This is a genomic window from Halobaculum sp. EA56 (genome assembly GCF_051195075.1).
In the GTDB taxonomy this organism is placed as follows: Archaea; Halobacteriota; Halobacteria; order Halobacteriales; family Haloferacaceae; genus Halobaculum.
Genome location: NZ_JBNTJX010000006.1, coordinates 108365 through 164196, shown reverse-complemented (window position 1 = coordinate 164196; position 55832 = coordinate 108365). Strand labels below are relative to the sequence as shown.

Annotated in this window: 50 protein-coding genes and 1 tRNA gene (2 of these 51 running past the window's edge); 21 read left to right on the top strand and 30 right to left on the bottom strand. The window is 72.5% G+C overall.

Going from position 1 to position 55832, the window contains the following annotated elements; genetic code table 11:
• On the top strand, window positions 1-64 hold the 3' end of the coding sequence (locus ACQUQ1_RS12465; protein ID WP_435064625.1) for a hypothetical protein. The gene continues 1532 nt to the left of window position 1, outside the view; 64 of the gene's 1596 nt are visible here — the last part of the coding sequence; its start codon lies off the left edge, out of view; the stop codon is at window positions 62-64.
• Between the two features lie 335 nt (window positions 65-399).
• Here the strand turns inward: ACQUQ1_RS12465 and ACQUQ1_RS12460 are convergent, their stop codons facing one another.
• Window positions 400-3612, bottom strand: coding sequence for a glycoside hydrolase family 97 catalytic domain-containing protein (locus tag ACQUQ1_RS12460; RefSeq protein WP_435064624.1), 3213 nt, complete (start codon window positions 3610-3612; stop codon window positions 400-402).
• Window positions 3613-3775: 163 nt separating this feature from the next.
• Here ACQUQ1_RS12460 and ACQUQ1_RS12455 point away from each other — a divergent pair, with 163 nt between their 5' ends.
• Window positions 3776-4480, top strand: coding sequence for a class I SAM-dependent methyltransferase (locus ACQUQ1_RS12455; RefSeq protein ID WP_435064623.1), 705 nt, complete (start codon window positions 3776-3778; stop codon window positions 4478-4480).
• A 38-nt stretch (window positions 4481-4518) separates the two neighbouring features.
• Here ACQUQ1_RS12455 and ACQUQ1_RS12450 read toward each other — a convergent pair whose 3' ends face one another.
• Window positions 4519-5229: a class I SAM-dependent methyltransferase gene (locus ACQUQ1_RS12450; RefSeq protein ID WP_435064622.1), complete on the bottom strand. Its 711-nt coding sequence runs from the start codon at window positions 5227-5229 to the stop codon at window positions 4519-4521.
• 1 nt (window position 5230) lies between these two features.
• Complete coding sequence (locus ACQUQ1_RS12445) at window positions 5231-6760, bottom strand: radical SAM protein (RefSeq protein WP_435064621.1); 1530 nt, start codon at window positions 6758-6760, stop codon at window positions 5231-5233.
• A gap of 98 nt (window positions 6761-6858) precedes the next feature.
• Here ACQUQ1_RS12445 and ACQUQ1_RS12440 point away from each other — a divergent pair, with 98 nt between their 5' ends.
• The gene (locus ACQUQ1_RS12440; RefSeq protein ID WP_435064620.1) at window positions 6859-7680 is read left to right on the top strand and encodes a DUF547 domain-containing protein; all 822 of its coding nucleotides are present in this window, start codon (window positions 6859-6861) and stop codon (window positions 7678-7680) included.
• Between the two features lie 51 nt (window positions 7681-7731).
• Here the strand turns inward: ACQUQ1_RS12440 and ACQUQ1_RS12435 are convergent, their stop codons facing one another.
• Window positions 7732-8118, bottom strand: a complete 387-nt coding sequence (locus ACQUQ1_RS12435; protein ID WP_435064619.1) for a hypothetical protein — start codon at window positions 8116-8118, stop codon at window positions 7732-7734.
• Between the two features lie 110 nt (window positions 8119-8228).
• Between ACQUQ1_RS12435 and ACQUQ1_RS12430 the strand changes: the two genes are divergently transcribed.
• Together ACQUQ1_RS12430 and ACQUQ1_RS12425 are read left to right on the top strand one after the other, a co-directional pair.
• Window positions 8229-8867: a hypothetical protein gene (locus ACQUQ1_RS12430; protein ID WP_435064618.1), complete on the top strand. Its 639-nt coding sequence runs from the start codon at window positions 8229-8231 to the stop codon at window positions 8865-8867.
• A gap of 122 nt (window positions 8868-8989) precedes the next feature.
• Complete coding sequence (locus ACQUQ1_RS12425; RefSeq protein ID WP_435064617.1) at window positions 8990-10099, top strand: NAD(P)-dependent alcohol dehydrogenase; 1110 nt, start codon at window positions 8990-8992, stop codon at window positions 10097-10099.
• Window positions 10100-10161: 62 nt separating this feature from the next.
• On the opposite strand, the gene ACQUQ1_RS12420 is transcribed toward ACQUQ1_RS12425, so the two are convergent.
• Window positions 10162-11223: a zinc-dependent alcohol dehydrogenase family protein gene (locus ACQUQ1_RS12420; protein WP_435064616.1), complete on the bottom strand. Its 1062-nt coding sequence runs from the start codon at window positions 11221-11223 to the stop codon at window positions 10162-10164.
• Between the two features lie 329 nt (window positions 11224-11552).
• Here ACQUQ1_RS12420 and ACQUQ1_RS12415 point away from each other — a divergent pair, with 329 nt between their 5' ends.
• Window positions 11553-12644, top strand: coding sequence for an oxidoreductase (locus ACQUQ1_RS12415; protein WP_435064615.1), 1092 nt, complete (start codon window positions 11553-11555; stop codon window positions 12642-12644).
• A 42-nt stretch (window positions 12645-12686) separates the two neighbouring features.
• Here the strand turns inward: ACQUQ1_RS12415 and ACQUQ1_RS12410 are convergent, their stop codons facing one another.
• On the bottom strand, window positions 12687-13904 hold the full coding sequence (locus ACQUQ1_RS12410; protein WP_435064614.1) for a sensor histidine kinase: 1218 nt from the start codon (window positions 13902-13904) through the stop codon (window positions 12687-12689).
• Window positions 13905-14142: 238 nt separating this feature from the next.
• Here ACQUQ1_RS12410 and ACQUQ1_RS12405 point away from each other — a divergent pair, with 238 nt between their 5' ends.
• Genes ACQUQ1_RS12405 through ACQUQ1_RS12390 form a run of 4 tightly spaced genes read left to right on the top strand, consistent with a single transcriptional unit; the run spans window position 14143 to window position 17691 of the window.
• Window positions 14143-15171 carry a DUF4129 domain-containing protein gene (locus tag ACQUQ1_RS12405; RefSeq protein ID WP_435064613.1) on the top strand — a complete coding sequence of 343 codons (1029 nt, stop codon included), beginning with the start codon at window positions 14143-14145 and terminating at the stop codon, window positions 15169-15171.
• Complete coding sequence (locus tag ACQUQ1_RS12400) at window positions 15168-15857, top strand: DUF7269 family protein (protein WP_435064612.1); 690 nt, start codon at window positions 15168-15170, stop codon at window positions 15855-15857. The genes ACQUQ1_RS12405 and ACQUQ1_RS12400 overlap by 4 nt, the downstream gene beginning before the upstream one ends.
• A complete protein-coding gene (locus ACQUQ1_RS12395) occupies window positions 15854-17200 on the top strand; it encodes a DUF58 domain-containing protein (RefSeq protein WP_435064611.1) in 1347 nt (448 codons plus the stop codon). Before ACQUQ1_RS12400 ends, ACQUQ1_RS12395 begins: the two co-directional genes overlap by 4 nt.
• The gene (locus tag ACQUQ1_RS12390) at window positions 17197-17691 is read left to right on the top strand and encodes a DUF7519 family protein (RefSeq protein WP_435064610.1); all 495 of its coding nucleotides are present in this window, start codon (window positions 17197-17199) and stop codon (window positions 17689-17691) included. The genes ACQUQ1_RS12395 and ACQUQ1_RS12390 overlap by 4 nt, the downstream gene beginning before the upstream one ends.
• A gap of 29 nt (window positions 17692-17720) precedes the next feature.
• Here the strand turns inward: ACQUQ1_RS12390 and ACQUQ1_RS12385 are convergent, their stop codons facing one another.
• Window positions 17721-18695: an AAA family ATPase gene (locus ACQUQ1_RS12385; protein WP_435064609.1), complete on the bottom strand. Its 975-nt coding sequence runs from the start codon at window positions 18693-18695 to the stop codon at window positions 17721-17723.
• A gap of 113 nt (window positions 18696-18808) precedes the next feature.
• Between ACQUQ1_RS12385 and ACQUQ1_RS12380 the strand changes: the two genes are divergently transcribed.
• Window positions 18809-18893 (top strand) — tRNA-Ser (locus ACQUQ1_RS12380).
• 448 nt (window positions 18894-19341) lie between these two features.
• A complete protein-coding gene (locus ACQUQ1_RS12375) occupies window positions 19342-19953 on the top strand; it encodes a GNAT family N-acetyltransferase (RefSeq protein ID WP_435064608.1) in 612 nt (203 codons plus the stop codon).
• Between the two features lie 150 nt (window positions 19954-20103).
• Here ACQUQ1_RS12375 and ACQUQ1_RS12370 read toward each other — a convergent pair whose 3' ends face one another.
• The 4 genes from ACQUQ1_RS12370 to ACQUQ1_RS12355 form a co-directional block, all read right to left on the bottom strand.
• Window positions 20104-20577: a redoxin domain-containing protein gene (locus tag ACQUQ1_RS12370; protein WP_435064607.1), complete on the bottom strand. Its 474-nt coding sequence runs from the start codon at window positions 20575-20577 to the stop codon at window positions 20104-20106.
• 138 nt (window positions 20578-20715) lie between these two features.
• Window positions 20716-21045 carry a hypothetical protein gene (locus tag ACQUQ1_RS12365; RefSeq protein WP_435064606.1) on the bottom strand — a complete coding sequence of 110 codons (330 nt, stop codon included), beginning with the start codon at window positions 21043-21045 and terminating at the stop codon, window positions 20716-20718.
• A gap of 101 nt (window positions 21046-21146) precedes the next feature.
• Window positions 21147-21485, bottom strand: coding sequence for a hypothetical protein (locus tag ACQUQ1_RS12360; protein ID WP_435064605.1), 339 nt, complete (start codon window positions 21483-21485; stop codon window positions 21147-21149).
• Between the two features lie 113 nt (window positions 21486-21598).
• The gene (locus ACQUQ1_RS12355) at window positions 21599-21979 is read right to left on the bottom strand and encodes a DUF192 domain-containing protein (protein WP_435064604.1); all 381 of its coding nucleotides are present in this window, start codon (window positions 21977-21979) and stop codon (window positions 21599-21601) included.
• A 155-nt stretch (window positions 21980-22134) separates the two neighbouring features.
• Here ACQUQ1_RS12355 and ACQUQ1_RS12350 point away from each other — a divergent pair, with 155 nt between their 5' ends.
• The 4 genes from ACQUQ1_RS12350 to ACQUQ1_RS12335 all read left to right on the top strand — a co-directional run bounded on the left by ACQUQ1_RS12350 (window position 22135) and on the right by ACQUQ1_RS12335 (window position 25720).
• Window positions 22135-22278: a rubrerythrin-like domain-containing protein gene (locus ACQUQ1_RS12350; RefSeq protein WP_435064603.1), complete on the top strand. Its 144-nt coding sequence runs from the start codon at window positions 22135-22137 to the stop codon at window positions 22276-22278.
• Between the two features lie 33 nt (window positions 22279-22311).
• On the top strand, window positions 22312-22878 hold the full coding sequence (locus tag ACQUQ1_RS12345) for a DUF7097 family protein (protein WP_435064602.1): 567 nt from the start codon (window positions 22312-22314) through the stop codon (window positions 22876-22878).
• A 71-nt stretch (window positions 22879-22949) separates the two neighbouring features.
• Entirely contained in the window at window positions 22950-23504 is a 555-nt protein-coding gene (locus ACQUQ1_RS12340; RefSeq protein ID WP_435064601.1) for a GMP synthase subunit A, read from the top strand.
• Between the two features lie 218 nt (window positions 23505-23722).
• Entirely contained in the window at window positions 23723-25720 is a 1998-nt protein-coding gene (locus ACQUQ1_RS12335) for a DUF2070 family protein (RefSeq protein ID WP_435064600.1), read from the top strand.
• Window positions 25721-25774: 54 nt separating this feature from the next.
• Here ACQUQ1_RS12335 and ACQUQ1_RS12330 read toward each other — a convergent pair whose 3' ends face one another.
• From ACQUQ1_RS12330 to ACQUQ1_RS12265, 14 genes are all read right to left on the bottom strand, one after another.
• A complete protein-coding gene (locus tag ACQUQ1_RS12330; RefSeq protein WP_435064599.1) occupies window positions 25775-26692 on the bottom strand; it encodes a methyl-accepting chemotaxis protein in 918 nt (305 codons plus the stop codon).
• A gap of 111 nt (window positions 26693-26803) precedes the next feature.
• On the bottom strand, window positions 26804-27436 hold the full coding sequence (locus ACQUQ1_RS12325) for an HAD family hydrolase (protein WP_435064598.1): 633 nt from the start codon (window positions 27434-27436) through the stop codon (window positions 26804-26806).
• Between the two features lie 209 nt (window positions 27437-27645).
• A complete protein-coding gene (locus tag ACQUQ1_RS12320) occupies window positions 27646-27888 on the bottom strand; it encodes a hypothetical protein (RefSeq protein WP_435064597.1) in 243 nt (80 codons plus the stop codon).
• 147 nt (window positions 27889-28035) lie between these two features.
• Window positions 28036-29220, bottom strand: a complete 1185-nt coding sequence (locus ACQUQ1_RS12315; RefSeq protein ID WP_435064596.1) for a M24 family metallopeptidase — start codon at window positions 29218-29220, stop codon at window positions 28036-28038.
• A gap of 341 nt (window positions 29221-29561) precedes the next feature.
• Window positions 29562-31490, bottom strand: coding sequence for an IucA/IucC family protein (locus tag ACQUQ1_RS12310; RefSeq protein ID WP_435064595.1), 1929 nt, complete (start codon window positions 31488-31490; stop codon window positions 29562-29564).
• 137 nt (window positions 31491-31627) lie between these two features.
• Window positions 31628-33208: a lysine N(6)-hydroxylase/L-ornithine N(5)-oxygenase family protein gene (locus ACQUQ1_RS12305; RefSeq protein ID WP_435064594.1), complete on the bottom strand. Its 1581-nt coding sequence runs from the start codon at window positions 33206-33208 to the stop codon at window positions 31628-31630.
• Window positions 33205-33924, bottom strand: coding sequence for a GNAT family N-acetyltransferase (locus ACQUQ1_RS12300; RefSeq protein ID WP_435064593.1), 720 nt, complete (start codon window positions 33922-33924; stop codon window positions 33205-33207). Before ACQUQ1_RS12300 ends, ACQUQ1_RS12305 begins: the two co-directional genes overlap by 4 nt.
• Window positions 33917-35851: an IucA/IucC family protein gene (locus ACQUQ1_RS12295; protein WP_435064592.1), complete on the bottom strand. Its 1935-nt coding sequence runs from the start codon at window positions 35849-35851 to the stop codon at window positions 33917-33919. Before ACQUQ1_RS12295 ends, ACQUQ1_RS12300 begins: the two co-directional genes overlap by 8 nt.
• Window positions 35848-37389 carry a pyridoxal phosphate-dependent decarboxylase family protein gene (locus ACQUQ1_RS12290; RefSeq protein ID WP_435064684.1) on the bottom strand — a complete coding sequence of 514 codons (1542 nt, stop codon included), beginning with the start codon at window positions 37387-37389 and terminating at the stop codon, window positions 35848-35850. Before ACQUQ1_RS12290 ends, ACQUQ1_RS12295 begins: the two co-directional genes overlap by 4 nt.
• 224 nt (window positions 37390-37613) lie before the next feature.
• A complete protein-coding gene (locus ACQUQ1_RS12285) occupies window positions 37614-38978 on the bottom strand; it encodes a diaminobutyrate--2-oxoglutarate transaminase family protein (protein WP_435064591.1) in 1365 nt (454 codons plus the stop codon).
• Window positions 38979-39294: 316 nt separating this feature from the next.
• On the bottom strand, window positions 39295-40374 hold the full coding sequence (locus ACQUQ1_RS12280; protein WP_435064590.1) for a metal ABC transporter permease: 1080 nt from the start codon (window positions 40372-40374) through the stop codon (window positions 39295-39297).
• On the bottom strand, window positions 40371-41243 hold the full coding sequence (locus ACQUQ1_RS12275; protein ID WP_435064589.1) for a metal ABC transporter ATP-binding protein: 873 nt from the start codon (window positions 41241-41243) through the stop codon (window positions 40371-40373). Before ACQUQ1_RS12275 ends, ACQUQ1_RS12280 begins: the two co-directional genes overlap by 4 nt.
• Window positions 41240-42343: a metal ABC transporter substrate-binding protein gene (locus ACQUQ1_RS12270; RefSeq protein ID WP_435064588.1), complete on the bottom strand. Its 1104-nt coding sequence runs from the start codon at window positions 42341-42343 to the stop codon at window positions 41240-41242. The genes ACQUQ1_RS12275 and ACQUQ1_RS12270 overlap by 4 nt, the downstream gene beginning before the upstream one ends.
• A gap of 70 nt (window positions 42344-42413) precedes the next feature.
• Complete coding sequence (locus ACQUQ1_RS12265; RefSeq protein WP_435064587.1) at window positions 42414-43400, bottom strand: aldo/keto reductase; 987 nt, start codon at window positions 43398-43400, stop codon at window positions 42414-42416.
• 201 nt (window positions 43401-43601) lie between these two features.
• Here ACQUQ1_RS12265 and ACQUQ1_RS12260 point away from each other — a divergent pair, with 201 nt between their 5' ends.
• The 3 genes from ACQUQ1_RS12260 to ftsZ all read left to right on the top strand — a co-directional run bounded on the left by ACQUQ1_RS12260 (window position 43602) and on the right by ftsZ (window position 45833).
• The gene (locus ACQUQ1_RS12260; protein WP_435064586.1) at window positions 43602-44231 is read left to right on the top strand and encodes a double zinc ribbon domain-containing protein; all 630 of its coding nucleotides are present in this window, start codon (window positions 43602-43604) and stop codon (window positions 44229-44231) included.
• A 211-nt stretch (window positions 44232-44442) separates the two neighbouring features.
• On the top strand, window positions 44443-44634 hold the full coding sequence (locus ACQUQ1_RS12255) for a ribbon-helix-helix domain-containing protein (RefSeq protein ID WP_073306558.1): 192 nt from the start codon (window positions 44443-44445) through the stop codon (window positions 44632-44634).
• A gap of 2 nt (window positions 44635-44636) precedes the next feature.
• Window positions 44637-45833 (top strand): cell division protein FtsZ, encoded by a 1197-nt coding sequence (ftsZ, locus tag ACQUQ1_RS12250; protein ID WP_435064585.1) that lies wholly within the window; start codon window positions 44637-44639, stop codon window positions 45831-45833.
• A 154-nt stretch (window positions 45834-45987) separates the two neighbouring features.
• Here ftsZ and ncsA read toward each other — a convergent pair whose 3' ends face one another.
• Both ncsA and ACQUQ1_RS12240 read right to left on the bottom strand, forming a co-directional pair.
• Window positions 45988-46971 carry a tRNA 2-thiolation protein NcsA gene (ncsA, locus tag ACQUQ1_RS12245; protein WP_435064584.1) on the bottom strand — a complete coding sequence of 328 codons (984 nt, stop codon included), beginning with the start codon at window positions 46969-46971 and terminating at the stop codon, window positions 45988-45990.
• A 68-nt stretch (window positions 46972-47039) separates the two neighbouring features.
• On the bottom strand, window positions 47040-49175 hold the full coding sequence (locus ACQUQ1_RS12240) for a cupredoxin domain-containing protein (RefSeq protein WP_435064583.1): 2136 nt from the start codon (window positions 49173-49175) through the stop codon (window positions 47040-47042).
• 299 nt (window positions 49176-49474) lie between these two features.
• On the opposite strand from ACQUQ1_RS12240, the gene ACQUQ1_RS12235 reads away from it, so the two are divergent.
• Window positions 49475-50122: a DUF7095 family protein gene (locus ACQUQ1_RS12235; protein WP_435064582.1), complete on the top strand. Its 648-nt coding sequence runs from the start codon at window positions 49475-49477 to the stop codon at window positions 50120-50122.
• Here ACQUQ1_RS12235 and ACQUQ1_RS12230 read toward each other — a convergent pair whose 3' ends face one another.
• The 3 genes from ACQUQ1_RS12230 to ACQUQ1_RS12220 form a co-directional block, all read right to left on the bottom strand.
• Window positions 50123-51040 carry a class I SAM-dependent methyltransferase gene (locus ACQUQ1_RS12230; protein WP_435064581.1) on the bottom strand — a complete coding sequence of 306 codons (918 nt, stop codon included), beginning with the start codon at window positions 51038-51040 and terminating at the stop codon, window positions 50123-50125.
• 179 nt (window positions 51041-51219) lie between these two features.
• The gene (locus ACQUQ1_RS12225; protein WP_435064580.1) at window positions 51220-52749 is read right to left on the bottom strand and encodes a carboxypeptidase M32; all 1530 of its coding nucleotides are present in this window, start codon (window positions 52747-52749) and stop codon (window positions 51220-51222) included.
• A 95-nt stretch (window positions 52750-52844) separates the two neighbouring features.
• The gene (locus tag ACQUQ1_RS12220; protein ID WP_435064579.1) at window positions 52845-53969 is read right to left on the bottom strand and encodes a M20 family metallopeptidase; all 1125 of its coding nucleotides are present in this window, start codon (window positions 53967-53969) and stop codon (window positions 52845-52847) included.
• Between the two features lie 126 nt (window positions 53970-54095).
• On the opposite strand from ACQUQ1_RS12220, the gene ACQUQ1_RS12215 reads away from it, so the two are divergent.
• Window positions 54096-55832, top strand: partial view of a PINc/VapC family ATPase gene (locus tag ACQUQ1_RS12215; RefSeq protein WP_435064578.1) — the 5' portion only. Its footprint extends 138 nt past the window's final position; only the first 1737 of its 1875 coding nucleotides appear in the window; it begins with the start codon at window positions 54096-54098; its stop codon lies off the right edge, out of view.

The window sequence follows — 55832 nt, the reverse complement described above, 5'->3', positions numbered from 1 at the left end:
GCCCGCGAAGGCGACGATGGAGCGCGGGTGCTGGCTGATGGTGGTGACGATGCGCTGGCGGTGATCAGCCGGTTCGACGATGTCGACGCCGAACCGGTCGATCGATTGGCCGGCCTTCATCGGCGTGGAGAATTGAGTGAGCGCGACCTAAACCGGCTTGAGAGTGCGCTGGAGAGTGGTGAAATTGGTGGTGCTGAACTCCGGTGGAATACGCATCGTCGTGAGCCCACAGCCGCGGGGGTCGCGTGAGGCGTACCGTGCGTTCCGTCGCCACTTCGGATACGAGCACCCGCCCGAATGACACGCGAACAGGAGGGCTGAGCGCTCGTTGCGATCCACTTGCTGGACCGACGACGGCCGTCTCTCCGCCCGCTCACCGGATGTCCGCCCACTCTCGCGTCACAGCCGTTCCAACGTCCACTTCTGGTTGTCGCCGCCGACGTATCCCCACTGGTGAACGTTCGCCCCGTCGCCGGTCGAAGCGTTCTCCACGTCGAGTGCCTTCCCGCTGTGGCGGGCGAGCAGGCGGTAGCTGCCGTCGGCGTTCTCGGCGATCTCCCACTGCTGGTTGTCGCCGCCGACGTACTCCCACTGGTGGACGTTCGCGCCGTCGTCGGTCGAGGCGTTCTCGACGTCCAGCGCCTTCCCGCTGTGGACCGCCTCCAACTTGTAGTAGCCGTTCTCCAGGTCGGTGATCACCCACTTCTGGTTGTCGTCGCCGACGTACCCCCACTGGTGGACGTTCGCGCCGTCGCCGGTCGAAGCGTTCTCGACGTCCAGCGCCTTTCCGCTGTTGACGTTCCGGAGGACGTACGTCTCGCCCGACTCGATGTCGACGCTATCGCTCCCGTCCGAGGGAGCGATCCGCAGCGCGGCGCCGCCGCCGGCGCCCATCGACAGCGTCACCTCCTCGCCCGCGGCGACGTCGTAGTCCGAGACAACGACGCCGGTGGGGTTGGTGTCGACGCTCGTCTCCGGCGGGTCGGCGTACTCGGTGACCGTCCAGCCGCCGTCGCGGGTCGAGAGGAACGACAGCGGGACCGTCACGTCCCGGGCGGTGCCGTCGGTCATCGCGCCGACGTACCACTCGTCGCCGCTTCGCTTGGCCGTCACGACGTACTCGCCGACCGCGCCGTCGACGGCGACCGTCTCGTCCCAGCTCGTGGGCACCCGCTCGACGAACTCGAACGCCGGGACCGTGTCGTAGTTCTCGTTCGCCGCGTGGGCGTCCGTGAAGTCCGTGTAGGCCGCCGGGAACGGCGCGCCGGCGCCCGACTCGGTGACGCCGACCGTGTTGAGGTTCATCCCGCCCACGTCGTCGGCACCCAGCTCGATGCCGACCCTGTTGGCCCCCGCCTCCAGGTCGACCGAGACCGTGTGGACGGCCCAGTCGTCCCAGTAGCCGGTGAAGGGGGGCGCGAGCGGCTGCTCGGCGCCGTTGACCACCAGCGTCGCCTCGGGGCCGCCGTTGTCCCGGACGGCCTGGCGGTTGTCCTCCTCGTCGGCGGCGTACCGGACGTGGAGGTCGTAGCTCCCGGCGCTCGGGACGTTCCGCACGGTGAACCGGACGGTCGCCCCGTCCGGCTCGCGGTTCGGATCGATCGGGACGTAGTGGGCGCCGAACGCGTCGCGCCACGCGTCGGCGGTGATCATCCCGTCGAGCTTGCCGGACTGCGCCTGGACGAACTCGCCGACCTCGAAGGTGTGGTCGACGTACGCCTCTAGCCGGTCGGCGGCCATCTGGAGGCCCCCGAGGTAGGTCGGGTACATCGCCAGCTGCTTGGCGAGGGTCGTCTGGATCCGGTCGCCCTCGTCGTCGTTGAACGTGAGGTCGAAGATCCCCGGCTGGTAGCTGGCCGGCCCGGCGAGCAGCCGGGTGAACGGGAGCAGGACGTGGTGGTCGCGCCCGACGTTCGACGCCAGCGCGTCGAAGCCGTCGTACTCCTGGGCCTTCACGACCTCGCGTGCGCCGACGTTGGGGTAGGTGCGGATCTCGCCGGTCGGCTTGATCCCCTCGTGAACTTCGAGCATCTGCCTGCTCGCGGCCGCCTCCCGCATCACCAGTCGGTGGTGGTTGACCGCCGTCTGACAGTGCTGGTTGTGGCTCGCGGCCGAGCCGTCGCCCTCGAAGCCGAGGCCGGGGTCCTTCACGTAGCCGTTCTTGATCGACCGGATCCCCGCGGTTTCGTAGTCGCCGAAGATATCCGCGTTCAGGATCTCGTCCTCGTAGACGACGACGTTGCCGGCGGTCTCGTTGTGCATCGTCATCTCCACCGGCGTCGGGAGCCCGGCGCCGTAGTCGGTCACCGCCGGCACGTCGAAGTCCGGATAGGAGTCGTCGGTTCCCATCTCGAACCCCGTGCCGTCGCCGGGGTAGGTGTCCCACCCCTCGTTCCACCCCTCCGCGAGCACGCTGTCGACGCCGTGCTCGCTCGCGAACGTCATGTACCGCTTCATCCGCTCGGTGCGGGCGCCGTGGACGTACCGCGCCGGGTCGCCCCCGGCGTCGGAGACCTCCGCGTCGGTTTTGTACTCCCAGTTGGCGCTGCCGGCGATCATCGTCCACCAGATGCCGACGTACTTGCGGCCGTCGCCGATCCAGGAGGTGTCGCCGCCCGGGAACGCCGACTCGTCCAGCGGGGACGCGAGCAGCGGGATCAGCTGCGACTCGACGAGGTCGGTCGCGGTCGCGCCGACCTGGACCGTCCGCCACGGCGTCGCGTGCGGCGCCGAGGCGGCGACCTTCGTTCCGTCGGGCAGCGGGGCCAGCTCCGCCGCGAAGCGCGTCCCGCCGCCGTCGGAGACCGGTGCCAGCGACAGCGACGCGTAGTCGTCCAGGTCGGACTCGTGTACGCTCAGGTGCGTCCCGTCCCCCGCCCGCATCGTCAGCGGCGTGTGCGCGCCCCGGCGGACCGAGTTGTCGTTCGGTCCCGTCGTGTGCGAGCCGGCCGGGACGTCGCTCAGGGGCGTCTCGCGGTACTCCTGCTCGAACCGGGGGTTGGTGAACTCGTTCTCGATCCACCAGCTCGTGTAGTCGGCGGCGAACCGGAACTCGGTGTTCTCGGAGACGATCGTGAAGTCGCCGAAATCGTCGTCGAACACCACCCGGAAGCCGAGGCCGTCGTCGAACACCCGCACCTGGAGGTTCGCGGACCGACCCGGGCCGGCCGTCTCCTCCACCCCGAGCGTCAGGTATCCGTAGTCCTCGGAGACGGCGTCGAAGTCGCCCCACACGGGCGTCCACGTCTCCGTGGCCGTCCCCCGCTCGCTGCCGGTGACCGCGATCTCGGGACCGCTGCCGTCGATGGCGGTGCCGAACGGCTCCTGGCCGGCGAAGTCGAAGCCGATCGGCGAGGGGTCGACGTACGTCGTCCCGCCGGCGGCGACCTCGTACGTCGGCACCCCGGTACGTAGATCGACCGTCACCTCGATCGAGCCGTCCGGCGAGGTGACGGACTGGACGGCCGAGTCGTCGCCGCTCGTGACCTGCGCGGCCGCCGATCCCGGAACCTCCGCCGAGTACGCCGTCGCAGCCAACAGTCCCGCGATCCCGCCGACGAACCCCCGCCGGCTGACGCGGCCGCCGTCTCCGTGCTCGGTATCCTCTGACATGGAGTACCGATGCGATAGCGAAAAACTATAATAAATGTTTCTGTAGTCCGAGGAGAAAACTGGAGGACGTAACGGAGATAACGTGTCGGTCGTCGAGCGCGAACGGACGGCCGCCGGCAGGCGACGGGAGAACCGTGAAGTGTGCACCCCCCGATCGACGCTCATGACCGACACGGACGGCGTCGCCGTCGGCGGCTCGCCCGGCGACGCGCCGTCGGAGCCACCGCCCGGCGACGTGTACGACCGCTGGAGCCGGCATCCCCGTGCGATGGACCTGCTGTACGCCGTCGCGTTCCTCGGCCGGGGCCGGACGGTCCGCCGCCGCTCGCTGGCGGCGCTCGACCTCGACGCCGGCGAGCGCGTCCTGGAGGTGGGGTGCGGCGACGGCCGAACCCTCGACGCGTTAGCGGACGGCGTCGGCCCCGGGGGAGCCGTGGTCGGCCTCGACGCCAGCCGCGGGATGACCCGCGCCGCCGCCGACCGGACCGCCGACCGCGACGCCGTCGAGGTCGTCCGGGGCGACGCCAGACGGCTCCCGGTCCCCGAGGGGTCGATCGACGGGGCGTACGCGGCGATGTCGCTGTCGGCGGTGCCGGACCCGGCGGCCGCGGTCGAGGCGGTTCACGACGCGCTCCGGCCGGGCGGCCGGTTCGTCGTCCTCGACGCGCAGCCGTTCCCGCGGTGGCCGCTGCGGGCGCTCAACGCCGTCACGGTGCCGCTGGCGCGCCGGCTCACCGACTGGGTCCCCGAGGTCGACCTCCGGGAGGCCTTGGAGGGGCGGTTCGCCCGCGTCGACGTGTCGACGTTCAACGGCGGGTCGATCCTGATCGTCCGCGCCGAGCGCGCCGACCGCGACCGGGACGGGTGAACGACCCGGCCGGGCGTCGGCGGGCCGCGTTCCGCCGCCTACGCCTCGGCGACGAGCGAGAGGTAGCCCACCCGACGGTCCTCGACGGCCTCCTCCAGGTCGTGGACGCCGTCGAGGAGGCGCTCGCCGCGCTCGCCCATGGCACCCAGCAGCGTCTCGTAGTCGACCGCCGCGCGGACGCGGTCGCGCATCTCCAGCAGGTCCTCGGGGTGGTCGCGGCGGTCGACGACCGTCAGCCCCGCGTCCTCGACGGCGTCGACCAGTCGCTCGCGTCGGCGGTCGCCGTCGAGACACAGCGTTCGCTCGATCACGCCGGGGAGCGCGGGGAGGTCGCCGTCGACCACCACGTCCGAGAGCGCGAGGCGGCCCTCCGGCGCGAGGGTGCGGGCGACGTCCGCGAGGGCGCCGTCGAGGTCGTCCGCGAGACACAGCACGCACTCCGCCAGCGCCACGTCGACGGCGCCGTCGGCGACCGGGAGCGCCGCGAGGTCGCCCCGGACGGTCGCCGTCCCGGGCACGCGGTCGGGCGAGCGGTCGATCCCCGCCGCCGTGGCGCCGCGGTCGCGGGCCTGCGCCAGCGCCGTCCCCGCGCCGCAGCCCACGTCGAGCAGGCGAGTTCCTTCGCCGACGCCCGCGCGGTCGAGCAGGTCCGCGGTCGCCTCGCGCCCGCCCGGGTGGAGCGGGCCGCCGAGCACCGTCCCGAGCGCCCCCCAGGGGTTCTCCAGGGCCGCGGTCAGGAGTCCCCGCATCCTACTCGGCCCCGCACGAGTCGCACCCGCACCCGCCGTCGGTGACGGCCCCGTCGGCGGCCGTCCCCTCCCCGCCCGCGTCGTCGTCGTCGGCGACGCCGCTCGCCGGGTCCCCGGTCATCGCCCCGTCGCCGTCGTCGCCCGCGTCGGGCGCCGCGGGCAGGTCCGCGTCGACGCCCGTCCGCGCGGTCTCGCCGCCCCAGCCGTTGCGGGTGCGGAGGGCGTACTCGCCGTCCTCGGTCGTCATGTTGTAGCCGCAGAAGGGGACGAGGTCGCCGTCGGGCGTCGGCACGGAGACGCAGCAGTTGTCCAGCCGCTCCACGTCGGCGGCGTCGGCGTCCATGAACCCCGTGAACGACACCGGGAGCACCCGGTCGAGGATCTCGTCGGCGCCCGCCGGGAGATCGAGCCCGCAGCAGCCGGCCGTCGAGCAGGCCCGCTCGCCCGCGGTCTTCGTGTTCGCCAGCAACTCCATCCAGTCGGCCTCGTCGACCAGCCCCGAGAGCGCGCCGAAGGTGTCGTCGTCGAGCAGCCCCGTGAGCGCGAGCGGGTCGCCGTCCCCCTCGCTCGGCTTCAGCACCGTCGCCATCTGGCAGTACGACGAACAGCAGGGGATCGGCAGCATGTCCCGCGTGTCGACGGCGTCTACTTGCTCGGCGAGCGCCCGGGCGGCGTCGTCGAGCGCGAACCGGCCGTCGTGTTCCCCGTAGCGGCCGAAGTGCGCGACCGGCTGGAAGTTGATCGACTCCACGACGTCGACGTTGTCGAGCCCGAACTCGACGATGTCGCCCATCCGATCCGCGTTCACGCCGGGCACGACCGTCGGCACCAGCACGACCGAGAGGTCCGCCTCCCGGCACGCCTCGACGGCCTCGCGCTTGGCCGCCGCCAGGTCCGCGCCGCGGATCGACTCGTGGGCGTCGCCGTCGCCGTGGCTGTCGACGTCGTCGAACTGGAGGTAGATCGCCGTCACGCCGGCGTCGGCGAGCCGTTCGGCGTACCCCGCCTCGTTCGCCAGCCGGAGGCCGTTCGTGTTCACCTGGACGTGCTCGAACCCCATCCCGCGGGCCGCCCCGACCAGCTCCGGCAGGTCGTCGCGGACGGTCGGCTCGCCCCCGGAGAACTGGATCGGCCGGGGGCCGCCCGCGGCCTTGACGGTTTCCAGGAGGTCGACCACCTCGGACTCGGGGAGGTGATCGCCGCCGGGGCCGGAGCCGGCGAAGCAGAAGGAACACGAGAGGTTGCAGTCGGTCGTCACCTCGACGACCGCGAGGCAGGCGTGGTCGGCGTCGACGGTCAGCTCCCCCTCGTCGACGCCGACCTCGGAGGCGAACTCCGGACCGAGCTCGCCCGCCCACGCCCAGTGGTCGACCGACCCCCACACCTTCCGGCTGGCGACGCCGTGGTCCGGGCACTCGCGGGTGAGGTAGACGCTCCCGTCCCGGGCCTCGTAGCGGCCGGGGACGCGTTCGAGACAGGTCGGACAGAGGCTCGTCGTCGTGTCGAGTTCCTCCGGTCCCTCGGTGGACATACGACGGCGTAGGCCCACCCCGTCATAGTTCTGTGGCGTGTGTTCGCCGGACGGTCGGACCGCGGAACCCTTTTTCAGTCGGCGACCCTCGCCCGGCTATGAGCGACTCCCCGCGGGACGGCTCGCGAGCCGAGGACGGCGTCGCCCCCGGCTCCGCGGGCGGGGGTTCCGGGGCGGAGGCGAACGCCGCGGGCGTCGCCGCCGCGCCGGCGGACCCGCTCGCGTGCGCGCGCCGGCTCCTCGATTCGACCCGCTCCGGCGAGGGGGTCGACGACGCGCTGGCGGCGCTTTCCTCCCTCCGCGAGTCGGCACTGGCGCCGGTCCGCGAGGACCGCGCCGCCGCGCTCGCGTTCTGGTGCAACCTCTACAACGCCGGGACGCAGGTGCTGCTCGACCGCCACCCCGAACGGTACGAGAGTCCCCTCCGGTTGGTGCGGTTCTTCGGGACCGACTGCGTCGCCGTCGCGGGGACGCCGCTGAGCCTCGACGACATCGAACACGGGATCCTCCGGGGGTCGCGCTCCAAGTACGGGCTGGGGTACCTCCCGCGGCTCCCCGTCGTGAGCGTCGGGGCCTTCGAGCGCCGCTACCGGCTGTCCGAGCCGGACCCGCGGGTCCACTTCGCGCTCAACTGCGGCGCCGCGAGCTGTCCGGCCATCCGGTACTACGAGCGCGACCGGATCGACGAGCAGCTCGACCTCGCGACCGAGGCGTATCTGGACGCGACCGTCGAGTACGACCCCGGGGCGGGCGTCGTCCGGGTGCCGCGGGTGATCCGCTGGTACGCCGGCGACTTCGACGACCCGGTCGCGTTCCTGAAGCGGTACGGAACGGTCCCCGCCGACGCGGACCCGCGAGTCCGGTACCGCTCCTGGGACTGGTCGCGCGCCCCCGGCAAGTTCGCCGACGGGGCGGAGTAGGGCGCGCGACGGAACGGAGCGAGCCCGCCGCACGGGCGAGCGCCGCGGGCGTCAGGCCCGCGCGTCCTGCGAGAGGTCGAACGCGAGATCCACGACCGCGATCCCCAGCGCGAGGGACTCGACTGACACCCCGAGCACCGTCCCCGCCGGCTCGATCACGTCCAGCAGGAGGAACGCGATCAGCACGGCGTTCGACGGGGCGTGTTCGATCCCGGCGTAGCCGAGCGGGTCGCGTCCCCGCCGGAGCCGGTACTCGTCGTACACGTCCTTCAGCAGGGAGCCGACGAGGATCGCCAGCAGGAGCCACCCCGGGAACCGTCCCAGCAGCACGACGATCCCCCCGTAGACGGCGAGCGAGAGCACGCCGAAGGCGACGTAGTGCCACGCCCTGGCGACGAGTCGCTCGCGGACGGTGAGCCCCGACGTCCCGTGCGGCACGGCCCGACGCTTCGCCGGGCGGGACCGAAAGCGCGTCGGACGGGGCCGTCGTTCGGCGACGGTACGCGCGGCCCGAACATCGAAGTGCCGGACCCGCGAAGGGCCGCTCGATGCCCTCCCTGCTGGAACGACTGCTCGGCGACGACACGCCGGACGAACAGGTCGACCTCGAATCGCGTCAGGAGACCGCCGACGGGGCGCTGCGGGACGCCGTCGACCGCGCCGGCTACGCGGTCGAGGACTGCGGCGTCACGGGTATCGCGGTCGTCAACGAGGGGCCGGACGGCGAGCCGGTGGTCGTCCCCGTCGGGCGGTTCTCGCTCGGCGAGGACGTCGAGGAGCCGGACCGCGACCTCGTGTGGGACCTCGTCGGCGAGGCCGCCGCGGCGCTACACGGCCCGTTCGACGACGTGTACGTGCGCCACTACGACGTACAGTTCACCTTCGACGGCGACGAGCTGTTCGAGGCCGAGGAGTGCCGGCGGGTGTTGCTCACGACCGAGCTCGTCGACCGCTTCGCGACGGACCCCGGCTTCGCGGTCGCCGACCTCCGCGCCGCCGTCGAGGCGGCCGACGACATCGACGACGAGGTCGCCCCCGTCGCGTGGGGCGAGCCGGTCGACTACAGCCGGTCGAACGGCGCCGCGGTCGTGGTGGGCGGGACGGCCGCCGCGGCGGCCGCGAGTGCGGGCGCCGCCACCTGTGCGGGGGCCGGCGCGGCGGCGGGCGCGGGCGGCGGCGCCTGCTGACCGCCCCGTTCTCCGCCGACCGCCGACGGCCCGCGATCCCCGCTGAGACATGTACTCCTGCCGGCATTTCGTACTACTGTAGCCACGCACACAGTTATGTCCGAGTCACGCGTGAACGTACCATGGAGATCCGAGCCGCGGTTGTCGAGGAGGAGGGCGGCCCATTCGACGTACAGACGCTCGAACTCGGGGAGCCGGAGCCCGACGAGGTGCTCGTCCGCGTCGTCGGGGCGGGCGTGTGTCACACCGACATGATCGTCCGCGATCAGGAGTACCCGTCGCCGCTGCCGATCGTCCTCGGGCACGAGGGGTCCGGCGTCGTCGAGGCAGTCGGGTCGTCGGTGACGGCGGTCGAGCCGGGCGACCGGGTGGTGATGACGTTCGACTCCGACGACGCCTGCCCCCACTGCCGGGACGGTCACCCGGCCTACTGCGAGGAGTTCTTCGCGTACAACTTCGGCGGCACCCGCCCCGACGGGAGCACGCCGCTCTCGCGCGACGGGGAGCCGGTCCACGGGCGGTTCTTCGGGCAGTCGTCGTTCGCCACCCACGCGATGGCGACCGAGCGAAACGTCGTCCCCGTCGACGACGACGTGCCGCTGGAGTTGCTCGGCCCGCTCGGGTGCGGGATCCAGACCGGCGCCGGCGGCGTCATCAACTCGCTGGACCCGCAGGCCGGGTCGTCGATCGTCGTCTTCGGCGCCGGCTCGGTCGGGCTCTCCGCGGTGATGGCGGCCGACCTGAAAGGGTGTATAGACGTCGTCTCGGTCGACCTGAAGCGGAACCGCCTGGAGAAGGCCGCCGAGCTGGGCGCGACGGCGACGATCGACCCCGCCGAGGTGGACGACGTCGTCGCCGCGGCGAACGAGGCGGTCGACGGCGGCGTCGAGTACGCCCTGGAGACGACCGGGGTTCCGGAGGTTGCCGAGCAGGCGGTCGAATCGCTCTCCCAGCGGGGAACCGCCGGCATCATCGGCGCCCCGCCGCTGGGCACCGAGGCCAGCTACGACGTGAACGACCTGATCATCAACGGCCGCACCGTCACGGGGATCGTCGAGGGCGACTCGAACCCCTCGGAGTTCATTCCCGACCTGATCGAGCTGTACCGCCAGGGGAAGTTCCCGTTCGACGAGATCGTCACGTACTACGACTTCGACGACATCGAGGAGGCGGTCGCGGACTCCGAGTCCGGCGAGACGATCAAGCCCGTGCTGCGTGTGAGCGAGCCCTGACGCGGTCGGTGGACGGGGGTAGGCGGGACGGTCCGTCGCCCGGCCCCGCCGCCCGGACCCCGTTAGAACTCGTCGATCACCGGAATGCCGACGGTGTCGAAGTCGGTCATCGCCGAGAGCTTGTCGTTCACGTCGTCCAGCGACACCGTCTCGCTGACGACGGCGCTGGGGTCGAGTTTGTCCCGGGCGACCATCCGGAAGATCTCGTCGTAGCGCGTCGGCGGCAGGCCCAGCGAGCCGACGAACTCGATCTCCTTCATGACCATCACGTCCGTCGGGACCCCGACCGTCCCCTCCTCCTCGGAGGTGGTGAGGCCGATCTGGACGTGCGTGCCGCGCGTGCCGAGGCTGAGCACGGAGTTGCGGCACGTCTCGGCGATCCCGAGCGCGTCGACGGAGACGTGACAGCCGCCGCCCGCGAGCGCCTGCACCGCCCCCGGCACGTCGTCCGCCTCGCCGGCGTTGACGGTCTCGGCCGCGCCGAGGTCCTCGGCCGTCGAGAGCTTGTCGTCGTCGAGGTCGACGGCGACGACGTTGGCGCCGAGGGCGTCCGCGATGTGGACCGCCGAGAGGCCGACGCCGCCGCAGCCGTGGACCGCGACCCAGTCGCCGGCCTCGACGGGCGCGCGGTGGGCCAGCCCGTGGAAGGCGGTCATGAACCGGCAGCCCAGCCCCGCCATGTCGACGGAGCCGACGCCGTCGGGGAGGTGGACGAGGTTGTGGTCGGCCGCGGGGACGTGGACCAGTTCCGCGAACGCGCCGGGAACCGGCTCGACGAACCCCAGCGGCATCGGGTTCTCGCAGGTGTTCCCGTGGCCGGTCCGGCACTGCATGCAGGTGCCGTCGCCGAGGTTGAACGGGACGGCGACGTGGTCGCCCTCGGCGAAGTTCGTCACGTCCTCGCCGACGGCGGCGACGCGGCCCGCCGGCTCGTGGCCCAGGATCTGCCCCGGCTGCGGCTGGATGCCCAGCCAGTCCCAGTCTCCCTGCCAGCCGTGCCAGTCGGAGCGACACACGCCGCACGCCTCCACCTCGACGACCACGCCGTCCGGCTCCGGCTCCGGCTCGTCGACCTCCGTTACGTCGAGCGGTTCGCCGTGCTCGCGCAGGACTGCTGCTCGCATGACACGCGATAGTTGACCACAATTGACATAACCGTTCCTGCCGGTTGGGGCCGCCGCGGGTCGGCGGACGCCGGTCCGTGGTGGTGGTCGTTCCGACCGGCGTCGCCGACGGGTCGCTCCGGGGCCGGAGCGGTCACGGGCCAGCAGTTATACCGACCCGACCCCTGTATCCGTGGATGACTGGATCTGTCGTCCGACGGCTCGCCCGCCGCCGGAGCCGACGCGGTCCCCCCGCCACAGCCGGTTGCTCCGCCGACGACGGTTTCCGTACAGGCGGCGGTCGCCGCGGTGGCGACGCCGACCCGGCGTCGACGGGGGTGACCTGACCCGTGCCGGCGCGGACGGTCTACTTCACGGGTCCCGGCGAGGTCGAGGTGCGCGAGTCGACGCCGGCGGACCCCGCCCCCGGCGAACTCGCCGTCGAGGCGACCGTCTCGGCGATCAGCCCGGGGACGGAGCTGCTCCTCTACCGCGGCGAGATGAACCCGGAGACGGCGGCCGACGAGACGCTGGACTCGCTGTCGGGGTCGCTCACGTACCCGTTCCCGTACGGCTACGCCACCGTCGGGACGGTGACCGGCGTGGGACCGGGCGTCGACCCCGACTGGTACGGCGAGACGGTCCTCGCGTTCCACCCGCACGCCTCCGAGTTCGTCGTCGACGTGGACGCGGTGAGCCGCGTCCCGGACGGCGTCCCGCCCGAGCGGGCGGTGTTCCTCCCGAACGTCGAGACGGCCGTGACGCTGGCGCTCGACGGCGAGCCGGCGGTCGGCGAACGCGCCGCGGTGTTCGGCCAGGGCGTCATCGGCCTGTTGACGACGGCCGTGCTGTCGTCGTTCCCGCTGGACTCGCTCGTCACGGTCGAGTGCCTCCAGACCCGGCGGCGGCTCTCGACGGCGATGGGCGCCGACCGGAGCGTCCCCCCGGCGGAACTGGACCCGGCGACGCTGTTCGCGACCGGGGCGAGCGAGCCCGGCGGGGGCGCCAGGTTCGGATCGGGCTCCGGGCCCGGCTCCCCCGCCGACGGCCGGGACGCCGCATCCGGCCCGGACCGGGCGGACCTCACGTACGAGCTGTCGGGCAACCCCGACGCCCTCGACGACGCCGTCGCGACGACCGGCTACGCCGGCCGGGTCGTCGTCGGGTCGTGGTACGGCACCAAGCCCGCCGAACTGTCGCTCGACGGGCGCTTCCACCGCAGCCGGATCGAACTGCGCGCCAGCCAGGTGAGCACGCTCGCCCCCGAGCGCCGGGGGCGGTGGACCGTCGCCCGCCGCCTCGCGACCGCGTGGCGCCGGCTGGGCGACATCGCGACCGACCGGCTCGTCACGCACCGGATCCCGGTCGACGAGGCGCCGAGGGCGTACCGACTCCTCGACGAACGGCCGGACGAGGCGGTGCAGGTGCTGTTGACCTACTGACCCGCCGGTCCCGCGTCCGCGGGACGCGCCTCGGGCCGCCGGTCACTCGCGGCCGTCGCCGACGACGCGGTCGACGTCCCACCTGTGTCTCCCGCCCTCCCGTGCCGATCCGGTCCGGAACTCGATCCGGGCGCCGCCGTCGTCGTCGAGCGTCGCCGCCACCTCCCAGCCGTGGGCCTCGGCCACGTCCCGGACGATGGCGAGCCCCAGTCCCGTCGCGTCGGCGTCGGCGGTGGCGCCGTACTCGAACAGCCGCTCGGGGTCGGCCGCGTCGAAGCCGGCGGCGTCGTCGGCGACGGAGAAGCCGTCGCCGTCGTCGAGCGGGGAGACGGTGACCGTCGCGTCCGGGTCGCCGGTGGCGACGGCGTTCCCGAACAGGTTCTCGAACACGGTTCGCAGCCGACCGGGGTGGGCCTCGACGACGACGTCGTCGGGGCACCGCAGGGTCCCCGGGGCCGGATTCTCCTCCCACACCGACCGCGCGACGGCGGCGACCGACACCGGCTCGGTCGCGTCGGTCAGCTCTCCCTCGCGCACCATGTCGAGGAGGCTGTCGATGAGGCGGTCCATCCGCCCGACCGCCCGCCCGACCGCGTCGAGGTGGCGGGCGTCGCCCTCGGCGCCCTCGACGTAGTCGAGGTGCCCGGCGGCGATGGTGACGGGGTTGCGGAACTCGTGGGCGACGATGCCGGCGAACCGGTCGAGGCGCTCGTTCTTGCGCTCCAGGCGGCGCTCGCGCTCCGCGCGCTCCAGCGCGGCCTCGGTGTTGGCCGCGAGCACCTTCGCGAGCGCCACGTCCGCCTCGTCGATCGCGTCGGTCTCCAGCGTCCCGAGCGAGAGCACGCCGCGGTCGCCGAGGGGACACACCAGCATGCTCCCCTCGCCGGACCGCTCGACCCCGTCGTCGATCTCGCGGACGTCCCGGTACGCCCGACACTCGCCGGCGTCGAGCGCCTCCCACTGGACGGACTCGCCGCGCGGGTAGTCCCGACGGTCGCCCGCGGCGTCGACGACGGCCTCCGAGTACGCCACCGGGACGAGCCGCGGGGGCGACGGCTCCACCAGCCTGACGCTGTTGAGATCGAACCCGAGCACGTCCTCGGCGGCGTCGGTCGCGACCGCCGCGACCTCCTCGGCGGACTCGGCCGCCAGCATCCGACGCGTCGCGGCGTGGAGGTGCCGGAGCGGCCCCGTCAGGTTCGCGTCCGTGCCCGCGCCGGATCCGGGGCCCCCCGACGACCCCACGGGTTCGTTCGACATTCGCGTCGGCCGTCGCTGGGCACCCTCCCGACTTGAGGATATCGATGCCGGTATCGTGGCTGATACCCGGGGATTCGGTGCGCTCGGGACGCCTCCGGACGGCTCCCGAGGCGACCGATCGGGGGTCGCGTCGCCGACGGCTACGGTCCCTTCGGCCCCCGGACGGCGGCGGCCGTCCCCGTCACGTCCCCCGGCTGGCGAAACCTTTGAACGCGGTGCCCCGTTAGCGAGTCACATCGTGGACCGACGGACGCTGGTCACCGCGGCGCTGGCCCTCCTGGCGGTGCTCGCGCTCGGCGTCGCCGCGGCCACGCTCGACTCGGCGACGACGACCGCCAGCGGCGGGTTCGGCGCCGGGGGCTCCCCCGACGACGTCGGGGCCGCCGAGGACAGCGACGGCGCGGTGGACCTCGGCGGCGACCCGGCCGCCGGCGAGACGCGGTTCCAGGTGCGCGTCTGCGTCGAGTTCCTCACGCTGCCGCTCGTGCAGGCGTTACTGACCCTGGGGGTCGTCGTCTTCCTGCTCGCGATGTACCGGACGACGCGCTCGTGGGTGATCAGCGGCATGTTCGTCGCGGCGGCGCTGTTCCCGCTGGGCGTGCTGTACCTGGGGCTCGTCTCCTGCGGGAGCGCGCCCACCGAGCTGGCGATCGGGTTCGCCCGGCGGGCTGCCGAGAACGCCTCGGTGCTCCCGAGCGGCGGCGGCTCCGCCGGGTCCGGCGCCGACGGCGAGGCGGTGTCGGCGCCGACGGCGCTCGTGGGCCTGCTGCTGGTCGTCGCCATCCTCGGGAGCGTCCTCCTGCTGTTCGTCTCGACCGGGGACGACGAGGAGGCGCTGGCCGACGAGCCGCCCGAGCCGCCGGCGCCCGAGCGCCGCCGCGAGGTCGGGCGCCGCGCCGGGGAGGCGGCCGACCGGCTGGAGGGCGACGCCGACCTGGAGAACGAGGTGTACCGGGCGTGGCGCGAGATGACGGGCGCGCTCGCGGTGGAGAACCCCCGCTCGACGACGCCCGCGGAGTTCGCCGAGGCGGCCGTCGACGCCGGGATGGCCCGCGCGGACGTCGAGGCGCTCACCGGGGCGTTCGAGGCGGTCCGCTACGGCGGCGAGCCCGCGACGCCCGAGCGCGAGCGCGAGGCGGTCGCGGCGCTGCGACGCATCGAGGAGACGTACGCGGGCGGGGACGCCGAGATCGACGGCGACGACTCCGGCGACGGCGGCGACACGGGCGCCCTCGGCGACGGCGACCGCGGAGGTGGGGTCCGGTGAGGGCGACCGCGGCGCTGGGGGTCGCGGCGGTGGCCTTCGGGTTCGTCGTCGTCGTCCAGCGCGGGCTGGCGGGGCTGTTCGACCTGACGTACGTGTTCGTCACCGGCGCTGGCGTGCTGGCGCTGGTGCAGGGGCTCCGGTACGCCAACGAGGCGCGGACCGCCGAGCGCCGCGCGACCGAGACGGGCGACCCGGAGGAGCGCTACGAGGTGCCGACCCCCGGCGACGCGGACGACGACCTCATCTCCCGGCGCGGGTTCTCCCGCGCGAGCGTCAAGCGCCGCCGGGAGTTCCGCCGGCACCTCCGCGAGGTCGCCGTCGAGACGCTCCGCACGCGGGGCGACTACGGCGACGAGGAGGCGGAGTCCGCCGTCGACGACGGCGAGTGGACGGACGACCCGGTCGCGGCGTGGTTCGTGGGGGCCGACGTCCGCCCGCCGCGGGCGGCCCGGCTCCGGCGCCTCCTCGGCTCGGACGTGGAGTTCCGCTTCGCCGCCGCCAGGACCGTCGACGCGCTCGTCGCCGCCCGCGGGGGCGAGCGGACGGACGGCGAGGCCGCCGCGGCGACGACGGACGACGGGTCCCGGAGCGTCGACGCCGTCGGCCGACGCCTCGTCGCGGCCCGGCGTGCGGGTCGCCGCCGCGTCGCCGCCGCCCGCGACGCGCTCGCGGAGGTGCGCCGGTGAGCGGGCGCGCGGACCGGACCGGCGCGACGGGGGGCAGCGGCCGGAACGTCGACCCGCTGGAGCGGGTCCGCCCCCGCGGGGTCGTCCCGACCGGCCGGTGGACGGGGATGGCGGCGCTCGCGCTCGTCCCGGTGGGGCTGGGCGTGCTCCTGCGGCACCCGCCGCTGGTGCTGGTGGGCGCGCTCGGCGTCGCCTTCGCCGCCTACGCCCGCGGCGACGCGGCGCCCGAGCTCGACGTGACGCTGGAGCGGGAGCTGTCGGACCCGACGCCCGACCCCGGCGACGAGGTGACCGTCACGCTGCGCGTGCGCAACGACGGCGGCGGCGTCCTCCCGGACCTGCGGCTGGTCGACGGCGTCCCGGCCGCGCTGGCGAGCGAGCGCCCGGCGCGCCTCGGCACCGCGCTCCGGCCGGGCCGGACCGCGACCCTGCGGTACGCCGTCACCGCGGTCAGGGGCGCCCACGAGTTCGACCCCGTCCACCTGCTCGCGCGCAACCCCAGCGGCTCGCGCGAGCGCGACGCCCGTCTGGAGGCCGAGGGCGCGACCACGATCCGGTGTACGCCGGAGCTGGAGGCGTCGGCGTCGCTCCCGCTGCGGGGGCTCACGACGGTGTACTCGGGGCGGGTCCCCACCGACGTCGGCGGGGCCGGCCTGGAGTTCCACTCGACCCGCGAGTACCGCCACGGCGACCCCGCCAAGCGGGTGAACTGGGCGCGGTACGCCCGGACCGGGGAGCTGTCGACGCTCCAGTTCCGCGAGGAGCGCGCCGCGACCGTCGTCGTCTGCATCGACGCCCGCGAGGAGGCGTACCGCGCGCCCGACGGGGAGTCGGCCAACGCCGTCGAGCGTGGCGTCGAGGCGGCGACGGTGGCGGTGCCGGCCCTGCTCGACAGCGGCGACCGGGTGGGGATCGCCGCCTTCGGCCCCGGCGACTGCTGGCTCTCGCCGGGCGTCGGCGACGACCACGCCGCCCGCGCCCGCGACCTGCTGGCGACGCACCCGGCGCTGGCGCCGACGCCGAGCGGCGAGCGGTTCCTCCCGACGACGTGGCTGCGGCGGTTCCGCCGCCGGCTGCCGGCGGACGCGCAGGTGCTGTTCTGTACGCCGCTTCCGGACGACTACGCCGTGACGGTCGCCCGCCGGCTCGACGCCCACGGCCACGCGGTGACGGTGATCGCGCCCGACGCGACCGCCGACGACACGCCCGGCCACCGCCTCGCCGGCGTGGAGCGGGCGAACCGCGTCTCGCGGCTCCGCGCGGCGGGCATCCGCGTGCTCGACTGGGGCGAGGAGTCGCTGGCGACGGAACTGGAGCGCGCCGCCGCGCGGTGGTCGCGGTGACGGTCACCCGCACGCCCCCGCGGCTGGGCGTCGCGCTCGCGGCGCTGTCGGCGGCCGTCGGCGCGGCGGCGCTGGGGCTCGCCTCGCCCTCGGCGGCCGGCCTCGCGGCCGTCGGCGTCGCGCTGGTCGCCGTCGGCACGCTCGTCGGGTCGCGCCGCGTGCTCGGCGCCGGCGCCGTCTCGCTCGTCGCGGGCGTGCTGGTGGCCGGCGGGCTGGCGGGCGCCGGACCCGGGCCGTTGCTGACTGGCGGGATCGCGGCGGCGCTGTCGTGGGACCTGGGCGAACACGCGATCGGCCTCGGCGAGCAGTTGGGGCGCGAGACGGACGTGACGCGCAACCTCGCGACGCACGCGGCCGCGTCGCTCGCGGTGGGCGCGGTCGCGGGCGCGGTGACGTTCGGCGTCTACGTCGCCGCCGCCGGGGGACAGCCGGTCGTCGCGCTCGTGTTCCTGCTCGTGGGGGCCGTCGCGCTGGTGAGCGCGCTGCGGTAGGCGGACGGGGGACGCGTTCCCCGACGACGCTACCCGGCCGGATCGGCGCCGCCGTCCTGCACGGTCGGCACCGCCACGCGGTCGAGCACGGCCGCGAGCACGTCCGCCTTCGCCACGTCGTCGACCGTCGCGTCGGGCGTGAGCACGAGCCGGTGGGCGAGCACGGGCGTCGCCACGCGCTTCACGTCGTCGGGCGTGACGAACTCCCGGCCGGCGAGCGTCGCGGCCGCGCGGGCGGCCTCGAACAGCCGCTGGGTGCCCCGCGGGGAGACGCCCACCTCGACGCGGCGGTCCCCCCGGGTCGCCCGCGTCACGGCGGCCATGTACTCCAGCAGGTCGTCGTGGACGCGGACGGACTCGGGGGCCGCGCGGGCGCCCTTCACCCGTTCCTCGTCGAGCACGCGCTCGACGCTGGGGTCCTGTTCGACGCGCCCCGCGCGGCGCCGGAGGAGTTCGACCTCGCCCGCCAGGTCGGGGTAGCCCATCGACGTCTTCACGGTGAATCGGTCCAGTTGGGCCTCCGGCAGCGGGAAGTTGCCGGCCTGCTCGACGGGGTTCTGCGTCGCGATCAGGAAGAACGGCTCCGGGAGCGCGTAGGTGGTGCCGTCGACGGTCACCTGCTCCTCCTCCATCGCCTCCAGCAGCGCCGCCTGCGTCTTCGGCGGCGCGCGGTTGATCTCGTCGGCGAGGACGACGTTCGCGAAGATGGGGCCCTCGCTGAACTCGAACTCGCCGGTGCCCTCGTCGTAGACGGTGGTGCCGGTCACGTCCGACGGGAGGAGGTCGGGCGTGAACTGCACGCGCGAGAACGAGAGGCCCAGCGCCGTCGCCATCGACCGCGCGGTGAGCGTCTTGCCGGTGCCGGGGACGTCCTCGATGAGCACGTGGCCCCTGGAGAGCAGGCCCAGGAGGATGTCCTCGAAGAAGGCGTCCTCGGCGACGATGGCGGCGCGGAGGGTATCGAGCACGTCCTCGCAGGCCGCGCTCGCGTCGGGAACGTCCATGCGGGACGGGCGCACTCGACGGGGAATAAGCCCCGGGGTTCCGTCCGGGAGGCGGTGACAGGGATCGGTCGAACCGAAACGGTTTACAGGCTGACCGCCCGACGTGGAGGTGAGCCGAGGTAGCCTAGCCTGGCCAAGGCGGCAGATTCGAAATCTGCTGTCCATTCGGACTCGGGAGTTCAAATCTCTCCCTCGGCGCTTCTGGCGGCACACTGCGACGAACGGTGAGCGGAGCGAACCGTGAGGAGCCGTGCCGCCGAACGACCTCCGGGGGGATTTGAACACGGAAGACGCAGCGCCGAGCGAAGCGAGGCGACCGTCTTCAGGAGTTCAAATCTCTCCCTCGGCGCTTCTAGGAGGCGCAACGTGACGAGCGGCGAGCGGAGCGAGCCGCGAGGAACCGCGCCGGCGTGAATGCCACACGGAGAGATTTGAGCAGGGAGTGGAGCGAGCGAACGCGAGCGGAACGACCGCGTTCAAATCTCCCCCTCGGCGCTTCTACGAGGCGCAACGTGACGAACGGAGCGACCCGCGAGGGGCCGTGCCGACGACGTATCGAGGCCCCCGACGGAACATGTTCGCAACGACGGTTTTCGATCCGGGGACCCATCACTCGGACACGCTCCGACCGGGAGCCGCCGAGACCATGACCCAGGGAACCGACCCCGCCTGCGACGGCTGGGACAACTCCGAGTGCGAGGGGACGCCGTACTGCCCGCCCCGCTGTCCCCGGTACGTCGACCCCGAGGGGGCCGCGTACGTCGTGCGGCCGTTCGAGCCCGCGGACCGCGACGCGCTCGTCGAGATGTACGGGACGATCGACCCCGAGTCGCGGACGCGAGGGTTGCCGCCGACCTCCCGCTCGGGCATCGAGTCGTGGCTCGACGGGCTGACCGACCGCGGCTGGAACCTCCTCGCCCGCCGGAACGGCCGGATCGTCGGCCACGTCGGCGTCGTGCCGGGCGACGCCGACGAGCCGAAGTTCGTCGTCTTCGTCCGCGACGACCACCAGGGCCGCGGCCTCGGGACCGAACTGGTCAGACACACGATCGCGTACGCCGCCGACCGCGACTACGACGCGCTGCGGCTCTCGGTCTCGCGCGGCAACCGCCGGGCCGTCCGCGTGTACGAGAACGTCGGGTTCGAGTTCGACGGCGAGGGCGACCGGTTCACGACCGACGACCTCGATCTCGACATGCGGCTGTCGCTGTCGGCGCCCGTCGCCGACCGGGTCAGGCTGCCGCCCGCCGAGCGGTGAGGCCCCCCGAACCTGCTCCCCGGACGCGGCTCCCGGTGGACCGACTGTACGGTCGTCGGCTGCTCCGGCACGAGCGACAACGACGGGGACGGGGGTGGCGTCAAAAACGGGACCGGTTGCGGGTCGGCACCCGACGCACGCGACGCCCGATCAGGCGGCCGCGACGGCGTCGAGGATCTCCTCGTAGTCGGGTTCGTTCGTCGGGTCGTCCGCGATCCAGCTGTACGTCACGGTCCCGTCCTCGTCGATGACGAACACCGCGCGGTTGGCGATGCCGTACAGCCCGAGGTCGGGGATGTCCATCGAGAGGCCGTACGCCTCGATGCCGTCGCCGGCCATGTCGCTGACGAGGCCGAACCCGAGGTCGTGCTCGTCGGCGAACGCCCCCTGCGCGAACGACGAGTCCGCGCTGACGCCGAACAGCGTCGCGCCGGCGTCGACGAAACGGTCGTGGCGCTCCTGCAGCGAGACCATCTCGTTCGAGCACGGGGGAGTGAACGCCCCCGGGAAGAACGCCAGCACCACCGGCCCGTCGCCGAGGTGGTCGGCGAGGTCGAAGTCCTCGTGGTCGCTTCCCCTGTACGTCGCGGTGAACGTCGGCGCGGTGTCGCCTTCGGAAACCATACCCGGACGGATCCAGGGGTGCCGTCGTCGTAAACCCCCGGCGTCCGCGCGGCGGCGTACGGTCCGGCGGGTCGGGGCGAACCCTCCGACCGTCGCCGGGACGCGCCCGGGGTCCCCGCGGGCCCCGCGACGCGTCGGCTACTCCCCGCCGTCCGCGTACGCGTCGAGCGTCCCCGGCTCGCCGCCGTCGTCGCCGCGGAGCCGGCGGCGGCGCTTGTCGTAGGCGCCGTCGAGGTCGAGGAGCTGGCGCTGGCGCGAGACGAGGTACGCGTCCACGTCGCTGCGGTCGGCGGGGTGGGCCGCGTGGATCCAGACGGGGCGGTCCGCGCCCGTCGAGAGGCCGTCGGCCCACGCCTCCGCCGCCGAGCGGTCGCCGAACTCGCGGCGGGCCCCCTCGTACAGGACGGCGTGGCCGACCGCGGCGTTGGCCTTGCGCGCGGACGGCTTCACCTCCACGACGTAGCTCACGCGGGGCGCTTGGGCCGCATCCGATAAATACTCCCGGAGATCGCGGCCCCCGGATGGCCCAACTCGCGCCTCCGAACGACGCCGCGGCCGCGACTGCCCGCTCACAGCAGCAGCGAGAAGTTCCACAGCCCGATCAGGCCGAACCAGAGCGCGCAGCCGAGATACACGGTCGCGCGCAGCCCGGGCACGTACCAGTCGGGCGTCTCCCCGCCGGCGAGGCGGTCGATGACGACGCCGGACTCCGCGAGCAGGCCGACGACCACGAGCGTGATCACGGTGAGCACCGCCATTCCGGGCGCCGGCCCGAGCCACGCCATCAGCGCCCGCGACAGCGGCACCGTCTCGCGCACGGAGTCCGACAGCCGGAGTACGACCACCGTCGAGACGGCGTCGAGGCCCTTCCCGACGAGCAGCGCGGCCGCGAGGGTCGCCCGACGCATACCCGTCGCTTGACGGCGATCCGTCAAAACGGTACCCCCCGCGGCGACGCGGACGACGGTGCCGCGACCGCGCCGACGCCCGTCCGGTCGCGCCCCCGCCCCGACGCGGGCGGCTACGACTCGACCTCGACGGTGTCACCCGGCTCGACGCCGTCGGCGGCGCCGGCCGGGAGTTCGACGACCGTGTCGGCGGTCCCCCAGCCGAGCCCGATCCACGGTCGGAGCCGCTTCACCTTCGTCACCTCCCCGTCGACGAGCCAGACGGCGTCGATGGCGAACGGGACGAACGCCATGTGGAGGCTGCGCGAGTCGGCCTCGTCGAACCGGAACACGAGCGCGTAGTCGTCGGGGATCGACCGGCGGAACATCAGCCCCAGCGCCTGCGAGAGCGCGGAGTCGGCCACCTCGACGTCCTCCGCGAGGACGCGCTCCGACGGGGCGGTCGGCTCGCCGCCCTCCGGGTCGATGGCGCCGGACCGGTGGATCAGTCGCACGCCGGGTCGTGGTCGGGCCGGGGGCATGAACGTGTCCCTCGGCGGGCGGGGGGTCGGGGAGTCGATCGACGGATCGCGGGTACCGCGGCCCGTTCCGGCGGATTCGACCGGCGGACCGACGAATTTAATACTGTGTGGAATGTTAACACACAACGATGCGCGCTGATCCCTATCAGGCCGACACGGTGCGCGTCTTCGAGTGCCGACGGTGCTCGACGCGCGTCGAGGCGGAGCACAGCGTCGGGAAGTGTCCGGACTGCGGCGGCGACCTGCAGGACATCTCCGTCCCGCGGGAGTGAGGATTTTTCACCGAGGGCGACGCGACGGGACCCATGGAGGAGACGCCGGACGGGACGCCTGTCGGCGTCGACGACCCCTACGAGTTCGCCGGCCGGTGTGACCACCTCACCGGCGACGGCCGCTGCCGCTTCGCGCTGGAGCGCGCGGGGGACGACCCCGGCTTCGCCGCCGAGCGCCGGCGCGACGACTACGCCTGTCTCGTCGCCGACGAGGACGCCGACTGGCGCGACTGCCCCCACTACCGTTCGACCACCGACGCGAAGGAGTGCGTCCGCTGCGGCCTGACGGAGGTGCGCATCGCCCACGACGAGCGCCGGCCGCTGATCGAGGAACACCACCTCTCGTACGGCGAACACGGGAGCGACGCGGACGGCGCGCGAGAACCCGGAGACTGCGGCGCGGATCGGAGCCTCACACACGAGATCACCGTCGGGCTGTGCCGGTGGTGTCACACGAAGGTGCACAGATCGTTCGCCCGGGTCGACGACGACGCGAGCCCCGACCCGGAGGCGGTCGCCGAGCGCGAGTCGCGCCGGAGCGACGAACTCGGGGAGCTGGGCTTCTCGGCCGCCAGCGAGCGCTTCGGCGACGAGGGGTGACGGATACGCACGTCCGTGCATCCCCGAGCGCGAAGCGGGCCGCTTTTCACCACGTCCGCGCAACACTCGGTATGAGCGAGCCGCGCATCGTGGTGATCGACAACCACGGACAGTTCACGCATCTGGAGGGTCGCGCGCTGCGCGACCTCGGCGTCGACACGGAGATCCTCGACAACGACACCGACCCCGGGGACATCGACGCCGACGGGATCGTCCTCTCGGGCGGCCCGAGCATGGACCGCGTCGGCCGGTGCGCCGACTACCTGGAGCTCGACGTGCCCGTGTTCGGCATCTGCCTGGGCCTGCAGTTCATCGCGGACGAGCTCGGCGGCCGCGTCGAGTCGGGCGACTACGGCGGCTACGCCGACGTCGACGTGCGGATCCGCGAGGAGGACGACCCGCTCGTCGGGTCGCTCGCGCCCGAGACGCGCACGTGGGCCAGCCACGCCGACGAGGTGGTCGAGCCCCCCGAGGGGTTCGCCGTCACCGCAGACAGCGACGTCTGCGGCGTCGAGGCGATGAGCGACACCGACCGCGACCTCTACGGGGTCCAGTGGCACCCCGAGGTGAGCCACACCGAGCGCGGCCAGGAAGTGTTCGAGAACTTCGTCGAGATCTGCCGGTAGCCGGTGCGGGTCGCTCCGATACCCGACGCAGTCTTGCGATCTCGTCAGAAGTCTTCTTGGATCGTCGAACCCACGTACGTGACGGCTCTTCGGAATACGCCGGACGTACCGCGCCGGTCCGGCGGACCCCTCCGGTCCCCGGCCGTGCCTCGCTACCGATCCGCGCGGCGAGTACGCCTGCTTTTTAACTCCCGACCGCGTTCCCCTCCGGCAACGCGATGACTGCGACCCAGAGCAACCTCGCCGGCCTCTCGCGGTTCATCTTCCGCGCGCCGTCGTGGTACACGTCGGTCGCGTTCGCCCTCCTGCTCGCGGCGGTCGCGGGCGTCGGCGCCTTCGAGCGCCCCGAGACGACGCAGGTGTGGCGCGGCGTCCTGTTCGTCGGCCGCGACGCCTGGGAGGGCGTGTTCTTCATCGGTATCCCGACCGTCGTCGCCGCCCTCGGTACCGCCTGGGTCGACCGCCTCGTCGGCGGGAAGCTCACGCCGAACCGGTCGTCGTTGCTCGCGCTGGTGTGTGAGGTCGTCATCGTCGCGTTCCTCGTGTTCGGGGCCGGGCTGGCCGTCCTGACGGGGCTCGGCCAGCGGTTCGTCTTCGACGTGCTCGTGGTCGCGCTGGCGTCGGTGTTCGCGCTCCGCCTCCTCGTCGTCATGGCCGTCTCGCGGTCGTCGCTGCTCGTCGCCGCGGTACCCGCGAGCATCCAGACGGCCACCGCCGCGGTCCTGCTGTTCGTCTACAGCGGTACCCTCCGCGTGCTGGAGGTGGGCGGCCCCCTGCTCGACACGTTCCTGATGCCGTACCTCGCGCGGCCGGGCGAGGCGCCCCCGGAGCTGTCGGCGATCAAGCCCGATCACTTCCTCGTCCTGGCGCTCACCTGCGCCCTGTACGCCGTGGGCGTGTGGACGTTCCTCTACGTCGTCGACCGGCCGTGGCGCAACACGCTCGGCGTCTCGGTGCTCGATTTCCTCCAGGGGTTCATCGGTCACGTCGCCGAGGGGAGCCGGGAGCTGGAGGACTTCTTCGAGCAACTGGGCGAGGAGGCGGTCGTCCCCGTCACCGTCCTCGCGTTCCGCACGCCCGGCGGCGAGGAGAAGGCCCGCTGGGTGCTCCCGATGATCCACCCCGGGCCGATGGGCGAGATCGGCGGCGGCAACCTCCCGGTCCGGGTCGCCGCCGCGACCGACGGGCTGGCGTTCCCGCCGCACGCGACCGCCGGCCACGACTTCAACCTCGTCACCGAGCGCGAGGTGGACACCGTCGTCGCGGCGGCCGACCGCGCGTTCGACCGCGTCTCCTACTCGCGGGGGGCGACCGAGAGCGTCCGCGAGGCCGCCGGCGAGGCGACCCTCCTGGGCCAGGCGTTCGACGACGACGCCCTCCTCGTCTCCTCGTTCGCGCCGGGGTTCGCCGACGACGTGGAGTACGCGGTGGGCCTCTCGACGGCGGCCGAGGCGCGCACGAACGGGCTCGACGACGTGCTGCTCGTGGACGCCCACAACTCCAACAACGGACTCGACGGCCCCGACCTCGGCCACGTCACGCCGGGGTCGGGCCGCTCGTTCGACATGATGCAGGCCGCCGGCCGGATCGGCGAGCGGCTCGCGGTGGCGCCCCGCGGCGACCTCTCGGTCGGCGTCGCCTGGGACCGCACCGACTGGGTGCCCGAGGAGGGGATCGGCCCCCTGGGCGTCCGCGTGATGGTGACCGCCGTCGACGCCGACGCCGGCGGTGAGGGGACCACGGACGGCGGCAGCGACGGCGACAGCGACGGCGGCGGCAACGGAGACGCGGACGGCGACCCGCAGACCACCGCCTACGTCCTCGTCGACGGCAACAACATGGAGCCGGGGCTGCGCGGGACGCTCGTCGACGCCGTCGTCGACGGGACCGGCGTCGACGAGGCGGAGGTGATGACGACCGACACGCACGTCGTCAACACCGTCGAGGCCGACAATCAGGTCGGCGCCGCCATCGACCGGGGGGAACTCGCCGAGGTCGTGGTCGACCTCGTCGCCGACGCGGTCGCCGACGCCGAGCCGGTCGAGGCGGGGATGGCGACCGAGCACGCCGAGGTGACGGTGTTCGGCAACGACCGCACGGAGTCGCTCGCCAGCCACGCCAACGCCGCCGTCTCGATGGGCGGCGCGCTCGCGGCCGCGGTGATCCTCGCGTCGCTTGCCATCTCGGTGCTGCTGTTCTTCGTCACCGGCGCGTGAGCGGTCCGTCCCGGCCCTGCTCGCTCCGGTCCGAGCGCCGCCGGGCGCGACCGCTCACTCCCGCATGGACTCGACGACCGAGCCGATCTCGTTGGTCTGCTCCTCGACGGCGGCGGCGATCTCGTCGGCTTCGCCGGCGATCTCGTCGGCCTTCTCGGCGGCGCCCTCGACCATCGAGGAGACCTCCTCGGCGGAGGCGGCCTGCTCGTCGGTGGCGCGGGCGACCTCGGTGACGCCGGCGGAGGCCTCCGAGACGGTCTCGGAGATCTCGCCCAGGTGGTCCATCGCCTCCTCGGTCCGCGCGACGCCCCGCTCGATCCGCTCGTCGCTGCCCTCGATCTCGTCGATCACCTCGTCCATCTCGGCTTTGATCTCGTCGACGGTCTCCTCGACGGCCTCGGCCTCCTCCTGGGAGTCCTCCGCGAGGCTCTTCACCTCGTTCGCGACGACGGCGAACCCGTCGCCCTCGGCGCCCGCGCGGGCGGCCTCGATGTTGGCGTTGAGCGCCAGGAGGTTCGTCTGCTCGGCGATGTCGTCGATCACGTCGACGAACTCGTCGATGTCGTCGATCCGGCGGCCGATCCGCTCGATCCCGTCGGTCATCGACTCGGCGGCGTCGGCGACGCTCCGGATCGCCTCCATCGCCTCGGCGGCCGACTGCTCGCCACGGTCGGCCGCCTCCTCCGCCTCGGTGGCCGCCTGGGCGACCTGCTCGGCCGAGGAGGCAACCTCCTCGATCGCCGCCGAGAGGTTCGTCATCTCGTCGCTCACCGTCTCCATGTCCTCGGACTGTTCGCCTGCAAGTCCCGCGATCTCGCTCGTCGACACCGCGACCTGCTCGGAGGCCGCCTGCAGTCCCGAGAGCGCGTCGGCGGCGTCCTCGTCCACGTCGCCGTCTCCGGCCGCGACCTGGTCGTCGACGTCGATGTCCGTGTCGATGTCGTCCCTGGCGTCGGATCGGCTGGTTGCCATGACAGCGAAAACCTGTACCCGCAATATAACATACGGGGGTAATATTATCAGTTCGTGATCTTAACTTCGCTAAGCTACCGAAACGACTCGAAAACCGAACTTTTTCTGTCGCTACCGGAACTCGACCGGACCGCCCTCGGGTATCTCGACGAACCGTCCGCCCGCCGCCTCGACGCCGCCGTCGACGGACGGGTCGGCGCCGACGTGCGTCAGGTCGCCCGTTCCGACCCCCAGCGCGTCGGCGACGCGGCCGAACGCCCGCGGGTCGGGCTTGCGCCACCCGCAGGCGACGCTGGTGACGACCGCGTCGAAGCCGTCGCGAGACAGGGTCGAGCGCACGAGCACGCGTCCGACGAGTTCGGGGACCGCACAGTTCGCGAGCAGGCCGCCCGGGCCGCGCTCGCGGGCGGCCGCGACCGCCTCGACGGCGCCCGGCCGCGTCCGGACCGCGGGGTCGAACGCGGCGACGACGGCCCGTCGGGCGGCGTTGCCGGGGGCGTCGACGCCGCGGGAGGCGAGCGCCCGGCTCACGTGCGCCGGGAGCGGGACCTCGGCGCCCGCGGGCGCGTCGACGTGCGTCTCGCGGTAGGCGTCCGCCCAGTCGGCGGGGACGTCGACGCCGCGGGCCCGGAGTTCGTCGCCGACGGCGGACGCGGGGTCCCCGGGCAGTCCGGCGTCGACGAGCGTGTCGAACAGCGCGAACGAGGTGGCGGACACGAGCGCGAGTCGCCGGCGCGTCGCCATCAAGCCCCCGGACGCGACCGTCACGCGGATACGTGTCCATGCAGGGGCCGAGCCCTCGTCCCCCGCGTTCCTGCCCGGAGCCCCGAGCGTCGGGACCGGCGTCTCGCCATTTGATATCGCGATATTCGATTTACCGTACGACGGCCGCTCGGCTCTCGCCCGGCGACGCGACGCCCGCGAAGAAACGCGGACCGGGGCCGACCGGAGCGCTATCCCGCGCTCGGCAGCACCAGGTCCGAGACGGACACGTCGGGAGCGCTCGGCTCCGGCAGCGAGAGGTACGACCGCAGCCGTCGGTACTCGTAGACGAGCGCGGGCAGGATCATCAGCCCGGTCGTCGCCGCAACGGCGAGGTAGTCGCCGTACCGGAGGTTCACGGACGCGATGGCGAGCCACGCCGCGGTCCACGCGAGCACTGTGCTGGCGATCACGACCTCGACCACCACGGTCACGGCGCTCGAGAGTCCGCCCTCGAGGGTCGACCGTGCCTCGGCAGTCGGTGCACGTGTCACGTCCGGCCGGGGCTGTGTGCCCTTGGACGGAAAAGCGGCGGACAAGATTTCGAGGGGTCGGCGGGTCGAAGCTACCGCCGCCGGGGGCTACCGGATCGTGTTCGACTCCAGGTCGCGCGGGAAGTACGTCAGCCACTCGATGCCGCTCTCGGTGACGGCGATCGTGTCGGAGTGGCGGTAGCCGTACTCGTCGGTGTAGATCCCGGGTTCGATGGTGTAGATCTGTCCCGGTGCCATCGCCTCGTCAGCCTCGTCGACGTGGTCGTAGTCGTCCCACCCGCGGTCGATGTACGGCGGCTCGTGGCCCCCGAGGCCGATGTTGTGGCCGACGTGGTGCTGGGCGGTGTCCTCGATGCCCTGCTCCACGAAGTAGTCGTGGACGGCCTCGTCGACGCCGGCGATGGACGCGCCGGGCCCGAGCGCGTCGATCGCGATGTCCTGCGCCTCCAGCATCAGCTCGAAGTAGTGGACCTGCTCGTCGCTCGGCTCGCCGACGAACATCGTCCGCTCCAGCTCCGAGTGGTAGCCGTCGACGTTCGCGGACGCGCCCGTGATCAGCACGTCTCCCTCCGAGAGCCGCTCGTTGGGGGTGTGGCCGTGCGGGAGGGCGGTCTCCTCGCCCGAGATGTACCCCGCGTGGACGGGGCCGCTCCCCCGCGTCCGGACGGCGTAGCGGTCGCCGAGCGCGTCGAGCATCGCGCGGGAGGCGTCGGTCGTCGCCCGCTGGCTCACCGTCACCGGGTGGGCGCCGACCTCGGTGTAGTCGGCGAGGTAGCGGTGCGCCAGGTTCGCCCACTTCGCCGACTCGCGCACGAGGTCGACCTCCGCGTCGGTCTTCTCCCAGCGCATCCGGTCGACCCACGACTGGCTCTCGACCGCGACGAACTCCGAGAGGGCGGGGCCTTCATAGCCCATCACGCCCGGCGCGCCGTCCGAGTCGGAGACGACCGACTCGACGCCCATGCCGTCGAGCATCGCGGCGGCCGTCTCGATCGGCCTCCCCTGGGGGTAGTCGAAGTAGTGGTGGACGGCGTCGATCCGGGGGTTCGGCTCGACGCGCTCCACCTCCAGCCGCGGGACCGTGATCTCCACGCGGTCCTGGGTGACTGCGAGGACGACCGGCCGCTCGGTCTGGATGTGGTGGAAGCCCGAGAGGTACTCGATGCTCGTCGCGCCGAGGAACGTCGCCGCGTCCGCGTCGGTGTCCGCGAGCCGTCCGCGCACCTCAGCGAGACGCGCGTCGAACTCGGATTCGGGAAGCTTCGTCGCCATGGCTCCGGGATTCGCCGCTCGCGGGATAAGCGTCGGGGAAGCGGCGCGGGGGGACGAGGCGGGGTCGATACATCACATGACGCGATACGAAACCGGATCGTTGCGGCCGACCCACAACCTCGGAGGATGGCTTTGATTCGTGCCTTCTGTTCGTCCGAAGATAGTGTGAAAAGGGAGCTGTCATGCGGTTCTCATTTTATATCAGCAAGAAAACTTTTCTGAGTATCATACTGCGTGGCTGTTTACTAATCACCGGACGCAAGCCCGTCCATCCGCAGTATGCGTGAAAATAAGCCACGCATCAGATCCCAAACTCCGAAACACTGGGCCGACCGCCGGCGCTACGTCGGTCCGGCGGGGTCGGACGCGACCGGGTCGGTGCCTGACTCGTCGGCGTCGGCGACCTCGTGGAGCGCGTTCCGGACGGCGCCGTGCTCGGCGGCGTGGGGGCGGCCGGCGGCGTCGCCGTACCCCTCCTGAGTCAGGCGGTTCCGGTTGAGACACAGCTTCGTGAACTCCGGGCGGAGCAGGTCGAACGTCTCGAATCGGTCGGAGAGCTCCGGGAACCGCCGCTGGTAGTCGAGGACGGCCCCGCGAACCTGTCGCCAGAAGCGCTCCTCGTCGTAGCCGTGGCGGGCCGTCAGTAGGTCCGAGAGGTACCGGAACACCCCGACGAACAGCCCGCAGAAGTAGAACTGACACAGCCCCTCGGGCGGCTCCGACCGGAGCACCCCGCGGAGTTCCCCGTCCAGCCGCTCAAGCTCGGGCAGCGGCCGGTCGGAGACGTTCACGTCGTCGACGAAGTCCTTCACGCCCAGCCGGGTCGGGACGAACTCGTCGTCGAGGATCAGGATCGTGTTCTCGCCGTGCGGGGAGAACACCGTCCCGTAGCGGTAGAGGTAGTGGAGCAGGGGCGGCAGCGTCGTCGCGAACAGTTCGTCGAGCCACTCCTCCAGGTCGAGCGGCGACCGCTCGACGAACTCGGAGATCACGGCCTCGCCCTCAGCCTCGTGGAGCAGCGCGGCGAGCGTGACCGCCCGCTCGTCCTCGTCGATGAGGGCCGTGATCGACTCGCGCCAGACGGCGCCCAGCAGCTCGTCGTACTGGTAGGCGTTCCCGTCGAGCTCGGCGAACTCCGGGTGGTCGTAGTTGACGCCGGCGACCTCGCCCGGGAGGACGAGCTCGCACTCCTCCCGGAGGAACTCGTCGTCGTCGCGGATCCCCTTCACGTACTCGGTGACGCGCGGGGCGGCCTCGGTGCGCTCGCCCGGCAGCCCCCGCCAGACGAGCGTGTTCAGGACCTTCATCGGCAGCTTCACGTTGTGCTTGCCCGGCGCGTCGACGTTGAACATCGTGCGCACGGACTGCCCGGGGAGGTACTCGTCCTCGCCGTCGCCGAGCGGGACGAGCGCGTCCTCGGCCAGCTCCTTCGCGTACAGCGAGGTGACGACCTCCTCCCACTGGTAGTCGTGGACGGGGATCAGGGTGTACGCGTCGGGGTCGAGCCCGCGGTCCGCCAGGTCGCGCATGAACGCGTCGTACTGTTCCCCGAGTTCCTCGCGGAGCAGCCCCTCCGGGTCGAGGCCCCCGACGGTCTCGAAGGCCACGCGGTCCTCGCGTGCGGCCAGCCAGCCGATCGTCGTGGTCCGGCGGCGCTCGGGGGCGTACGCGCGGTAGTCCTCGTAGTCCCAGCCGAGCCGCCCCTTGTTGAACGTGATCCACGGGTGGCCGGTCATCTCGCTCTCGTACTCGGCGTAAGACAGGTCCGCGAACGAGTCGGGCGCCTCGCGCGCCTCGACGTGCGCGTCCGCGAGCAGGGTGTTCCGGTACTCCCGGATCAGGTGCCCCGCGGTCAGCTCGTCGGTGCCGAGCGTCTCGCGGGCGTCGAGGAGGAACCGGATCGGGTCGGTCGCGTCCGCCCACGCGGCGTCGGACCCCGGCGCGGTCGACCGCTCGACCGTCCCCGGGAACACTCGGAGGCCGTCCATGAGCCGCTCCTCGGCCTCGAACCGGTAGGCGACGGCGGGGTCCTCGTCGTCGTCGGCTCCCCGCTCGCCCTCGTCCCCGCGGTCGCTGTCCGTCTCCCGCTCGCCGTCGCCCGCGAGGTCGACCCGGTAGCGCCCGCCGCGGTCGGTCGCGGCGACGCGCTCCGGGTCGATCAGCTCCTCGTAGGCGAACTCCCGCAGCATCTTCGCGAGGAGGTCGCGCTCGGCGGCCTCCCAGTTGTCGGCGTCCAGTGCGTCCTGTAGCGTGTCCTCGTAGGTGTCCATCGTCGTGTTAGTGTTCGTGTGGCGTGTCGGTCGGTCGGCGGTGCGTTCGGTCCTCGACGGACGTGCGGCTCCCCGGCGGACCGTCGGTCGGTGCGCCCGCGGGCGCCGGTCCCGCGGGGCGACGCGAGGCGCCGGCGTCAGTCGTCACCCCGCGGGGGCTCGGCCGGCCGGCCGCGGTCGTCGCCGGTCCGCCCGCCGGAGTCGGCTCCCTCTGCCTCCCCGCGGAGGCGACCGGCGGGCGCGTGTTCGACGTACCGGGCCGGCGAGAAGTCCTGGAAGACGGTGTTCCGGTCGACCGGGTACGGCGAGTCCGCGAGCAGGCGGTCGAGGATCACCGCGTTCCGGTAGGTGCCGAGCCCGAGGTCCGGCGCGCCCACCCCGTGGGTGTGCACCTCGGCGTTCTGGACGAACACCTCCCCCGGGAGGTCCCCCTCCAGCGCGTACTCGCGGCCGACGCGGGGGCGACCGTGCTCGTCGCGGTCGATACGGGGCTCCAGCGACGAGAGGAACGACGGCGTCGGGCGGTGGTATCCCGTCCCGAGCACCACCGCCTCCGTCTCGAACGCGAACGCGGTGTCCTCCTGTCGCTGGCGGCAGTCGACCCGGTAGCGGCCCGGCCCGACGCGCTCGATGCCCTCCACCTCGGTCATCGCGATCATGCCCACGTCGGGGTCGCGGTCGCCGACGGAGTGCTCGTACAGCGCCTCGTAGATCTCGTCGCTCGTGTCCGGGTCGATCCCCTTGTACAGCAGGTCCTGCTCGGGGATGAGGTCGTCCTTGAGCGGCTGGGGCAGGTCGTACACGTAGTCGGTGTACTCCGGCGTGAAGTGCTGGAGCCCGAGCTTCGAGTACTCCATCGGGAAGAACCCGTCCGACCGGGTGACCCAGTCGAGCCGGTAGCCGTGTTCCGGCTGTCGGTCGAGCAGGTTCTGGAACACCTCCGCCGCGCTCTGCCCGGAGCCGACCACCGCGATCGACTCCGCCTCGAGCACCGACTCGCGGTTCGGCAGGTACCCCGCGGTGTGGAACACCTCGTCGTCGGGGAAGCCGCGGAACGCCTCGGGGACGTACGGCCGGGAGCCGACGCCGACCACGAGATCGCGCGCGAGGTAGCGGTACCGCTCGACCCCCGGGGCGTCCGGGTCGGTCGCCGCGGGCTCCGCGGGGTCCTCGGGACGGACCGCGGTCACGCGGAAGTTCGCCTCCGGGTGCTCCTTCCCAACCGGCTCGACGTCGACCACCCGCCGCGAGAAGCGGGCACACTCCAGCGTCTCCGCGACCCACCGGCAGTAGTCGTCGTACTCCCGCCGGGGGATCTGGAACGTCTCGTAGAAGTAGAACTCGTACAGCCGGTCGCGCTCGCGGAGGTAGTTGAGGTAGCTGTACGGGTTCGTCGGGTCCGCGAGCGTCACCAGGTCGGCGAGGAACGGCACCTCCAGGGTCGTCCCCTCGATGAGCATCCCCTCGTGCCAGACGAACGCCGGCTTCTGTTCGAGGAAGACGGCGGAAAGCGGCACGTCGTCGCTCCCCTCGATCAGCGCCGCGAGCCCCAGGTCGAACGGGCCGAGGCCGACGCCGACGAGGTCGCGGACGCGGTCCGGATCGCCGTCCGTGGAGTCGCCGTCCGCGGGATCGCGGTCGACGCTGTCGGCGGGATCGGCGCGGTCTGAGTCGCCGTCGACGCCGCGGCCCGCGGGATCGGTCGACCCCTCGCTCATCGCTCCACCCCCGCGGACCCGGCGTCGCCGTCGCGGTCCGTCGCGGCCTCGGCGTCGCCCGCGGCGGCCGCGTCTCCCGGGTCGTCCGCGTCCGCCGCGGCGGCCTCGGCCGCCAGCGCGCCGGGGGAGAACGACCGCTCGAACCGGGCGCGCTCGCACACCAGCAGGGTCGCGTCCTTCCCCTCGTGGGGGAAGCGGAACTCACCGCGTGGCCGGAATCCGACCCGCTCGAACGCCCGGATCGCGGCGTCGTTGCGGGCGTCCGGCTCGGCGACGACGCGGTCGGTGCCGGGGTGACGGAACGCGAGGTCGGCCATCGACCGCAGGAGGGCGGTGCCGTACCCGCGGCCGAGGTACTCCTCGGGGCCGATCAGGAGGTGGATGCCCTGGTCGCCGTCGCGGGCGTCGTAGTGGTCCGCGAGGGGGTCCTCGGCGGCCCAGTAGCGCTCGAAGTAACTCATCGGGACGCCGTCCACGCGGCCGACGTACGGGGTGACGTGGTCGTCGTCGAGCCGCTCGGAGAGCGCCCGGCGGAACGCCGGCAGCGGCGCGCCCATCTCCCAGTAGGGGCGCACGTGCTCGCTCGTGAGCCACGCGTGGAGGCGGTCGAGGTCCCGCGGGAGCTCGACCGGGCGGAACGACACCGTCCGGTCGACGCCCGGCGCGGGGCGGCGGTACTCGCAGTCGTCGGACAGCAGGCTGAGCGCGTCAGTCATCGGACGTAGTGGTCGTCGAGACGGGGTCGGTCCCGCCGGACACCCGCGTCACGATCGGGTTCTCGACGTCGGTGTAGACGGACTGGTTCTCCAGGTCGTTCTCCAGCTCGTCGAGGCCCTCGAAGCGGGTGAGCAGGTTCGCCTTACACGGGACCCGGCGCTCCGAGAGCAGCCCCGACACGAGCGTCGAGGCGTCGGGCTCGTGGTCGGCGAGCGATTCCAGCTCCGCCCGGAGCACGGCGAGGAGGTCGGGCTCGTCGGCGACGCCGCCGGCGCCGAGGGCGTTCACGACGCCGAGGGCGTTGTTGAGGACGACGTAGTAGCGCAGGCGCTCGTCGGCGACGGCGTCCGGGCAGACGGTGTCGGCGCGCTCGCCGACGCCGGGGAGCCACCCGTCGACGCGGTCGTACCGCGACTCGGGGAAGTAGTACCCCTGGTTGTCGCGGTAGAACCCCTCGACGGGCCACCCGTCGCCGTCGAGGCGCACGAGCGTGTTCTGCTGGTGGGCCTCGACGCCGACGCCGAGCTCGAAGTACGTCCACAGCACCGGCCGGACCGTGACCGAGAGGTACGCCCGGAACCACTCGCGGGCGACCGCCCGCTCGGAGCGGCCCTCGCGCTCGGCGACGCGGGCGACGACCCGGGCGGCCCGCGAGGGGCCGTCGAGGCCGTCCTGACACAGCCCGACGACCGGGGTGACGTTCCTCGCGTCGTCGCCGCGGAAGGGGTTCTCCCGCAGCACGGTCTCGAAGCCGGACTCCGGCCCCTCACCGAGGTCGAGCGTGAGCGCGGCGGGGTCCTCGACGACCGAGAAGTCCGGGAAGCGGTCGGCGAGCGCGTCGCCGAACCCGGTCGCGAGCAGCTCGGAGACGGCGACCCCCCGGGCCAGCTCGGGGCGCTTGTTCGTCCGCTCGGCGTTGGTGATCCGCACCGCGAGCGACCCCTTGACCATGAAGGGCGCGTCGGGGCTCCACAGCGTCCGTACCGACGAGGTCGGGTGGAACGTCGGCCCGAACGCGCCGAGGTCGCGCACGTCGCCGCGGTCGAGCGCCGCCTCGACGTGCGGCTGCGAGCGGAGGTAGTCGGCCTGCCAGGGGTGGACCGGAACGAGCGCCTCCCCCGCCGCGACGGCCTCGTCGGCGGCCGCGGGCGCGTCGTCGGCGTCGGCGACGAGCGCGTCGACCCACTCGGCGGCGGTCCCGTCCCGGGCGGACCACTCCGAGACGACGGCGGGGTCGGCCGCGAAGAACCGCAGCGGGAAGCCGCCGCGGAGCTCCGGGGCGTACCGCCCCGCCTCGTGGTCCGGGATCCCCTCCCGGCTCTTGGGCGTCGGGTGGAGGTGGTGGCCGTACACCAGCGACTGCTCGGCGTCGCGGAAGCCGACCGTCCCGCCGTACATCCGGTCGTGCTCGGCGGGGTCGTCGCGGGCGGCGGCGAACCGCTCGGTCGCGCGCCGCGAGGCGAGCACCCGGCGCAGGAGGTCGTCGCCCGCGGTCGGGTCGCCGGCGTCGAGCGCGAGTTCCCGCCGCGCGAGCGCCGCCAGCGTCCCCGAATCGAGCGGCTCGGGAGCGGTGCCGTCGGCGGCGTCGACCGCGGTCGCGTCGACGGCGCCCGACCCGTCGGTCACGCGCGGGTCCGCCCCGGCGCCGACGCCGCGGGCGTACGCCGGGAGGCGGAACAGGTGCCGGCCGGTCGCCGACTCGTAGCGCAGCGGCGCGAACGCGGCGACCCCCTGTCGGGGGAACGGGACGCGGACGACCCGACCGTCGGCGCGGTCGGCGCCCGCCGGGACCCCGTCCGGGACCGCGCTCGGGGGGAGGACCTCGCCGGCGCCCGTCTCCCGGAGGTAGCAGTTGAGGAACGCGTGCAGGGTCGCCGACTCCGCGTGCTCGGCGGGGGAGTCGGCGACGGTCCCGACGCCCGTCACCGGTCCACCCCCGTCGCGTCGGCGGTCGCCCCGGACGGAGCGTCGCCGTCCCGCCGGCGGTCGGACCGGAGCGCCTCCGTCCCCTCGCGGTCGGTCGAGCCGGCCCCGTCCGTCCGCTCGGCCCCCTCGGCCTCGACGGCCGCGGCGTGTCCTTTCAGCGCGACGAGGAGGTCGCGGACGTCGTCGACGGTCGTCCGGGGGTTCATCAGCGTGAACTTCAGGTGCGCCCGGCCGTCCACCTCGGTCCGCGCGACCACGCCCCGGCCGGCCTCGAACAGCCGGTCGCGCGCCTCCCGGTTCACCCGGTCGGCCCACGCGCCGGGGTCGCGGTCGGGGCGGTCGCGAAGCGGCGTGTACCGGAACGTCACCGCGTTGATCGTCGGCTCGCAGGCGAGCTCGAACGCCGGGTCGGCGCGGATCTCGCCCGCGACGCGGTCGGCGAGCGCGACCGTCCGGTCGACGAGCGCGGCCAGCCCCTCGCGGCCGAGCGTCCGGAACGCGACGTACGGCTTCAGCGCGTCGAACCGCCGGGTCGTCCGCGTCGACTTCCCCACGAGGTTCGGCACCTCGTCGGCCTCCGGGTTGAGGTACGCCGCGTTGCGGCTCATGTACCGGAAGTCGCCCCCGTCGCCGAGCAGGAACGCCCCGCAGGCGATCGGCTGGAAGAACAGCTTGTGGAAGTCGACCGCCAGCGAGTCGGCCCGCCCGATCCCCGACAGCACGTCGCGGTGGTCGTCGCTGACGGCGAGCGCGCCGCCGAACGCGGCGTCGACGTGGAGCCAGAGGTCGCGGGCGTCGGCCACGTCCGCCAGCTCCGCGAGCGGGTCGACGCTGCCGAAGTCGGTCGTCCCCGCGGTGGCGACGAGCGCGAACGGCCGGTCGCCCGCCGCCTCCAGGCGGTCGAGTTCCACCCGGAGCGCGTCCGGGTCCATCCGGCGGCGGTCGTCGGTCGGCACCTCGACGACGGCGTCCTCGCCGAGGCCGAGCAGGGCGGCCGACTGGGCGGCCGTGAAGTGGGCGTCCGCCGAGCAGAGCACGCGCATGTCGCCCGCCTCCGGCGGCAGCCCCGCCTCGCGGACCGAGCGGTCGAACGTCTCGGCGACGTACCGGTCGCGCGCGAGCAGCAGCCCCTGGTGGTTCGACTCGGTGCCGCCGCCGGTGAGCACGCCGTCGGCGTCCGGCCCCAGGCCGAACAGGTCCGCCAGGTCCGCCACGAGGCGCTCCTCGACGACGGTCGCGGCTGGCGCCTGGTCGAAGGAGTCGAGCGACTGGTTGACGGCCGCGAGCATCGCCTCGGCCGCCAGCGAGGGGACCGTCGGCGGGCACTGGAGGTGCGCGACGCACGCCTCGTCGCTGGGGTACACCGCGTCCGCGAGCACGCCGTCGCGCACGTCCGCGAGCACGTCGTCAAGCGGCGCGCCCGTCTCGGGGAGCGTGACGCCGTCGAGGCGCTCGCGCAGGTCCGCGTAGGTCGCGCCCGAGTAGGGGCCGTCGGGGTCGCCGACGACGTCCAGCACCGCGTCGCGCGCGGTCGCCATCGCCTCGGCGTACGCCTCGTTGCCGGCCTCGCTCCCGAGGAACAGCCCCTCCGCCAGCGCGCGTCCCCGGGCGGCCGACCCGTCCCCGGGGTAGCGGTCGTCCTCGCCGTCTGCGGTCCCGTCACGGTCGGCACCGCCGTCGCCTCCGGCGGCCAGGTCGGGGTCCGCCTCCGACCCGCGCCGGGCGTCGGGCGAGCGACGCTCGCCCACGCCGCGTCCGGGGCTCACGCCGCCACCTCCGCCCCCTCGGCCGCGAGGACCGACTCGACCGCCTCGGCGAACCGGGCGGCGATCTCGTCGACCTGCTCGCGCGTGACGACCAGCGGCGGGAGGAAGCGGGCGACCGCCGAGTCCCGGCCGCCCGTCTCGATGACGAGCCCGCGGTCGAAGCACGCCGCCCTCACCGCCGACGCGAGGTCGCCGTCCGGCGGCGGGGGCAGGTCGCCGTCGTCGGTGCCCGCCTCGGGGTCGACGAACTCGACGCCGAGCATGAGCCCGCGCCCGCGGACGTCGCCGACGGCGTCGAAGCGGGCCGCGAGCGCCTCCAGCGGTTCGCGGAGGCGCTCGCCCATCGCGGCGGCGTGCTCGTCGAGGTCCTCCGCCAGGACGCGCCGGATCGTGACGCGGCCGGCGGCCATCGCGAGCTGGTGACCGCGGAAGGTGCCCGCGTGCGCGCCGGGCTCCCACGCGTCCAGCTCCTCGTCGTAGACGACGACCGAGAGCGGCAGCCCGCCGCCGACCGCCTTCGAGCAGGTGATCACGTCGGGGACGACGCCCGCGTGCTCGAACGACCACGTCTCGCCGGTGCGGCCGAGCCCGGTCTGGATCTCGTCGACGATCATCGGGACGTCGTGCTCGCGGGTGATCCGCCTGACCTCCCGGACCCACCCGTCGGGCGCGGGGTTGACGCCCCCCTCGCCCTGGACGAGTTCGAGCACCGCGGCGGCGGGGTCGGCGATCCCGCTCTCGGGGTCGGCGATCGCCCGCTCAGCGAAGCGGCTCACCGACTCGTGTTCGCCCGGCTCCAGCCCGAACGGGTGGCGGTACGGATCCGGGTACGGGAGGTGGTGCACGTCCGGCATCAGCCCCGGCACCGGCCCCTTCGCGTCGGTGTCGCCCATGAGGCTGAGCGCGCCGTTCGTCATCCCGTGGTAGCCGCCCTGGAAGGCGAGCACGCTCCGGTTCCCGGTCGCGGTCTTCGTCAGCTTCAGCGCCGCCTCGACGGCGTCGGTACCCGCGGGCGAGCAGAACTGCACCTTCGCGCGCGAGGCGAACTCGTCGGGGAGGCTGTCGAACAGCGCGTCGACGAACGCCTCCTTCTCGGGGGTGGTGATGTCGAGCGTGTGCAGCGGGCGGTCCTCCGCCAGCAGCCGCTCCAGCTCGGCGGTCACCTCCGGGTCGTTGTGGCCGAGCGCGAGCGTTCCGGCCCCGGCCAGACAGTCGAGGTAGTCGTTCCCGTCGGCGTCGGTCAGCTCCAGGCCGCGGGCGCGCTCCACCGCGAACGGGAGCGAGCGCGGGTACGTCCGAGCGCTCGACTCCCGCCGCCGCTGGCTCGCGAGCAACTCGGCGTTCGACTCGTCGTATCTCACGGCGACGCCCCCCCGCGGACGCGTCGGCCGTCTGCCGTGTCGTTCCGCATGCAGGATTTAGGCTAGCCTAAAACAGGATAAATCCGTCGATCGTTAGGTGGACCTAAAACTCTCCGACAGCGTCACGTGTCCCTGTTTCGTGTCATCGGCCGATTAGTTTCTTCCATGGATGTGCGAATACATCCGCGTTGTTTCGGCCGGCCTAAAGAATTTCCGTCGCGGTCCGCCACGCGCTCGCCCCGTCGGCGGGGGGAGAGGCCGACCCTCGGTCCCACCGATAAACCACAGAACGCGATACGAAATCGGTGCCGGGCCGTCAGTCGGAGGTCGCTGCCGACCCGGACTCCTCCGCGTCGATGCTGCCGAGTTCCGGCGCCGCGTCGTCGCCGCGGGCCGCGCGGAGCTTCCCGAACGCGACGCAGGCGGCGTAGATGGCGACGGCGACCAGGACGATGACGCCGCCCGCAGTCGCCTCGCCGTAGTAGGAGAGGCCGATGCCGAGCAGGACGGCCAGCTCGGCGAGGACGACCGACGCGAGCAGCGACCCCGTGAAGCTCCGGGACACCTGCGCGGCGCCGGCGACGGGCACGACGAGCATCGCGGCCACGAGGATGACGCCCATGATCTGCATCGCGCCGACGACCACCAGCGCCGTGAGCATCACCATCACGCGGTTGTACCAGTTCACGGGGATCCCCGACACCTCCGCGGCCGTCTCGTCGAAGGTGACGTACAGGAGCTGGTTGCGGGTGAGGCCGACGGTCGCGACGATGACCCCGAACAGCACGAGCAGGATGGCGGCGTTCTCCGCCGACACCGTCGCGAGGTTGCCGAACAGGTACTGGTTGATCCCGACCGCGAGGCCGCCGGCGTTCAGGCTGATCAGCACCGTCCCGAGGGCGAACCCCGTCGAGAGGACGATCGCCATCGACACGTCGTTGTACGCGTCGGTCGTCTCCGAGATCACCTCGATCAGCAGCGCCGCGATCACCGCGACGACGACGGCGGTGAGGTACGGCGAGACGCCGAGGCTGAGCACGCCGTTGAGGAACAGCCCGACGGCGACGCCCGCGAACGCGGTGTGCGCGAGCGCGTCGCCGATGAGCGCCAGCTGCCGATGGACGAGGAACGTCCCGATGAGCGGCGCCATCACGCCGATACACAGGCCGACGAGGATCGCGCGGTGCATGAACCCGTACCGGAGCAGCTCCAGCCCGGTCGCGTCCCCGAGCGCGGCCATCAGCAGCGACCACAGGTCGAGCAGGTAGTACAGCGGCGCGAGGACGGGGTCGAGCGCGCTCCCGTCGGACTGCAGGAGGACCGCCGCCGGCGACGCTGTCGAGGGAGCCGCGACGGCCGCCGCGAGCGCCCCGGCGGCCCCGGTCGGGAGCGTCATCGCTCGCCCCCGAGGATCCCCCCTGCGGCGCCGAAGGCCCGCGCGAGGGCGTCGCTCCCGACGAACTCGTCGGTGGGTCCGTCGAAGTACACCCCGCGGTTGAGACACACCACCCGCTCGGCGTGGTCGACGACGGCGCCGAGGTCGTGCTCGATGAGCAGGACGGTGATCCCCCCGTCGTTGAGCGCCGCGAGCAGGTCGTAGAACGCTTCGACGGACTCGGCGTCGACGCCGACGGTCGGCTCGTCGAGCACGAGCAGGTCGGCCTCGCCCGCCAGCGCCCGTGCGATGAACGCCCGCTGGCGCTGGCCGCCCGAGAGCTTCGTGATCCGGCGGTCCGCGAACTCGCGCATGCCGACCGTGGCGAGCGCCTCGTCGACGGCCGCCCAGTCGTCGGCCGACAGCCTGCCGAACCCGACGTGCGCGAACCGCCCCATCTTCACCACCTCGCGGACGGTGATCGGCATCTCCTTGGCGGCGCTGGCGTGCTGGGAGACGTAGCCGACCCGCTCGCCGTCGTCGAAGGCGTGGGCCGGCTCGCCGAACAGCGTCGCCTCGCCCTCGTCCGGGCGCAACAGCCCGAGCATGAGCTTCATGAGCGTCGACTTCCCGGAGCCGTTCGGCCCGACGACGGCGACGTACTCGCCCGCCTCGATCGCCAGGTCGACGTCCTCGACCACCGGCGCGGCGGTGTAGCCGAACGTCACGTCGGACAGCTCGATCACGTCGCCGCTCGCCGGGCCGGCCGCGGGACCGTCGCCGTCCCCGTCGGCGACGTCGCCGTCGGTCGCGGCTCCGTCCTCGACGGCCCTCCCGTCGACTGCGGCTCCGTCGTCGACTGCGGCGTGATCCCGTTCGGCGCGGCTCATTCGAAGTTCCTCCACTCCTCGTTCCACCCGTCGTAGCCGGCCTCCTCGGGCGGTTTGTTCCCGAGGACGACCTCGAAGGTGGGCATGTTGATGTTGTACGCGATCTCCTCGTACCCCCACTCGTTCTCCACCCAGTCCTCGCGCACGCCCGCGTACGGCGTCACCGGGTAGTACGCCTCCACGTCGGTCTCGGCGATCAGCTGTTTCGCCGGGCGGCGCGTCTCGAAGACGCCCGCGCCGATGTAGCGGATGTCGTTCTCCTCGATGACGCGCTTGGCCTCGACGATGTCCGACGGCTTCACGTCGCCGCTGGCGGCGAGGTTGACGACGAGCGGGCGCATCTGCACCCCGTACCGGTCGGCGATGTACTGGAAGGCGTTGTGGGCCGCCAGCTGGACCACGTCGCGCTCGGCGGCCTCGAAGACGGCCTCGTAGTCGGCGTCGATGCGGTCGAGCACGTCGGCCTTGTACGTCTCGGCGTTGTCGCGGAGCGTGTCCTCGTGGTCGGGCGCGAGCTCGACGAACCCCGCCGTGATGTTGTCGACGGACTGCTTCGCCCGCCGCGGGTCGAGCCAGAAGTGCGGGTCCCGCCCGCGACCCTCGCCGACGCCCTCCTCCTCGGGGTCGAGGCTGTCGGCCAGCGGGATCAGGTCGATCCCCTCGCGGACGTTGATGAGCGCCGTGTCGGCGTCGTCGTCCTTCAGCGTCCGGATGGCGCGGTCCGCCCACGGCTGGAAGTCCTCGCCCACGTGGACGAACGCGTCCGCCTCGACGATGTCGCGGGTGACGCTCGCGTCGGGTTCCCAGCCGTGCCCGTGCAGCCCGGTCGGGACGAGGTTCCGGACCGTGATCGGGGTGTCCGCGGCGATCTGCCGCCCGAAGTCGTAGAAGCTGAAGAAGGAGGCGACCGCGACCGGGCCGTCGCCCCCGTCGCCGCGTCCGCCGTCGTTCCCGGAGCCCGGTCCGTCGCCCGCAGTGCTGCTCCCGGCGGCGCCGCCGAGACAGCCGGCGAGCCCCGCCGCGGCGAGGCCCGCGCCCCCCGCGAGGAACCGCCGTCTGGTGGTCCCCGGCGAACCCGCCGGGTCGCGTGTGTCGGTCATACTCACCTGTACGAGGGCAACCGAACAGTATAGTTGTTGCGACTGAAGTAGAGAATTAGATGAGTCTAATTCACCACCGCTGGTGGACGTGCGCCGCGACGTACTCCTCGTACACGTCGCGGACGACGCCGTGGAGCCGGTGCGGCAGCGGGTCCAGGTCGGCGGCTGCGACGTTGCTCTCGATGTGCGCCGGGGAGGTGGAGCCGGGGATGACCGTCGAGACGGCGTCGAAGTCGAGGATCCACCGGAGGGTGAACTGCGGGAGCGTCATCCCCTCCGGGACGTGCGGCTCCAGCGCCTCCACCGCGTCGACGCCGGCGTCGAGGGGGACGCCGGCGAAGGTCTCCCCCACGTCGAACGCCTCGCCGTCGCGGTTGAAGTTGCGGTGGTCGTTCTCGGGGAACTCCGTGTCGCGGTCGATCGTCCCGGTCAACAGCCCGGAGGCGAGCGGGACGCGGACGATGACCCCAACCCCGCGGCGGGCGGCCTCCTCGAAGAACAGCTCCGCCGGACGCTGCCGGAACGGGTTGAAGATTATCTGGACCGTCTCGACGCCCGGGTACTCGATGGCCTTCAGCCCCTCCTCGACGCGCTCGACGCTGACGCCGTAGCTCCCCACCTTCCCGCGTGCGCGCAGGTCCGCGAGCGCGCCGAACACGTCCGGGTCGTAGTACACGTCCGTCGGCGGGCAGTGGAGCTGGAGCAGGTCGAGCGTGTCCTCGCCGAGGTTCTCCCGGGAGCGGTCGACGAACCGCTCCAGGTTCTCGGCGGTGTAGCCGTCGGCCGTGTGCGGGTCGAGTCGGCGGCCGGCCTTCGTCGCGACGGTCACCTCGTCGTGGGCGTCGCGCTCGTCGAGGACGTGCCCGACGTGGCGCTCGCTGCGCCCGTCGCCGTACACGTCGGCGGTGTCGAGGAAGTCGACGCCGGCGTCCAGGGCGGCGCGGACCGCCTCGCGACCCACTTCGTCGGACACGTCGCCCCAGTCGCCGCCGATGTTCCACGTGCCCAGTCCGACCTCGGTCACCTCGCCCATGTCGCCGAGTTCGCGGTGTCGCATACGCGTCCCTCGGCGCGGGCGTGTAAGACGACTGTGGTCCCGGAGCCGCAGCGCACGCGACGGGCGTCGCGGTCGTCGCGGTTATCGCCCGCGGTCGTTCCGCTCCTTCCCCGCGGTCGCCCCGTTCGTAAGACGCGCCGCGTCGTTCACGCGTCGGACGCGGGGATAGTTTGATAAGGGCGCTGTCGCAATCGGGTGGCAATGAGCAAGATAACCTTCCGCGCCGACGCGGACCTCGTCGACCGCCTCGAGGAGTTCGAGGCGTCGAAGAGCGAGGTCATGCGGGAGGCGCTCCGCAGCTACCTCGACGACGCGGAGCGGCGGACGGCCCCCGAGGAGTCGGGGGAGGCGGCCGACGAGTGCCGGTCGGACCTCGACGACGCGCTCGCGGCGCGCGTCGACGAGCTGGTGACGGCCCGCCTCGACGAGGAACTCGGCGCGCGCCGCGGCCGGCTCGCGCCGGGGGAGGCCCGTCCCTTCGGGATGTCGTCCGGGGCGCCCGCGGTGAACCTCACGGTGAACGTCGACGGCGCCGGCGGCGCCGACGTCGAGCGCTCGGCCGACCCGGAGACGGCGGCGACGCCCGACGCGACGACGGAGCGGCGGCCGGCCGACGCGGAACCGTCCGACGCCGCGGGGTCCGACGGGGCCGCCGCCTGCGCGCAGTGCGGCGAGGAGGTCTCCGACGACCACGTGTACTGTCCGAACTGCGGCGAGAAGACGAGCCGCCGGCTGTTCTGCGAGTGCGGCGACGAGCTCCGCTCCGACTGGGGCTTCTGTCCGAGCTGCGGCCGGCGGACGCCGGCCGCCGACGTGCTCGAGGGTCGGTAGGACACGCGCCCGACGGACGCGCACGGTCCGGGCGTAAGACAACCCGGCCGACCGTGTCATACACCGCCGATATATTTATATACGAACGGTCTGATGGTAGTGATGCGTAAGACGACACGTCTTACAGCCGCGATCGGGGCGGGGAAACCCCGACCGCGGCCGTGAGGCCACGCGTGTGCGTGCGTCGTCTTACCGGGGGAATGCAAGAACAATGGAGCGTGTGACACTACGGATCCCGAAACAGCAGATCGAGGAGGTCGAACAGATGGTCGAGACGGGGGAGTTCCCGAATCGCAGCGAGGCGATTCGCTCCGCCGTCCGCGACATGCTCAACGAGCAGGCCGACACGTCCGGCGAGCGCACGCGCGGCGAGCGCAGCAAGCGCAGCTGGGCCAAGGTGTAACGATGCAGGACATCGTTCAGGACGCCCTGGAGAACGCCGAGGCCGAGCAGCGGAGCATGGACGCGGCCGCGGACGACGACGAGTTCGGGGACCCCCGGATCGTCATCGTCGGCGCCGGCGGCGCGGGCAACAACACGATCAACCGCCTGTACAACATCGGCGTCGACGGCGCCGAGACCGTCGCGATCAACACCGACAAACAGCACCTCAAGATGATCGAGGCCGACACGAAGATCCTCGTCGGCAAGTCCCTCACCCAGGGGCTCGGGGCGGGCGGCGACCCCTCGATGGGCGAGCGCGCCACCGAGATGGCCCAGGGGACGATCAAGGAGGTGCTCGGCGACGCGGACCTCGTGTTCGTCACCGCCGGCATGGGCGGCGGAACGGGCACCGGCGCGGCGCCGGTCGTCTCGAAGATCGCCAAAGAGCAGGGCGCCATCGTCGTCGGCATGGTGTCGACGCCGTTCAACGTCGAGCGCGCCCGCACGGTGAAGGCCGAGGAGGGGCTCGAGGAGCTCCGCAACGAGGCCGACTCGATCATCGTGCTCGACAACAACCGCCTCCTCGATTACGTCCCGAACCTGCCGATCGGGAAGGCGTTCTCGGTGATGGACCAGATCATCGCCGAGACGGTGAAGGGCATCTCCGAGACCATCACCCAGCCCTCGCTCATCAACCTGGACTACGCGGACATGTCCACGATCATGAACCAGGGCGGCGTCGCGGTGATGCTCGTCGGCGAGACCCAGGACAAGAACAAGACCCAGGAGGTGGTCAACGACGCGATGAACCACCCCCTGCTCGACGTGGACTACCGCGGGGCCTCGGGCGGCCTCGTCCACATCACCGGCGGCCCCGACCTCACGCTGAAGGAGGCCGAGGGCATCGCCGACAACATCACCGAGCGCCTGGAGGCCAGCGCCAACGTCATCTGGGGCGCGCGCATCCAGGAGGAGTACAAGGGCAAGGTCCGCGTCATGGCGATCATGACCGGGGTCCAGAGCGCGCAGGTGCTCGGCCCGAGCACGCAGAAGCAGGCCGACAAGTCGCGACAGAGCATCGAGGGCGGACAGGCGTCCGACCTCGATTTCGACGCGAAGGCCAATGCGGAGGCTAACGGGCAGGAGGCCGCCTGGCAGTCCGACGGCGGCCGCGAGCGGCAGACCGAGCGGAACAACGGGCTCGACGTCATCCGCTGACGGACGTCGGGCGCGCGGGCGACGGCGCCCTCCGAACGGGACGGCACGGAACCCGAGTTCTCTCCGTTTTCACCGGTCGCGAGCGGCCACGCCGCCGACCGGGGGACCCGGCGTGAGCCGACCTCCCGACGGACCGATACCCGGTGGCCGGCGGCTACGCGGCCTCGATCGCCGCGACCAGTTCGCACTTCCTGCACACGTCGCGGGCGGTCTTCGACCCGCAGCGCTCGCACGGCGAGAGGTCGGGGCCGTCCCCGGGCTCCGCGCCCTCCCCGTCGCGGTACTCCCCGGCGAGGACGCCCGACAGCTCCTCGTAGCCGGACATGATCGAGTGGCGGACGCCGGGGTGGCGCTCCTCCATGTCGAGCAGGAGGTCGCGGATCTCCCCGCGGTACGCCTCGCTGGCGTGCGGGCACTCGGCCATGTGTGACGGGAGGTCCCGGAGGTGGCAGTACAGCGCGACCTCCTTCTCGGGGACGTCGCGGAGGGGCTTGGCGCGCGGGACGAAGTGCTCGCTCTCGCGCCGCTCCGGGAACGGCCCCAGCGAGGCGTCGAAGTGCTTGGCCATCTGCTCGGTGTTCCCCTCGAGGAAGTTCATCAGCGCGGTCTGGGCCTCGTCGTCGAGGTTGTGGCCCGTGAGGAGCTTGTCGGCGCCGAGGTCCGCGGCGAACGTCTCCAGCAGGTCCCGGCGGAACACGCCGCAGTAGGCGCAGGCGGCCATGCCCTCGGGGTCGTCCTCCACCACGTCGTCCATGCGGACGCCGAGCTCCTCCTCGTAGCTCACCGTCTCGTGGCGCATGTCCAGGTCGGCGGCCAGCTCCTCGCAGGCCTCCAGCGAGGCGTCGCGGTAGCCGTCGATCCCCTCGTGGATCGAGAGGGCGACCAGCTCGATCCGGGGGTCCTCCGCGAACGTCTCGTCGAGGATCGTCGCGAGCACGACGCTGTCCTTCCCGCCGGAGAGGCCGATCACCCAGCGCTCGGGGTCCGCGGGCGTGGCGTCGTCCGGGAGCAGGTCGTCCTCGCGGACGCGCCGCCGCACCCGCCGCTCGACCGACTCCCGGAAGTGCGACTCACAGAGGTGAGCCCCGGAGTAGGCGGCGTGCATCACCGCGTCGGCGCCGCACCTGTCGCAGTCCATCACGGCGGGGTTGCGCCCGGGCGGGCATACCCGTTTCGCACCGAGGGCTCACCCCGGTGGCGGCCCGCTCACTTCGGGGGCGTGTCGCTCTCCCCGGGGACGCCGCGTCCCTGGAAGAAGTCCCCGCCCCACTGACTGATCCAGATGTCCTGGTTCGCGGTGTACAGCCCCCACGCGGTCGTGAAGGTGTCGTCGACGGTCGACCACTCGCCGGCCCCGGTGTCGTACTCGACGGCGTCGTTGTAGACGGCCGCCTGGCCGAACTCGCCGCCGGCCTTCGGCGGGAGCGGGAGGGTGTACTCGGCGCTCCCGTCGCGGCTCGGGGGCCGTTCGGCCCGCTGGAGGCGCCCGCGGTTGAACGTCTGGTTGAAGAAGCGCGCGTACTGCGCCTTCACGTCGCGGCCGACGACCGCCTCCAGGGCGTTGATCCCGCCGGTGATGTCGCCGGCGTCACGGGAGGTGATCCGGTAGGTCGAATCGCCCGTCCCGCTGGCGTACGTGCCGGCCTCCTCGTCCCACAGGTCCTCGACGAGGTACGCGAGCACGTCCTCGGCGAGTCCCGCGTGGTCGACGCCGTCGACCTGCGAGGCCCACAGCAGCCCCTGTCCGACGGCGCCCTGCGTCGCCGCCTGGTTGCTCGCGCCGTCGGCCACCCGTCCGTTCGATTCGACGTTCGCGTCGACCTCTGCAGCCAGCGCGTTCGCGTACTCCGCCGCCCGCGACCGGAGGGAGTCGGAGCCGGCGTGCGTACCGTACCAGCCGATCGCCCCGAGCATCTGCCCGAGGTCGCGCGTCGACCCCGCGGAGACGACGTCCGACGGGGAGAACAGGTTCATCGTCGTCTTCGCCATCCCGTCGGTCAGCATGCCGATCTTCTTCGCCGGGATGAGCGGCTCGGGGTTGACGTAGCCGAACCAGCCGTTCTCGGCGAGGCTGCGGAGGTCCGAGAGGAACCACAGCATCGCGGAGTGGTGGTTCGGTCGCGCCGTCGCGTCGACGACCGTCCCCTTGCCGGGGGCGAACCCCGAGACCAGTTCCATGGAGTCTCCCTTGGTCAACGCGCCGTTCCCCTCCGGACCGCCGGCCACGAGCGTCGCCTTGATCCCGATCTGTGCGAGCGTGGTGAGCATCTGCGCGCGGAACTTCGCGGCGAGGCTCCTCGGCAGGACGTCGAAGTGCGCCTGGAAGTTCTTCGCCCACGTGACGCCCTTGAGGTGGGTCCACGCGACCGACGACGGCGACACCACCTTCGAGGAGGCGCTCATGTCCCACGCGAGCGTGGAGGCGTCGGGCCGGCCGTCGCCGGCGTCGAACACCGGCTTCTGGGTGAAGTGGGGGTCGCCCTTCGTGAACGGCGCCATGTTCAGGTTGGGCTTCACCACGGGCGGCTTGCTCACGTCGGCGTGTTTCAACATCGCCGGGACGCGCTTGTCGAACGCCTCCTGCTGCTGTTCGTTGTGCGGGAACAGGACCCCGTTGCCCGACAGGGAGATGTTGGTGCTCATGTTGTACAGCGAGTACCAGTAGGAGTCCCACGTCGCCGCCTGCCAGCCGTACGCGTTCGCCGACCCCCCGCCGCCGGCGCCCTTGACGCCGGCGAGTTCGAGCAGCCGCGTGAGGTGTTCGGCCGGCGTCCCGCCGACCTCCGAGGGCGCGGTCGTCCCGGGGCCGCCCCGGGGGCCGTCGACAATCACGAGGCCGACCATCCCGAACGACCGGTGGGGCGTGCAGTAGTAGTTGTACACGCCCGGCGTCTCGAAGGTGTGTTCGAACGTCTGCCCGGAGGAGAGCACCCCCGAGTCGAACGCGCTGGCCGCCTCAGGGACCCGGAGGGGGGCGCCGTTGTCGGGGTGGTATGCGGTGATCGAGTGGCTCCCCTGCTTGACGTTCCAGGTGACGGTCGTCCCCGACTGGACCCACACGACCGCCGGCGAGAACACGAACTGCCCGGCGCCCTGGTCGGACTCCAGCGTCAGGGCGTTCACGGACGCGCTCGACTGGAGGCTCTCGGGACCGCCGAGCATGTCGGCCCCCGGCGGCGCCGATTCCGGCGTGGCCGTCGACGACGGCGTCTCGGTCGCGGTCGGTTCGTCAGTTTCGGTCGCGGTCGGCGTGTCCTGGGAGTCGCTCGGGGCCGAACAGCCCGCGAACGCGCCGAGGAGCGATGCGCCGCCGACCGTCAGGAACCGCCGTCTGTTTCCCATGTCACAACGACCCTCGGACACCGCCAAAGCGTCTCGCCACTCGTGCGAACCGGGTGCATGTCCCTCACCGGCACACAACACCGACGGACATTTTATTTCAGCACCCATAATTGCGAGTGAATACCGATCCCAGATAACGACGCCGCGGTTTCGCCCCGGGACGAACGACGACCCGAAGGACCTTATCTAAGCGCCGCGTAATTTCTCGGATCGAACGCCGCCGATCCAGCCGCGGTTCCCCGTCGTCCGACCGGCGGAGACGCGTAAGACGCTTCACCAGCGCGCACCGATCCGACGGCATGGAGCGCGAGGCGGCCCTCGACCGGGTGGAGGCGATCATCGACGCCGTCGACGGCGACCGGATGCCGGTGCCGGTCCGCGAGGTGTGGGTGTACGGCGACGTCGCGCTCGGCTTGGACCCGATCGACCGCCTCGACGTGTACGTGACGAAGGACCTCCTCATGCGGGGGGACGACGCCGACGCGGCCGAGGAGTTCGAACGCTCCCACGGCGTGAAGGGGGTCGGGAAGTCGGTCTCGGCCGAGTGGGCGCGCGAACACCCCGAGCACCTCCGCGCGAACGACGCCGGCCACGCGGCCCCCGAGAAGTGCCTGGCGGCGCACCTCCTCCCGAACGACGAGCCGGTCCACCTGGAGGTGTGTAACGCCCCGTTCGACCGGAACGTCAGACAGCGCCTGACGGCCGCCCTGGACCGCGGCGCCTACGAGCAGGTGCTCGACCCGCGGGGCGTGCAGCTGTACGGCGAGGGCCGGCGCGCCGAGGAGACGATGGCGAAGCTCCGCGGGGGTGAGCTCCCGTTCCCGACGCTGTCGGGCGCGCTGGAGATGCTCGGCGTCGACGAGGCGGAGGCGGCGGAGATCGCCGAGGCGATGGCGTCGTCCCGCCAGCGCCAGGAGGGCGCGACGGTCCGCGGCGACGTTGTCTGATCAGGGCCGGTCGTCCGGTCCGTCTCCCGCGACGCGGCCGACGGTCACGTCGAACGGCACCCGCTCGACCCGCTCGTACTCCCGGTCGGCCGCCTGCCCCGCGGCGGTCCGTCCCATCTCGCGCCACTCCCGCCTGAGCGCGTCGTAGCTCTCGTCGCCGTCGGCGAGCGCCCGGCGGAGTTCGGCCTCGTGGTCCGCGATCCCCGCGCCGTTGGCCTTGCGCGCGATGCCCCGGAGGTCGGCCTCGGAGTACGGCGGGTCCACCCGCTTCTCGTGGCGGTAGCGACGCGACTCGACCCCGGAGAGGCCGGCGTCGGCGAACAGGTCGCGGACGCGCTCGCCCATCGCCACGTCCGTCTCGACGCCCGCGATGTACGCCTCCCGGACCCGCGCCTCCAGGGCAGCCTCGCGGTCGACGGTCGAGGTCACCTCCACGTCGGCGTTGTCCGGCTCGACGGCGGCGACGAGGTCCGCGGAGACGCGCGCGAACTCCCGGACGGCCGCGGCGGGCTCGGGGAGGTTGATGAGCAGCGCCTGACACACCACGAGGTCGACGGCGTCGTCGGGGAACGGCAGGCGCGTGGCGTCGCCGGCGCAGTAGTCGATGTCGTGGTCGACGCGGTCGTGTTCCGGGTCACGGTCGTCGGAGCGGTCGGCCTCGGCGTCCGCGTCGCCGTCGGACCGGTCGTCGGACGCGCCGGCGTCGCGGGCGGCCGCGAGCAGGTCGAGGTCCGCGTCGACGCCGACGACCGTCGCGTCGGGCGCCTCCTCGGCGAGCACGCGGGTGAGTTCGCCGGTGCCGCAGCCCACGTCGAGGACCCGGGACCGGGAGTCGAGATCGAGGGGCGCGAGCGCCTCCCGCGACTCCCACATCCCGCGGCGCGTGCGTTCGAGGTAGTCGGCGGAGAAGCGGCGCATCGTTCGGTGGTCGTTGGACCCGTGGGGCGGTCCGGGTGAAAAGTGGGGGGATCGGGAGTCGCTCCCGGCGGCCCCACGAGCGCGGCGGCGACCCCTGGACGGCCCCCTCGCCCGGCCGCCCCCGTTCGAGTGCTCGTGACGGACCGAGCGCCCCGAAAACGGCGTTTACAGGCCGTCCGCTAGACCGACTCCTCTAGGTCGTACAGGTCGCCGTACTTCGAGCGCACGTAGTCTACGAAGTAGTCGGCGGTGAAGTCCTCGCCCGTCGCCTCGCGGACCAACTCGTTCGTCTCGTAGCGGCTCCCGTGCTCGTGGACGTTTCCGCGGAGCCACTCCTGGAGCGCCTCGAAGTCTCCCTCGCGGACCCTCCCGTAGATGTTCCCGATGTCGTCCTCGGCGGCGTTGAACAGCTGGCTCGCCAACACCGACCCCAGCGAGTACGTCGGGAAGTAGCCGAAGTTGCCGTGGCTCCAGTGGATGTCCTGCAGGCAGCCTTCCGCGTCGGTGTCGGGGCGGATCCCCAGGTACTCCTCGTACTTGTCGTTCCAGACCTCCGGTACGTCCTCGACGTCGAGGTCGCCCGAGATCAGCGCCCGCTCGATCTCGAAGCGGATGACGATGTGGAGGTGGTAGGTGAGTTCGTCCGCCTCGACGCGGATGAGGTTGTCCTCGTACACCTGGTTCGCCGACTCGTAGGCCTCCCGCGCGGAGGCGTTGGTGTCGAAGTACTCCTCGAACTTCGGGAGCACCAGCTCCCAGAAGGCGGGCGAGCGCCCGACGTGGTTCTCCCACAGGCGCGACTGGCTCTCGTGGACCGAGAGATCCCGGGACTCGCCGAGCGGCGTGCCGAAGTGCTCCTCGGGGAGGCCGAGGTTGTAGTACGCGTGGCCGAACTCGTGGACTGTCGCCATCAGCCCGCCGAGCGGGTCCGTCTCGTCGTATCGGGTGGTCACCCGGCAGTCGTACACGTTGCCCGAGGTGAACGGGTGCGTCGAGGGGTCGAGCCGGCCGCGGTCCCAGTCGTACCCCAGCGTCGTGAGTACGTCGCGGGACAGCTCCTCTTGGGCGTCCTCGGGGAACTCGCCCTCGAAGGCGTCGGTGGTCACGTCGGCGTCGCTCGCGCGGATCTCGTCGATCATCGGCACGAGCGTCTCCTTCAGCGTTTCGAGCACCTCTTCGGCCTGTTCCAGCGGGAGGTACGGCTCGTAGTCCTCGAACAGCACCGCGTAGGGGTCGCGGTCGGGATCGATGTGCTCGGCGTACTCGCGCTTCAGGTCGACCAGTTTCTCCAGGTAGGGGGCGAACTGCTCGAAGTCGTCCTCGGCGCGGGCCCCCTCCCAGGCGCCCAGCGCCTCCGTCGAGGTCTCGGAGATCTCCTCGACGAGTTCGGTCGGCACCGCGTCGGCGCGCTCGAACTCCCGGCGGGCCTCCCGCAGGAGCGCCTCCCCCTCGTCGTCCAGATCGAGGTCCTCGCAGGCGTCGAGGAGCTCGGCGGTCCGGTCGTCGGTGAGCAGCTCGTGGCTCAGCGAGGAGAGCACCGACAGCTGCTTCGAACGGGCGGGCGTGCCCTCCTCGGGCATCATCACCTGCTGGTCCCAGCTGAGGACGCCCGCGGCGCCCTGCACCCCGTTGATGCGCTCGAACCGCTCCACAAGTTCGGCGTACGCGTCGGCCGGCTCGGCATCGCTCCCGTGTGCGTCGGTAGCCATCGCGCAAACCTTGCCGCCGGGCGCTTTTCAAGTATCCGTTACGCGAACGTCCCCGGGTTCCCCGTCTCGCCGGCTCGGGCGAACGCGTCCGCGGCTCACGCGAACGCGCTCGCCCGCTCGGCAACCGTGCGATAGATCCGGTAACAGCGATCGAGCACGTCCAGGGAGACGCTCTCGGTGTCGGTGTGGGCCTCGCCGGACTCGGCGGCGCCGCAGATCACGCAGGCGGTCCCCGCCTCGGCGAGCCACCCCGCGTCCGTCGCGTGCGGCTTCACGACGTGTCGCGGGTCGCCGGACTGCGCGTCCCGCGCCGCGGCCAGGACCGCGTCGGCGAAGGCGTCGTCCGAGCAGGCCATCGGCGGGAGGTCCTGGTCGACGGTCCACTCCACGCCGTCGACCGCCTCGACCCGCTCCAGCGGCGCACGCTCGCCCGGGACGGTCCGCTCGTCGACGGTCACTTCGCAGCCGTCGGGGACGACGTTCCAGGCGGTGCCGCCGTCGATCCCCGTCACGGCGACGCTCCCGCGCACGCGCTCGCCCATGACCGTGGTCTCGGGGAAGGCCAGGTCGCGGACCACGTCGACGGCGTCACAGGCACGGTACACCGCGTTTACACCCTCCTCGGGAATGCTCGCGTGCGCGCTCTCGCCGGCGGCGACGAGCGTGCTCGCGCGCCGGCCCTTGTGCGCGACGACCACGTCCGTGACGCCGGGTCCGGAGTAGTTCGTCGACCCCTCGCCGACGACGGCGTACTCCGGGGCGAAGCCGTCCTCGATGGCCGCGCGGGCGCCGACGCCCCCGACCTCCTCGCCGACGAACGAGGCGAAACACAGCTCCACCCCCTCCGGATCGGCGTCCCGGAGGGCGCACATCGCGGCGGCGACGGCGCCCTTCATGTCGGCGCTCCCGCGGCCGTACAGCCGCCCGTCGCGCTCCTCGACGACGTACGACTCGTCGCCGTCGGCGTCCGTCTCCACCTGCGGCTCCCCCGGCGGCACCACGTCGTGGTGGCCGACGAGCGCGAGCGTCGGCGCGTCGGGGTCGCCGGTGCGGGCGAACACGTTGCCGTGGTCGTCGCGCTCGACGGCGGCGTCGGTCTCGGCTCGGAGCCACGACTCGATCGCGTCGCCGGCGGCGGTCGGGTCGTCGTGGCTGGGGATCGCTACCAGCTCCCGCGCGAGCGCCGGGAGTCCGTCGGCGCCCGCGCCTCTATCGTTCATGTCCGGCCGACCGGCCGGCGCGGACATAACTCCGGCGCCCCCGGCGGGATCCGGGCGACGCCGCGGTCACGCGCTCCCGCGGTCGCGTGCAAGCAGCCTTAAACGGCTCCCGTCCCCAGCACGGATATGAACGTCGTGCCGGACACGAGCGCGGTCATCGACGGCCGCGTGTCGGAGCGCGTCGCAGACGGCGACTACGAGGGGGCGACCGTGTTCGTCCCGGAGGCGGTCGTCGGCGAGCTGGAAGCGCAGGCCAACGCCGGCCGCGACACCGGCTGGGACGGGATCAGCGAGCTCCAGCGCATCGCCGAACTCGCCGACGAGGGGACGATCGACGCCGAGTTCGTCGGCCGTCGCCCCACGGTCGCCGAGCAGGAGGGGGCCGGGGAGGGCGACATCGACGCGCTGATCCGCGACCTCGCGGTCGAGCACGACGCCGTCCTGCTCACCTCCGACTACGTCCAGGCGGAGGCCGGGAAGGCGACCGGCCTCGACGTGGAGTACGTCGAGGCGGTGCCCCGCGGCGTCACCGCCGACGACGGCCTCGACATCGAGCGGTTCTTCACCGAGGACACGATGTCTGTCCACCTCAAGACCGGCACCCACCCGAAGGCCAAACGCGGCGACATCGCGGACCTCCACTACGTCCGCATCGACGACGCGGGCGGCCCGACCGACGAGGGGCAGATGCAGCAGTGGGCCGACGAGGTCGAGGCGACCGCTCGCGCGTCGAACCAGGGGTTCATCGAGCTCTCCGAGCCCGGGATGACGATAGTCCAGTACCGAAACTACCGGATCGCGGTCGCGCGGCCGCCGTTCTCCGACGGGATCGAGATCACCGCCGTCCGGCCGATCGCGAAGACGACGCTCGACGACTACGAGTTCGCCGACGAGCTGCGCGACCGGTTCACCGAGCGCCAGCGCGGCGTGCTCATCTCGGGCGCGCCGGGGGCCGGCAAGTCCACGTTCGCGCAGGCGGTCGCGGAGTTCCTCAACGACAACGACTACGCGGTCAAGACGATGGAGAAGCCGCGCGACCTGCAGGTGACCGACGAGATCACCCAGTACACTGCCCTCGGCGGCGACATGGCGAACACGGCGGACTCGCTGCTGCTCGTCCGCCCCGACTACACCATCTACGACGAGGTGCGCAAGACCCACGACTTCGAGGTGTTCGCGGACATGCGCCTCGCGGGCGTCGGGATGGTCGGCGTCACGCACGCGACCCGCGCTATCGACGCGCTCCAGCGGCTCGTCGGCCGGGTCGAACTCGGGATGATCCCGCAGGTGGTCGACACGGTCGTGTTCATCGAGGCCGGCCAGGTCGACACCGTCTACGACGTGACGACGCAGGTGAAGGTGCCCGAGGGGCTCACGGCCGAGGACCTCTCCCGCCCGGTCATCCAGGTCGTCGACTTCGAGACCGGCACGCCCGAGTACGAGATCTACACCTTCAACAACCAGGTCGTCACGGTTCCGCTCGACGGCGCCGACGGCGGCCGCGGCGAGACGGGCGTCGGCCGCCTCGCCAAACAGGAGATCGAACGCGAGATCCGCTCGGTCGCCCGCGGCCACGTCGACGTGGAGCTCCAGGGCCAGAACGACGCGGTCGTCTACGTCGAGGAGGACGACATCAGCTACGTCATCGGGAAGGGCGGCGGTCGGATCACCGACATCGAGAACCGGCTCGGCATCGACATCGACGTGCGCACCCACGCCGATCGCTCCGGCGGGGGCGGCGGGTCCGCCGACGGCGGCCCGGCGTCGACGCCGAAACCGCAGGGAGAGGTCGTCCAGCCCGAGATCACGAGCCGACACGTCGTCATCCGGATGGACGAGCACGTCGGCGAGACCGTCGAGGTG

What these genes read in the sequence shown, in the direction of transcription:
- ACQUQ1_RS12460 (WP_435064624.1), bottom strand. Translation starts at nt 3,612, where the DNA reads ATGTCAGAGGATACCGAGCACGGAGACGGCGGCCGCGTCAGCCGGCGG.
- ACQUQ1_RS12455 (WP_435064623.1), top strand. Translation starts at nt 3,776, where the DNA reads ATGACCGACACGGACGGCGTCGCCGTCGGCGGCTCGCCCGGCGACGCG.
- ACQUQ1_RS12450 (WP_435064622.1), bottom strand. Translation starts at nt 5,229, where the DNA reads ATGCGGGGACTCCTGACCGCGGCCCTGGAGAACCCCTGGGGGGCGCTC.
- ACQUQ1_RS12445 (WP_435064621.1), bottom strand. Translation starts at nt 6,760, where the DNA reads ATGTCCACCGAGGGACCGGAGGAACTCGACACGACGACGAGCCTCTGT.
- ACQUQ1_RS12440 (WP_435064620.1), top strand. Translation starts at nt 6,859, where the DNA reads ATGAGCGACTCCCCGCGGGACGGCTCGCGAGCCGAGGACGGCGTCGCC.
- ACQUQ1_RS12430 (WP_435064618.1), top strand. Translation starts at nt 8,229, where the DNA reads ATGCCCTCCCTGCTGGAACGACTGCTCGGCGACGACACGCCGGACGAA.
- ACQUQ1_RS12425 (WP_435064617.1), top strand. Translation starts at nt 8,990, where the DNA reads ATGGAGATCCGAGCCGCGGTTGTCGAGGAGGAGGGCGGCCCATTCGAC.
- ACQUQ1_RS12420 (WP_435064616.1), bottom strand. Translation starts at nt 11,223, where the DNA reads ATGCGAGCAGCAGTCCTGCGCGAGCACGGCGAACCGCTCGACGTAACG.
- ACQUQ1_RS12410 (WP_435064614.1), bottom strand. Translation starts at nt 13,904, where the DNA reads ATGTCGAACGAACCCGTGGGGTCGTCGGGGGGCCCCGGATCCGGCGCG.
- ACQUQ1_RS12385 (WP_435064609.1), bottom strand. Translation starts at nt 18,695, where the DNA reads ATGGACGTTCCCGACGCGAGCGCGGCCTGCGAGGACGTGCTCGATACC.
- ACQUQ1_RS12375 (WP_435064608.1), top strand. Translation starts at nt 19,342, where the DNA reads ATGACCCAGGGAACCGACCCCGCCTGCGACGGCTGGGACAACTCCGAG.
- ACQUQ1_RS12370 (WP_435064607.1), bottom strand. Translation starts at nt 20,577, where the DNA reads ATGGTTTCCGAAGGCGACACCGCGCCGACGTTCACCGCGACGTACAGG.
- ACQUQ1_RS12360 (WP_435064605.1), bottom strand. Translation starts at nt 21,485, where the DNA reads ATGCGTCGGGCGACCCTCGCGGCCGCGCTGCTCGTCGGGAAGGGCCTC.
- ACQUQ1_RS12350 (WP_435064603.1), top strand. Translation starts at nt 22,135, where the DNA reads ATGCGCGCTGATCCCTATCAGGCCGACACGGTGCGCGTCTTCGAGTGC.
- ACQUQ1_RS12345 (WP_435064602.1), top strand. Translation starts at nt 22,312, where the DNA reads ATGGAGGAGACGCCGGACGGGACGCCTGTCGGCGTCGACGACCCCTAC.
- ACQUQ1_RS12340 (WP_435064601.1), top strand. Translation starts at nt 22,950, where the DNA reads ATGAGCGAGCCGCGCATCGTGGTGATCGACAACCACGGACAGTTCACG.
- ACQUQ1_RS12335 (WP_435064600.1), top strand. Translation starts at nt 23,723, where the DNA reads ATGACTGCGACCCAGAGCAACCTCGCCGGCCTCTCGCGGTTCATCTTC.
- ACQUQ1_RS12330 (WP_435064599.1), bottom strand. Translation starts at nt 26,692, where the DNA reads ATGGCAACCAGCCGATCCGACGCCAGGGACGACATCGACACGGACATC.
- ACQUQ1_RS12325 (WP_435064598.1), bottom strand. Translation starts at nt 27,436, where the DNA reads ATGGCGACGCGCCGGCGACTCGCGCTCGTGTCCGCCACCTCGTTCGCG.
- ACQUQ1_RS12315 (WP_435064596.1), bottom strand. Translation starts at nt 29,220, where the DNA reads ATGGCGACGAAGCTTCCCGAATCCGAGTTCGACGCGCGTCTCGCTGAG.
- ACQUQ1_RS12310 (WP_435064595.1), bottom strand. Translation starts at nt 31,490, where the DNA reads ATGGACACCTACGAGGACACGCTACAGGACGCACTGGACGCCGACAAC.
- ACQUQ1_RS12305 (WP_435064594.1), bottom strand. Translation starts at nt 33,208, where the DNA reads ATGAGCGAGGGGTCGACCGATCCCGCGGGCCGCGGCGTCGACGGCGAC.
- ACQUQ1_RS12300 (WP_435064593.1), bottom strand. Translation starts at nt 33,924, where the DNA reads ATGACTGACGCGCTCAGCCTGCTGTCCGACGACTGCGAGTACCGCCGC.
- ACQUQ1_RS12290 (WP_435064684.1), bottom strand. Translation starts at nt 37,389, where the DNA reads ATGGCGACCGCGCGCGACGCGGTGCTGGACGTCGTCGGCGACCCCGAC.
- ACQUQ1_RS12280 (WP_435064590.1), bottom strand. Translation starts at nt 40,374, where the DNA reads ATGACGCTCCCGACCGGGGCCGCCGGGGCGCTCGCGGCGGCCGTCGCG.
- ACQUQ1_RS12275 (WP_435064589.1), bottom strand. Translation starts at nt 41,243, where the DNA reads ATGAGCCGCGCCGAACGGGATCACGCCGCAGTCGACGACGGAGCCGCA.
- ACQUQ1_RS12270 (WP_435064588.1), bottom strand. Translation starts at nt 42,343, where the DNA reads ATGACCGACACACGCGACCCGGCGGGTTCGCCGGGGACCACCAGACGG.
- ACQUQ1_RS12265 (WP_435064587.1), bottom strand. Translation starts at nt 43,400, where the DNA reads ATGCGACACCGCGAACTCGGCGACATGGGCGAGGTGACCGAGGTCGGA.
- ACQUQ1_RS12260 (WP_435064586.1), top strand. Translation starts at nt 43,602, where the DNA reads ATGAGCAAGATAACCTTCCGCGCCGACGCGGACCTCGTCGACCGCCTC.
- ACQUQ1_RS12255 (WP_073306558.1), top strand. Translation starts at nt 44,443, where the DNA reads ATGGAGCGTGTGACACTACGGATCCCGAAACAGCAGATCGAGGAGGTC.
- ftsZ (WP_435064585.1), top strand. Translation starts at nt 44,637, where the DNA reads ATGCAGGACATCGTTCAGGACGCCCTGGAGAACGCCGAGGCCGAGCAG.
- ncsA (WP_435064584.1), bottom strand. Translation starts at nt 46,971, where the DNA reads ATGGACTGCGACAGGTGCGGCGCCGACGCGGTGATGCACGCCGCCTAC.
- ACQUQ1_RS12240 (WP_435064583.1), bottom strand. Translation starts at nt 49,175, where the DNA reads ATGGGAAACAGACGGCGGTTCCTGACGGTCGGCGGCGCATCGCTCCTC.
- ACQUQ1_RS12235 (WP_435064582.1), top strand. Translation starts at nt 49,475, where the DNA reads ATGGAGCGCGAGGCGGCCCTCGACCGGGTGGAGGCGATCATCGACGCC.
- ACQUQ1_RS12230 (WP_435064581.1), bottom strand. Translation starts at nt 51,040, where the DNA reads ATGCGCCGCTTCTCCGCCGACTACCTCGAACGCACGCGCCGCGGGATG.
- ACQUQ1_RS12225 (WP_435064580.1), bottom strand. Translation starts at nt 52,749, where the DNA reads ATGGCTACCGACGCACACGGGAGCGATGCCGAGCCGGCCGACGCGTAC.
- ACQUQ1_RS12220 (WP_435064579.1), bottom strand. Translation starts at nt 53,969, where the DNA reads ATGAACGATAGAGGCGCGGGCGCCGACGGACTCCCGGCGCTCGCGCGG.